Here is a 57,671-nt window from a genome sequence, read left to right as displayed (position 1 = left end):
GGCCGTGTCCGGGTTGCTGGCGGCACGGGCCGTGCGGGACGGCAGCCACCGGCCGCGGGCGGCGCACGCGGCGTGGCAGGACCGGCCGCACCAGTTCGCGCGGCGCGGCGCGGCCGGCGGGCACGCGTCCGCGGAGTGAGTCGCCGTGCCGGATTGGGAGGACCTGCCGGAGGCGGTGCGCACCGCCGTGACCCGCTACCTCGACCACTTGGCCGTCGAGCGCGGCGCGGCGCGCAGCACGCTCGAGGCCTATCGCCGGGACCTGCGACGCTACGGAGCGTTCCTGGCCGAACGCGGCATCACCGACCTCGCCTCGGTCACGGCGCAGCACTTGGCCGATTTCCAGGCTGACCTGTCCCACCCGGGCGGAGACCGCCGTCCGCTGGCGCGGTCCTCGACGGCGCGCACGCTCGTCGCGGCCCGCGGGCTGCACCGCTTCGCGCAGGCGGAGGGAATGCTGGCCGCGGACGTGGCGCGCGAGGTGACGCCGGTGGCCCCGCCGCGGTCGTTGCCGCGCGCCCTGGCGGTCGACGAGGTCGCGCGGTTGTTGGAGCACGTCGCCGGTCAGCGTCCGCACGAGCTGCGCGACCGGGCCCTGTTGGAGCTGCTGTACTCCACGGGCGCGCGGATCTCCGAAGCGGTGGGGTTGGATGTCGACGACCTGGACGTGGACGAGCGCACCGCGGTGCTCACCGGTAAGGGCGGGCACCAGCGCCTGGTCCCGGTGGGAAGGCCCGCGCTCGAGGCGCTCGATGCCTATTTCGTCCGCGCTCGTCCGGTTCTGGCCGAGCGGGGACGCGGAAGTTCCGCCGTGTTCCTCAATTCCCGCGGAACGCGCCTGTCGCGGCAGAGCGCGTGGCACACTCTGAAGGAGGTCGCCGAGCGCGCCGGGATCACCCGCGAGGTCTCACCGCACGTGCTGCGGCATTCCTTCGCGACGCACCTGTTGGAAGGAGGTGCCGATGTGCGGGTCGTGCAGGAGCTGCTCGGGCACGCCTCGGTCGCGACCACCCAGGTGTACACCATGGTCACGGTGGCCACGCTGCGCGAGGTCTACGCGACATCGCATCCGCGCGCCCGCGGCTAGCGCTGCGGGGTCGGCCGGGCCGGTTGTTCCCGACACCACGGCGAGGCGCGTTGCCGCAGGTCGTGAACGCCACCTAGGCTGCATTGTGATCACCACCGGCTAACGAAGGAGTCAGGATCGCCATGTCGCAACCGCAGCCCTCCGCCGACGGGCGGTCCCGGGGCGCGGTCGACCTGAGCATCGCCCCGGATTCGACCGGAACGGGATCGAGTTCCGAGGAGGAGGTCGACCTCGCGCCCGGGGCGACCCGCGGGCTCGGGCCCACCGGACGACCCCGCCGCCAGATCCCCGAGCCGCCGATGCTGGAGCGGCACGGCCCTGCGTCCATCGTGGCCATGTGCAACCAGAAGGGCGGTGTGGGCAAGACGACCTCGACGATCAACCTGGGGGCGGCGCTGGCCGAGTACGGGCGTCGCGTGCTGCTGGTGGACTTCGATCCGCAGGGTGCGCTGTCGGTGGGACTGGGGGTGCAGCCGCACCAGCTGGACCGCACGATCCACAACGTGATCATGGAGAGCTCGGCGAAGCTGACGGAGATCGTCCAGCAGACCTCCGTCGACGGCATGGACCTGCTGCCGAGCAACATCGACCTGTCCGCGGCGGAGGTGCAGCTCGTCGCCGAGGTGGGGCGGGAGCAGGCGCTGCAGCGGGCGCTGCGCGGCGCCGCCAAGGAGTACGACTACGTCCTCGTCGACTGCCAGCCCTCGCTGGGGCTGCTGACGGTCAACGCGCTGGCCGCCGCCCACAGCGTGATCATCCCGCTGGAGTGCGAGTTCTTCAGCCTCCGCGGTGTCGCGCTGCTCATCGACACGATCGAGAAGGTGCGCGACCGGCTGAACCCGGACCTGGAGATCAGCGGGATCCTCGCCACGATGTTCGATCCGCGCACGCTGCATTCGCGGGAAGTGATGCAGCGGGTGGTGGAGGCGTTCGGCGACATCGTCTTCGACAGCGTGATCAACCGGACCGTGCGTTTCCCGGAGACGACGGTGGCCGGTGAGCCGATCACCCGATGGGCGCCCCGTTCTGCCGGGGCGAAGTCGTACCGCGCGCTCGCGCGGGAGGTCATCGCGCGCTGAGCCGCCCGTCGTGCCTGCTCGGGGGGCCCGTGCGGAGAGCGGGGCGGGGTGGCTGGCCGGCCCATGGGCGGTTCGGGCGGTGTGGCAGCGGAGTATCATCGGCAGGTCCGGTGTGCGCGTCCTCGGTGCTGTCGGGCTCGGCGCGGGTCGGGACGACTCGGGTCGGGACCGCCGGGAGGTCGGGACGCGGGCCGGTGGCCCGCGGCACCGCCGGAGAACACCGTCGTACAGGGGGCCGCCGCGTGACCGATTCCGAGCTCTCCGAACTCGCCGCGAGCGAGCCGGAGGCCGACGAGTCCGGCTCCGGCGGGCGGTTCACCGTGCGGCTCGACAACTTCGAGGGGCCGTTCGACCTGCTGCTGCAGCTCATCTCGCAGCACGAGATGGATGTCACCGAGGTGGCGCTGCACCGGGTCACCGACGAGTTCCTCGCCTACACCAAGGCTCTCGGGCAGCAGTGGGACCTGGACGAGACCACCGAGTTCCTCGTCGTCGCGGCGACGTTGCTCGACCTCAAGGCCGCCCGGTTGCTGCCCGCGGCCGAGGTGGAGGACGAGGAGGACCTGGCGCTGCTGGAGGCGCGGGACCTGCTGTTCGCGCGGCTGCTGCAGTACCGTGCCTACAAGCAGGTCGCCGAGCTGTTCAGCGAGTTGGAAGCGGGGGCGCTGCGGCGCTATCCGCGCGCGGTGTCGTTGGAGGACCGGTTCGCCGACCTGCTGCCGAAGGTGCGGCTGGGTGTCGGCCCGGAGCGGTTCGCCGAGATCGCGGCCTCGGTGTTCCGGCCGCAGCCGGCGCCGGCCGTGTCGCTGGAGCACCTGCACCAGCACCAGGTCTCCGTGCGGGAGCACGTCGCGCTGCTGCGGGTGCGGTTGGCCGAACGCGGTGAGGCGACGTTCGCCGATCTGGTTTCCGACTGCGGCCACACCATCGAGGTCGTCGCCCGCTTCCTGGCGCTGCTGGAGCTGTATCGCGAGCAGGTGATCCTCTTCGAGCAGGAGGCGCCGCTGGCGGCGTTGTCGATCCGCTGGGCGGGTGGCAGCCTGCAGCAGGCGCGGGCGCAGGCGGACGCGGAACTGGCCCGACAGGACGATGAGGAGTACGGGTGAGCAACCAGGCCCACGAGCACGAGGAGCCGAGTGCGCCACCGCCCGCGCCAGCGCAGGATCGCGAGTCGGCGGCGGAGCCGTCCACAATGGTGCAGGACGAGTCCGTTGTGGACGAACCGGGTCCTGGTGCGGCTGGCGCGGAAGCTGCCGGGACGCAACCCGATGCGCCCGGAACCGAGGCCGGAGCGCAGTCCGCCACGGCGCGCCGGGGCGTGGAGAGCACTCCCGAACCACCGGCCTTGGACACCGACGAGGAGCTGGACTGCGCGCTGGAAGCGCTGCTGCTCGTCGTCGACGCTCCTGCCGGCGAGCAGCTGCTCGCCGAGACCCTGCGGCAGTCGGTGGCCCGCGTGCGCACCGCGCTGCACCGGCTCTCCGACGGGTACGCGGCCGCGAACAGGGGAATCGATCTGCGGCACGTCGGCGACGGCTGGCGCATGTACACGCGCGAGCGCTACGCGCCGTACGTCGAGCGCTACCTGCTCGACGGGCAGCGCAGCAAGCTCACGCGCGCCGCGATGGAGACGCTCGCCGTGATCGCGTACCGCCAGCCCGTGACCCGCTCGCGAGTGGCGGCGGTACGCGGTGTGAACGTCGATGGCGTCATCCGTACCCTGGTGGGCCGAGGCCTGGTCGAAGAGGCCGGGACCGATCCGGAAACTGGCGGCCTCCTGTACTGCACGACCGAGTTGTTCCTGGAACGACTCGGCCTGTCGTCGTTGAAGGAACTGCCGCCGCTGGCCCCCTTGTTGCCCGAAGTGGATGCGATTGATGACGTCTAAGGACCCTTCCGTTTCCGCCGACGCCGAAGGCGTTCGGCTGCAGAAAGCGCTGTCGAACGCCGGTGTGGCCTCGCGCCGGGAAACCGAGCAGATGATCGTCGAGGGCCGCATCCAGATCAACGGGGAGGCCGTCACCGAACTGGGCACTCGCGTCGACCCGAACACGGCCATCGTGCACGTCGACGGCGCGCGGGTGTTCCTCACCGACGACGTGCGGCTGCTCATGCTGAACAAGCCGCGCGGCATCCTCTGCACGATGTCCGATGACCAGGGACGTCCGTGCCTCGGTGACTACCTGAGCAAGAAGGACGGCAAGCTGTTCCACGTGGGGCGCCTGGACCAGGACACGGAGGGGCTGCTGTTGCTGACCAACGACGGTGAACTGGCCAATCGGGTGATGCACCCGTCCTACGAGGTGCCCAAGACCTACTTGGCCGAGGTGCAGGGCACCGTGCCGAAGGACATGGCCAGGAGGCTGCGCGAGGGAGTGGAACTCGGCGACGGCCCGGTGCACGTCTCCCGCTTCAAGGTCGTCGACCAGGTATCGAAGCGCGCCATGGTCGAGCTCGTACTGCACGAGGGCCGCAAGCGCATCGTCCGCCGCCTGCTCAAGCAGGTGGGCCTGCCCGTGCAGCGGCTGGTACGCACCGCGGTCGGCGACGTGCGGCTCACCGACGAACGGCCCGGCGCGATCCGGCCGCTCAACCAGCGGGAGATGGGAGCGCTGTACAAGTCCGTCGGGCTGTGACGTCGGCCCAACGGCCCGCGGGAGCTTCGCGCGGCCGGCTCGCACCGGTGCCGATGCGCGTGGGGATCGCCACAGCCCGGCAGGCAGAATGGACTTCGGCGGGACCGCCAGTTCAGGGAGGGACAAGCGACGGTGACACAGCTACGCGGCGTGGTGGCGCTCGACGGGCCTTCGGGCACCGGCAAGTCCACGGTGGCTCGACGGCTCGCGCTCGAGCTGCGGGCGAAGTACCTCGACACCGGCGCGATGTACCGGGCGGCGACGTTGGCGGTCCTGCGCGCGGGGGTCGACCCGGCCGACGCGGTCGAGGTCGAGCGCGTCGTGCGCAGCGCCTCGCTGGCCGTGCGGACCGAACCGGACGATCCCGCGGTGCTGCTCGGTGAGGTCGGTGTGGAAGCGGAGATCCGCGGGGCCGAAGTGACCGGTGCGGTTTCTGCCGTGTCGGCGATTCCCGCGGTGCGCGAGGTGCTCGTGGCGCAGCAGCGCGAGGAGGTGCGCGAGGCCCTCGCTGCGCCCGGCGGCGTCGTCGTCGAAGGCCGCGACATCGGCACGGCCGTCGTGCCCGACGCGCGGCTGAAGGTCTTCCTCACGGCCAGTTCCGACGCGCGTGCGCAGCGCCGCACCGCCCAGGACACCGCCGCCGGCCGCAGCAGCGACGTGCCCGGCACCGCGGAGCAGGTGCACCGCCGGGACCAGCTCGACGCCGGCCGGAGCGTCTCGCCGATGCGGCAGGCCTGCGACGCGGTGGAACTGGACACCACCGAGCTCGGCGTGACCGAAGTGCTCTCCCGGCTGCACGGGTTCGCCGAAGAGCGGGGGTTGCTCGGGGACTGCGCCCCGTCGGCCTCGGAACGGACGGCCGGGTGAGCGGGCAGGGGCAGCAGCACCTTCCGGAAGGCGCGCGGCCGGCGCTGCACCGCGGCGGGCGGTGCGTGGCGCGGATGATCGGCGCCGCCTACCGGCTGCGCGTGCACCGGGCCGACCGGGTGCCGCGTTCCGGGCCCGTGGTGCTCGTGGCGAATCACTCGGCCCTGATCGACGGGCCGCTGCTGTTCGGTGTGCTGCCCCGGGACGTGGTCTTCCTCATCAAGGCGGAGATGTTCCGCGGTCCGGTCGGGTGGTTCCTGCGGCGGATCGGCCAGCTGGCGGTGCGTCGCGGCGAGCCCGACCGCACCCCGCTGCTCGCGGCGGTCCGCGTGCTGCGTCATGGTGGGGCCGTGGCCGTGTTCCCGGAAGGAACCCGCGGCACCGGCGCAGTGGACGACGCGCAGAACGGCGCAGCCTGGCTCGCGCGCACCGCACAGGCGCCGGTGCTCCCGGTGGCGTGCCGGGGCACCGCGCGGCCGGGCCGGTGGCCGCGGTTGCGGCCCCGGGTGGACGTGCTCTTCGGTGAAGCCGTCGAGCTGCCGAGCGAGAAGGGGCGCGCCGGCCTGCGTGCGGCGACCGACCGGGTGCGCTCGGAACTGGCGGACCTGGTGGTCGCGCTCGACGAGCTGGTCGCCGACCAGAACAACGATCAGCGGAGAGGGAAGCAAGCGTGACCGACGAGTCGCTGGACGGCACGTGGTCGGACGAGTCCGACTGGGCGGTGGCCGATGATTTCGAACCGGCCGAGGGCGAGTCGTCCGTACCGCCGCAGCCGGTGGTGGCGGTGGTGGGCCGGCCCAACGTGGGCAAGTCGACCCTGGTGAACCGGCTGATCGGCCGGCGTGAAGCGGTCGTGCAGAACACGCCGGGCGTCACCCGGGACCGCGTGACCTACGACGCGCTGTGGAACGACCGGTGGTTCACGATCGTGGACACCGGCGGATGGGATCCGCAGGCTTCCGGACGGCAGGCCGCCATCACGCAGCAGGCCGAACTGGCCGCGGCCGCAGCGGACGCCATCGTGTTCGTCGTCGATGCCCAGGTGGGCGTCACCGAGGGCGAGCAGGCCGTGGTCCGCGTGCTGCGCCGCTCGCGCAAGCCGGTGCTGGTCGCGGCGAACAAGGTCGATGATCAGCGCGCTGCGAACGAGGTGCACGAACTGTGGTCGCTGGGTCTCGGCGAGCCGCACCCCGTCAGCGGTCTGCACGGGCGCGGCTCCGGTGACCTGCTGGACGCGGTGCTCGAGACGCTGCCGGAAACACCCCGCGACCAGGGCCACAGCGCCGGTCCGCGACGCGTCGCCCTGGTCGGCAAGCCCAACGTGGGCAAGTCCAGCCTGCTCAACAAGCTCACCGGCGAGCAACGCGCGATGGTCGAGGAAGTCGGCGGAACCACGGTCGATCCGGTGGACTCGCTGGTGGAGCTCGGCGGGGAGACCTGGCGGTTCGTGGACACGGCGGGCCTGCGCAAACGCGTGAAAACCGCCCGCGGCACCGAGTACTACGCCTCGCTGCGCACGCGCAACGCGATCGAGGCCGCCGAGGTGGTCATCGTGCTCATCGACGGTTCCGAACCGCTGAGCGAGCAGGACCTGCGCGTGATCAGCATGGTCGAGGACGCCGGGCGCGCCCTGGTCATCGCCTACAACAAGTGGGATCTCGTCGACGACGAGCGGCGCCGCCGGCTGGAGAAGGAGATCGACCGGGACCTGGTGCGGGTGCGCTGGGCCGAGCGGGTCAACGTCTCCGCGCACACCGGGCGCGCGGTGTCCAAGATGGCGCCGACGCTGCGCCGTGCACTGGAGTCGTGGGACTCCCGCGTGCCCACCGGCCAGCTCAACGCCTGGATCAGCGAACTCGTGGCGGCGAAGCCGCCGCCGGTGCGCGGGGGCAAGCAGTCGAAGATCCTGTTCGCCACGCAGGCGCAGGCGCAACCGCCGACCGTGGTCGTGTTCAGCACGGGGCGGTTGGAACCGGGCTACCGCCGGTTCCTGGAACGCAGCTTCCGCGAGCGGTTCGGTTTCGTCGGCAGCCCGGTGCGGTTCTCCGTCCGCGTGCGGGAGAGCAGCAAGAGCCGGTGACGAGGGAGGCGATGGTGCGCGCACTGGGTGACGACGGGATCGACGTGCTCGGACAGGGCACGTGGGGCATGGGCGAGCGCGCGGCGCGCCGCTCGGACGAGGTGGCGGCGCTGCGCTACGGCCTGGACCTGGGGCTGCGGCTGATCGACACCGCGGAGATGTACGGCGGCGGCGGGGCCGAGGAAGTCCTCGGCACCGCCCTGGCCGGCCGCCGGGACGAAGCGTTCGTGGTCAGCAAGGTCTACCCGCACAACGCCACGGCGCGGGGAACCCGCGAGGCCTGCGAGCGCAGCCTGCGGCGGCTCGGCACCGACCGGATCGACCTGTACCTGCTGCACTGGCGCGGTGGCACGCCGCTGCAGGAGACGTTGGAGGCGTTCGACCAGCTCCGCGCCGACGGCAAGATCCGCGCGTTCGGGGTGAGCAACTTCGACCCCGACGACATGGCGGAGCTGTGGCAGCACGAGCTGGGCCGGCAAGTGGCCGCGAACCAGGTGCTGTACAACCTCACGCGCCGGGGTATCGAGCACGACCTGCTGCCGTGGTGCCGCGAGCACTCCCTGCCGGTCATGGCGTACTCGCCGATCGAGCAGGGACGCGTGCTCGGGTCCGCGGCGCTGCAGCGCGTCGCCGAGCGGCACGGCGTCACGTCGGCCCGGGTCGCCCTGGCCTGGGTGCTCTCCCGCGAGGGGGTGTGCGCCATCCCCAAGGCCGCGACACCGGAGCACGTGGCCGAGAACGTGCGCGCACTGGACATCGAACTGTCCGCAGCGGACGTGGCTGAGCTCGACGAGGCCTTCCCCGCCCCGGCCGGGCCGGTGCCGTTGGAGATCCTCTGAATCACGTCTTGGTGCTCAGCCCGGCCCCAGCGACCGGTGCAGGAAGTCCACCTGCATGAGCAGCAGCTGCTCCAGGGTGGACTCGTCGGTCGGCATGTGCGTCACCCCGGGCAGCGGCAGCATCGCGTGCGGGCGCGCCGCGGCCGTCAGCGCGCGCGACAGGCGCAACGCGTGCGCGAAGGCCACGTTGTCGTCGACCGTGCCGTGCACGACCAGCGCCGGCCGGGTGAGCTGGCCGGCCTTCCGCAGCAGCGAGTTCGCCGCGTACACGTCCGGGTTTTCGGCCGGGTCGCCGAGGTAGCGCTCGGTGTAGTGCGTGTCGTAGAGGCGCCAGTCCGCCACGCCGGCCCCGATCACCGCCGCGTGGAACACGTCCGGCCGCTGCAGCACGCCGAGCGCGGCGAGATAGCCGCCGAAGGACCAACCGCGGACGGCCACGCGTGCGAGGTCGAGTTCGGGGTACTGCTCGGCGGCCGCGTGCAGTGCGTCGACCTGGTCCTGCAACGGCGGTCCGGCGAGGTCGCCGGCCACGGCGCGGTCCCATGCGGGGCCGCGCCCGCCCGTGCCGCGCCCGTCGGTGACGAGCACCGCGAACCCCTGATCGGCGAACCACTGCGAGGTGAAATAGCCCTGCTGCTGGGCCAGCACCCGCTGCGCCTGCGGACCGCCGTAGGGGTCGACCAGCACGGGCAGCGGACCGTCGGCGCGGGCCTGCCCGCTCGGCAGCAGCAGCGCGCTGCGCAGGTCCCGTCCGCCGAGCCGCAGCAGGTTCACCCGCAGGTCCAGCCGCGGAGCGTCGGCGTGGTTGGTCAGCGTGGCGATCGCCGCTCCGCCGCGGTACGCGGTCGTGGTGGTGCGCGGTGCGTCGATGCTGTTGCGCGCGATGACGGTGATGTCGCCGGCTCGCGTTCCGCCGTGCACCCCCGGCTCGCGGGTGAGCCGTTCCGGCCCGTCGGCGGTGACCCGGTACAGGTGCACCTCGGCCGGGTCGTCTTCGGCGCCGGCGACGAGCACGTCCTCGTCCACGTCGATGATGCGGTGCACCTGCAGCGGTGCCGCGGTCCAGGCCTCGTCGCCGACCACGAGGTGGTAGTGGTCGCCGTCGGCGGCGATGCGCACGAGTCGGCCGTCCGGGGTCCACGCGGGCCAGCCGGTTTTGATCTCGACCCAGTGCTCGTCGGTGTCCCGGTGTATTTCGCGGGTGTCCCCGGTGCGCGGGTCGAGGGCGAGCACGACCTGGGTGCGCTGGTCGCGCGTTTGCACCAGCAGCAGCGGGGATCCGTGCGGTGACCAGTGCACGGCCACCAGGTACGGGAAGTTCGCCCGGTCCCAGCGGATGTCGACGTGTTGCCCGTCGAGCCACAGCACCGCGGCGCGCACGTCGGCGTTGGACGTGCCCGCGGCCGGGTAGCGCACTTCGCGGGGAGGCGTGGCCGGTTCGGCCGGCTCGGCCAAGTACCACCGCTCGACCGGGGTTTCGTCCACGCGGGTGGCGAGGATCGCTTCCCCGTCCGGGGACCACCAGTACCCGCGGGAGCGGCGCATCTCCTCGGCCGCGATGAATTCCGCGTGTCCCCAGGTCGCCGTGTCCTCGGCGGGGGAGAGCACGCGGTCGTCCGAACCGTCCACTGTGGCCACGTGCAGGCGGCCGCCGCTGAGGTAGGCGATGTGGCGTCCGTGCGGGCACGGACGCGGATCGGCCGCGTCGGCCGAGCGCACGACCGGGCGGGTGGCCCCCTCGGGCAGCTGCGTGGCGAAAACCTCGCCGGACAGGGCGAACACGGCGAGGTCGCCGGCGGAGTCGGTGGCATACCCGGTGATTCCGGTGGCCCGCTCGCGGGCGCGTTCCCGGCGCGCCTTCTCCGCCTCGGTGGGCTCCTCGTCCCGCTGCAGTGCGCTCGGATCGGCGAGGAGTCGTTCCGCGCCGCTGTCCAGGTCCAGCGCCCACAGCGCGTTGCGCCGATCGGTGGGGCCGTGCGAGCGCAGGAAGACCACGAGGTTCGCGGCGGGGCAGATCGTGCTGGTGCGCGGGGTTCCCAGCGTGAAGCCCTGTGTCCGCGCGCTGTGCCGGGGGAACGACTCGGACGCCATACCGAAAGCCTGCCAGGTCCGGTCCCCGCGACGACACGCAGGTGTTCCCCCTCGTCCGCGTCGCGCTGCGGGCGCTTGGCGGCGCCGCGCACGGAGCGTCATGATCGGTGCGGAACAACGCGGAACAACCACGCGCGGTGCGTGCGGTGCAGGGGAAGCGGGGATGCGGTGATGACCGGGGAGTCGAACGCGACGTACCACAACGCCGGCGAGACGCCGGGAGCTGACCCGTTCGTGCTGCACGATCCGGCCAGCGGCTACTACTACGCCTACTCCACGGAAGGGGTCGACCCGGGCCACCACTTCGCGATCCACCGCTCGCCGGACATGGTGACGTGGCAGCGGCTGCCCGGTGGTGCCCTGCCGGGGGAGGCGCAGCGGTGGGGCCGCGACTGGTTCTGGGCGCCGGAGGTCTACCACAACCCGGCCACGGGCAAGTACTTCCTGTTCTACTCCGCCCGGCTGCGCAGCGATCTCGCAGCCGAGCACTTCGGGTGCGCGGACTTCGAGGAACCGAGCAAGCTCGGCGCGGCCGCGGCGGACTCCCCGGTCGGGCCGTTCCGGCCGCTGGGGGACGGGCCGCTGGACTACCACCCGTACGACCCGGAGTACCACGACGTCAACCTCATCATGGACGAACCCGAGCGCAAACCGCCCGAGACCCTGCAAGAGGGGCGGACGGCGCCGCTGGGCACTTACATCCCCACGATCGATCCGAACCTGCTGTTCGACGACGGGCGCATCTACCTGTTCTTCTCGCGCAACGCCTACCGCAACTGGGTGTGGGACCGCGTTCTGGACAAGTACGTCGAGGAAGCGAGCATCTACGCGGTCGAGCTCGACCCCGCGTTCTGGAACGATCCCTCCGCCACCACGGCGCCGCGGATCGCCGAGGCCTACCGCGATGCCAACGGCGCGCCGGGCGATCCCGCCCGCAAGGACGGTTTCACCCCGATCATCGACTACGGCAGCGACGAGCAGGGCTGGGAGAACGCCCACGTCCACGACTACGACGACAGCGGCGGGGAGAAGAAGGACCGCCGGTGGGAGGAAGGTCCGACCGCGCTCAAGGCGTGCACGCGCGAAGGGCGAGCGCTGTACTTCTTGACCTACTCCGCCAACAGCTACGCCGGCCCGCACTACGGCGTCGGCTACGCCGTGGCCGAACACCCGCTGGGGCCGTGGCGCAAGGCCCCGGAGAACCCCGTGCTGCACACCGATGCCGACGCGGGCGTGTTCTCCACCGGGCACGGCAGCGTCAGCGCGAGTCCCGACGGCGAGGAACTGTTCTACGTCCACCACGGGCGGCCGAGCGTGGAATCCGACCGACGCCTGTACACCGAGCGCATGAGCCTCGATCCGGATCGGGCGCGGCTGGCGATCCACCAGTCCACCGCGGACGAACCGCTGCCCTCCGGTGTCGCGCCGTTCGCGCTGCGGGCGGACACCGATGTGGTCGAACCCGGTGCTGGCGGCGCCACCGCGGGGGTGGAGGTGACCGCGGCGCCCGGCACGGCGATGCCGCTGGAGCACCCGGCGAACCGCGTGCTGGCGGAGGTCTCCCCGGCGGATGTCGCCCGGGTCGAGGTGCGCGGGGACCGCGTCGTCGTGCACGGCCTGCGCCCTGCTGCGGCGGAGTTGACGCTGCGCTACCAGCGGCGCAGGGCGGACGGGCGGTTCGTCGACGTGATCAACCGGGCGTCGGACGCTCCTGGCGGGAGAGGCCGGTGCAGACCACCGTGCGGATCGACAACCGGAGCTGACCCGGTCGTGGCCTATCACTATCACAGTTAAGATTCGCAGTAACAATGAGGTCAGTCCGGGGCCGGCGTGTGGCGCACGTCGGTCAGCTCGCGCATGCCGGTGATCAGCTCCTCGTCGACGTCCCCGCTGAGCAGGATGTGGTCGAAGCGCTCGACCGGGGCGAGCTGGTGCAGCGCGGCCCGGCCCACCTTGCTGGCGTCCATCATGAGCACGGTCTTCTCGGCCGCGTCGAGCATGGCGCGTTTGATCAGCACCACCTCCTGCTCCTGGTGGAAGGTCATCTGCCCGTTCATCCCCGAGGTGGACTGGAAGGCGATGTCCACCGAGAACGTGCTGACCATCTCCTTGCAGGGCAGCCCCAGGTAGGAGTCGTGCGTGCGGGAGTACTCGCCGCCGAGCCCGATGAGCCGGACGTCGGGCTCCTGCCGCAGCGTCTCGGCCACCTGGCGGTAGTTGCTGACCACGGTGAGCGGGCCGACGTCGGGCAGCAGCCGCGCGAGCGCCAGTGCGGTCGTGGAGTCGTCGAGCAGCACCGACATGCCGGGGCTGACGAACCGGAGGGCCGCACCGCCCAGGGCCTCCTTCTCCCGCGTGCGCGTGTGCAGGCGGAAGTCGGAGCTGCTCTCGAAGACCGTCGAGGGCTGCGCTGACACGCCGCCGTGGTACTTGCGCAGCAGGCCGCGCGTGACCAGGTCGTCGATGTCGCGGTGCACGGTCATCAGGCTGACGCCGGTCAGCGTCGAGAGTTCGGTCGCGCTGGCGAACCCCTGGCTGAGCACGTGGTCGACGATTCGCTGCTGGCGGAGGAGGCGCGGTGACTGCTTCTTCGCTCCGGAGCTCATGCCGTTCATCTTCTCTCGCGCGTCGTGGCGGGCCGCGTGCGGGCGTGCCGGTGCGGCGTTCTACCCAAGGGATTATCAGAAAGATAGTGACTAATAAACACCATCATGTTAATTTCTGGTGCTGACGTGATGCGAAGGGAGCGGCATGGCCCAACCGGACCGGGGGGTCGGCAGCGCTGCGGCAGCCGGGCGGCTCGCGGGCGGAGCGGAGGCGTTCCGCGCGGTGGTGTTCGACATGGACGGCGTGCTCGTGGAGAGCGAGCACCTCTGGGAACGCATGTGGACGCGGTTCGCGGCGGCGCGGGGACAGGAGTGGACCGCGGACCAGACCCGCCGGGTGCAGGGGATGAGCGCTCCCGAGTGGGCGGCGTTCCTGGCCGAGTTCAGCGGCGCCGCCGACCCGCAGGAGGCCGAGCGGGCGGTCGTCGACGACATGATCGCCGCGCTCGACAGCGGCGAGATCGAGCTGCTCGCCGGCGCCGCCCGCATGATCACCGAAGTCTCCGAGATCGCCCCCATCGCCCTGGCCTCCTCGGCGCCGCGGCGGTTCATCGACGCGGTCCTGGCGCGCAACGGGCTCGACGGACGTTTCAGCGCCACCGTCTCCAGCGCGGAAGTCGCGCGCGGCAAGCCGAACCCGGACGTGTACCTGGCGGCCGCCGAACAGCTCGGCGGGGTTTCCCAGCGGTGCCTGGCCGTGGAGGATTCCAGCAACGGCTTGCGCGCCGCGGTCGCGGCCGGGATGACCGTGGTGGCCTACCCCAACCGGGACTACCCGCCGGCGGAGGACGCGCTGGGCGGGGCCGCCTACGTGGCGGAGTCGCTCGAGGAGGTGCGGCACTACCTGGTGGGGGAGCTGGCGCAGCCCACCCGCGGCTGACCGCGTCCGGAGGCGGCGGCACGCACGAAAGGAAGCAGACTGCATGAGTGATCTTCTCGCCGCGGGCGACCACTTCGTGTCCCCGGAGGTGTTCCTCGGCGCGATCGAACGGCAGCTCGGCCCGCAGGCCCCGCACGGCCGCGAGCTGCGGCTTCCCTGGCCGGTCGAACCGTTCGGGCCGGTCGGGAACGTGTCCGAGGCCAGCGGCACCGAACAGCAGCTGCTCGGCGCGCTGGACGACGTGGAGCTCGTCGCGACCCAGATGGCGCCCTTCACCGCGGAAGTGCTGCGGGCGTGCCCGCAGCTGAAGTTCATCGGGGTCTGCCGCGGCGGTCCCGTGAACGTCGACCTGGACACCGCCACCGAACGCGGCGTGCTCGTCAGCTACGCCCCCGGGCGCAACGCGGCCGCCGCCGCCGAGTTCGCGGTCGGGATGATCCTCGCCGGGTTGCGGCACATCCCGCGCTCCGACGCCGAGCTCAAGGCCGGCAACTGGCGCGGTGACTACTACGCCTACGACAACGCGGGCAGCGAACTGGCGGGCAGCACGGTCGGCCTGGTCGGCTACGGTGCGATCGGGCGGATCGTGGCGCGGGCGCTGCGCGCCTTCGACGCCGAAGTCCTCGTGCACGACCCGTTCGTCCGCGCCGAGGACGCGGCCGCCGACGGCGTGCTGGCGGTCGGCCTGGAAGCATTGCTGCGCCGCAGCTCCGTGGTGAGCCTGCACGCGCGGCTGACCCCGGAGACCGAGCACCTGCTCAACGCGGACAACCTCAAGCTGCTCCCGGAAGGCGCTGTGCTGGTCAACTCCGCGCGGGGCGGGTTGCTCGACTACGCGCCGCTGCCGGAGATGCTGCGGTCCGGGCACCTGCGGGCGCTGGCCGTGGACGTCTACGACATCGAACCGCCGCCGCGCGAGTGGCCGCTGTTCGACGCGCCCAACGTGATCACCACCCCCCACCTCGCCGGGGCGACGCGGCAGACGGCGCACCGCGCCGCCGAGATCGTCGCCGCCGACGTGGCACGATTCGTGCAGGGGCAGCGGCCGCGGTTCGCGGCCAACCCCGAGGTCTTCGAGCGGATCGGAAACGAGCGGGCATGATCATCGGAGTCGACGTGGGAACGTCGGTGACGAAGGCGTCCCTGCTGGGCAGGGACGGCTACGCGCGGGTGGCGCGCAGCGTGCGCAGCACGGTGCACCGGTTGCCCGGCGGTCGTGTCGAGCAGGACCTCGACGAGGTCGTGCGGGCGGTCGTCGACGTCGTGCGCGAGGTGGGCGCCGCGGCGGCCGAAGCCGGCGAAACCGTGGAGGCGCTGGCCCTGACCGGCCAGGGCGACGGCCTGTGGCTGCGCGACCGCGCCGGCGGGGCGGTCGGGCCGGCGATCTCGTGGATGGACGGTCGCGCCGCCGGCGTGCTCGACCGCTGGTACGAGTCCGGCGTCATCCAGCAGGTGTTCGCCCGGACCGGTTCGGGCATGTTCCCCGGATCCCACGGCCCGCTGCTGGCGCACCTGGCCGAGACCGAACCGCAGCGGCTCGACCGCGCGGCAGTGGCCGGCTACTGCGTGGACGCGATCGTGCAGCGGTTCACCGGAGCCATCACGGTCGACCCCTCGGACGCGTCGATGCCGTTCCTCGACACGACCGCGCGCACCTACTCGGAGCAGGCCCTGGCCGCGTGCGGGCTCGAGCAGTACGGCCACCTGCTCGCCGAGCCCGCACCCGCCGGCACGTTGTTCGCGCTCAACAGCGAGACCGCGCGGCTGCTCGACCTGCCGGCGGGGCTGCCCGTCTCGGCCGGACCGTTCGACTTGCCCGCCTGCGCGTTCGGTTCCGGGATCAGCGATTTCGGCGACGGAACACTGGTCATCGGCACCACGCTCGGCTGCCAGGTGCTGCGCGAGGAGGTCGTCATCGATCCGCGCGGTGAACCGGCCGGCATGTACCTGGCGACACCGTGGCCCGAGCAGTACCTGCGGGTGATGCCCGCGATGGTGGGCACGGCCAACATCGACTGGGTGCTGCGCATGGTGAACTCCACCGTGGACCGCTTGGACGAGATGCTGGCGGCGAGTTCCCCCGGAGCCGGCGGGGTGTCGGCCCTGTCGTTCCTGTCGACCTCCGGTGAGCGCGCGCCCTTCGTGGAACCGCACGCCCGCGGGCAGTTCACCGGTCTGTCGCTGGACACGACACCGGCCGATCTCGTGCGGGCCATCTGCGAAGCCGTGGCCTACGCCGCGCGGCACAACCTGGAATCCGCCGGTCTGCACGGCACCGTCTCCGCCTGCGGCGGAGGGGCGCGGTCGAGCGGCTGGAGCCAGATCTTCGCCGACGTGCTGGGGCAGTCGCTGCACGTGCCGGACGAGGAGGGCGTCGGGGCGCGCGGAGCGGCGCTGACCGCGTGGGAGGCCCTCGGCGAGCCGATCGACCGGCAGGAGTGGGCGGCGGCGCGGCACGTGGTCGCGCCGAATCCGGAGGCCGCCGAGTTCTACGAGCGGGGCTACCGCGAGTACCTGGCGAGCCTGCAGCGCGCTCGTCCGCTGTGGCAGGCCGCCGCACCCAGCATGTGCTTGGAAACTCCCGTGTAGCAGGAGGTTTCCCGAACATTCCAGGACCGACAACGATCCGGGGCGCCCGCTTTCCGACCGCGCGGGCGCATTCGGCTGGCGAAGGAGAACGCGAATGACTCGCCTGTACGACGATCCCTCGTCGTTCGCAGAGGACATGACCGCCGGTTTCGTCGCTGCGAACCCCCACTACGTGCGCCAGGTCCCCGGCGGTGTGGTGCGCGCGCAGCGCGGCCGCCGGGGCAAGGTCGCCGTGGTCACCGGCGGCGGATCCGGCCACTACCCGGCGTTCTGCGGCGTGGTCGGCCCCGGCTTCGCCGACGGCGCGGTGATCGGCAACATCTTCACCGCGCCCTCGGCCGAGGACGCCTACTCGGTCGGCCGGACGGTCGACAGCGGCGGCGGCGTCATCTTCTCCTTCGGCAACTACGCCGGGGACAACATGAACTTCGGCCTGGCCGCGGAACGGCTCGGCCGGGCCGGCATCCGCGCGGAGAGCCTCGTCGTCACCGACGACGTCGCCAGCGCACCCGCCGGTGAGTCCGAACGGCGCCGCGGCGTGGTCGGCGACTTCGTCGTGTTCAAGATCGCCTCGGCGGCCGCCGAGGAGGGCTACTCCTTCGACGAGGTCATGCGCGCTGGCAGGCACGCCAACGCCCGCACCCGCAGTCTCGGCGTGGCCTTCGACGGGTGCACCCTGCCGGGGCAGGACTCGCCGCTGTTCGAGGTCCCCGACGGGCGCATGGGGCTCGGCCTGGGCATCCACGGTGAACCGGGGGTGTCCGAAACCGACATGCCCTCGGCCGCGGAGCTGGCGAAGATCCTCGTCGACGGGGTGCTCGAGGAAGCACCGGTGCCCGCCGACGGCAGTCGCCCGCGAGTGGCGGCGATCCTCAACGGTCTCGGCGCGACGAAGTACGAGGAGCTGTTCATCGTGTGGCGCACGGTCGCGCAGCTGCTCGACGAAGCCGGGATCGAGGTGGTCGCCCCCGAGGTCGGCGAGCTCGTGACGAGCCTGGACATGGCGGGGTGCTCGCTCACGCTCACCTGGCTCGACGAGGAGCTGGAACGCCTGTGGCACGCGCCGGTGGACACCCCGGCCTACCGCAAGGGCAGCATCGCGCCGGCCGCGCAGGAGGCCCCGGACGAGCTCGATGCTCCGGAGACCGCCGAGACCGCCGCACCGACCCCTGCGGCCGGTCCGGACGGCCGGCGCACCGCGCAGCAGGCGACACGCGCGCTGCGCGGTGCGGCCGAGGAGCTCGACCGGGAAGCCGAGCGGCTCGGTGAACTCGACGCGATCGCCGGGGACGGCGACCACGGCCGCGGCATGGCGCGGGGCAGCGCCGCCGCGGCGGAAGCCGCGGAGGAGGCAGCCGAGCGGGGAGTCGGCCCGGCCGCCGTGCTCACGGCCGCGGGCGACGCGTGGGCAGGACGCGCCGGCGGCACGTCCGGAGCTCTGTGGGGCGCGGCCCTGGCGGCCTTCGGCGAGAACCTCCCGGACGACCGCGCGGTCACCGCGGCCGACCTGGGCGCGGCGGCCGAAGCGGCCGCGAACGCGGTGCGCCGGCTGGGGCGGGCCGAGCGGGGGGACAAGACCCTGCTCGACGCCCTCCTGCCGTTCGCCGAAGCGCTGCGTCCGGACGACTCCACCGCGGATCCGTGCGCGCTGTGGCGCGACGCGGCGGAGACCGCCGAGCGGGCGGCCGAAGCCACCGCGGAGCTGGAGCCGAAGACCGGGCGGGCCCGCCCGCTGGCCGAGCGCAGCCGCGGAACACCGGATCCAGGTGCCACCTCGCTGGCGATGGTGGTGACCCGCGTGGGCGCGGTGCTGCGCGAATCCGACCCGGTGACGTGAATGGTGAGCTCGAAGGAAAGGTGCGAAGTGATGAGTGCTGGAACGTGGCGCATCGTCGTCGGCTCCGACGACGCGGGCATGGACTACAAGGACACGCTGCGCGAGGACCTGCGTGCCGACCCGCGCGTCGCCGAAGTCACCGACGTGGGCGTCGGATCGGACGAGCACACGGCGTACCCGCACGTGGCGGTGCACGCCGCGCGCATGGTGGCCGAGGGCGAGGCGGACCGCGCGCTGCTCGTCTGCGGCACGGGCATGGGCGTGGCCATCAGCGCGAACAAGGTCCCCGGAATCCGCGCGGTGACCGCCCACGACAGCTACTCCGTGGAGCGCGCCGTGCTGAGCAACGACGCGCAGGTGCTGTGCTTCGGACAGCGGGTGATCGGCCGGGAACTGGCGCGTAAGCTCGCCGCGGAATGGCTGGAGCACCGCTTCGACGAGACGTCGCCCTCGGCGAGCAAGGTCGCCGCGATCAGCGCCTACGAAGCGGAATCGCACCCCGCGTGAGGTCGAGGAGGATCAGGTGTCGGGCAGCTCCGGTTGGAGTGAGCAGCGCGCGGAGGTCATCGCGATCTGCCGCCGGATGGCCGCGGACGGGCTCGTGGTGGGCACGTCCGGCAACGTCTCCGTCCGGTGCGGCGATCTCGTCGCGGTGACTCCCTCCGGTGTGGACTACGACGAACTCGCCGTCGAGGACATCCCGCTCGTCGACTTCGACGGCGACGTGGTCGACGGACGGATGAAACCCACCTCGGAGCTGCCCATGCACCTCGCCGCGCACGCGCGGCACGAGGCCGAGGCCGTGGTGCACACGCACTCGTTGTACGCCACGGCGCTGTCGCTCGTGCGGGACGAGGTTCCCGCGGTGCACTACCAGCTCGCCGAGTTCGGCGGGACCGTGCGGGTGGCCGACTACGCCACTTACGGTTCGGCCGAACTGGCCGATTCGATGTCGCGCGCGCTGACCGGTGCGTCCGGCTGCATCCTGCGCAACCACGGCACGGTCACCCTCGGGCCCACGCTGCGCAGCGCCTACAACCGCGCTCGCCAGCTGGAGTGGCTCTGCCAGGTGTGGCTCACCGCCAGCCAGGTCGGCGAACCGCAGTTGCTCGGTTCGGACGAGATCGCCCGGGTGGCCCAGCGCTTGAGCACGTACGGCCAGCGCTGAGCCGTCGGCCGCGTCCGGTGCTGTCCGGTGTCACACCGGGCAGCGCGCGGCGGCGGGCAGTTTCTCCTGGGAGTCGTTCGGCCACTGGGCCGGTTCGGGGCCGAGCTCCGCGAGCTGCGGAACCTGCTGCACGCACCACGGGGACACCGCGGCGCGGCCGGCGAGCACGTCGGCGGTGAACTCCTTCCAGTCCACCCAGCGCGCCTCGGCGACCTCGTCGGAGTTCGGTTGCGGGTCGGCGTGGGCACGAGCCACGTACACCGGGCAGACCTCGTTTTCCACGATGCCGTTGTCCATCACCGCACGGTAGCGGAATCCGCTGAGCACGACGCTCGGAGTGGACACGGCAAGGCCCAGTTCGTCGTTGAGGCGGCGTTCGATCGCTTCCGGGACGGGCTCCGCGGGCGAGGGGTGGCCGCAGCAGCTGTTGGTCCACACGCCGGGCCAGGTGAGTTTGTGGTGCGCCCGTTGGGTGAGCAGGAATTCGCCGCGCTCGTTGAACACGTAGCAGGAGAAGGCGAGGTGCAATGGCGTGTCCTGGTGGTGGACGGTCGCCTTGTCCGCGACGCCGATGGCGGCTCCGGCGTCATCGAGCAAAACCACCTGTTCCACGAAATTCCCTCCTCGCCTCGGAGCCGTTCGGCTGCTTGGTCCGCGCGGTGTGCGCAGTGGGCGCAAGGATAGCGTTTCGCCAGTGGCCGGGTACAGCACGTGGCGGGCCGCGGTGCGTCCGAAGAGGTGAGTGCCGGCACAGCGCGGCCGCGCGGGCGCAGCTGCCGATCGCCACCGGCAGCTGCGCCCGCGCGGCCGCGCTCGTTCGGTGTTCCTCGTTACACCAGGATGCCGGCGATCGCCGCGCTGAGGAGATTCGCCAGCGTTCCGCCGAGGATCGCGCGGATCCCGAACTGGGCGATCCAACTGCGCCGTTTGGGCACGAGCCCGCCGAGACCGCCGAGCAGGATGCCCAGCGAGCCGATGTTGGCGAACCCGGTGAGGGCGAAGGTGATGATCGTGGCGCTCTTCTCGCTGAACTGGCCGATCTGCGGGCCGAAGTCGGCGAACGCGACGAACTCGTTGAGCACGAGTTTCTGGCCGAGGAAGCCGCCCGCGGCGATCGCCTCGTCCCACGGCACGCCGATCGCGCTCATCACCGGTGCGAAGACGTAGCCGAGGATCTGCTCCAGGGTGATGTCCGGTGCGCCGAACCACCCGCCGACACCACCGAGGATGAGGTTCACCAGCGCCACGAGCGAGACGAACACGAACAGCATCGCGCCGACGTTCAGCGCCAGCCGCAGCCCGTCGAGGGCGCCGCCCGCGGCCGCGTCGATGACGTTGCGCGGTTTCTGCCCGTCCCCGGTGTCCTCGTCGGGCTGTGCCGCGTTCTGCCCGGAGTCCCGCGATGCGTCGTCCGGTTCGGACTCGGACATGCCGTCGTCCTCGCCGTCGGATCCGCCCTGCGCTCCGGTGGCGCCGCTGTCCTCCTGCTTTTCGAGCACGAGGTCGCTGCGCGGCCTTTCCGTCTCCGGCATGATGATCTTGGCCATGAGCAGCCCGGCCGGTGCGGCCATGAAGCTGGCTGCGATGAGGTGCTCCAGGCTCGCACCGAGCAGGGCGTAGCCCACCATCACCGTTCCCGCCACAGTGGACAGGCCGCCGACCATCACGGCGAAGAACTCCGACCGCGTCATCCGGGCCAGGAACGGGCGGATGACCAAGGGGGCCTCGGTCTGTCCGAGGAAGATGTTCGCGGTGGCGTTGAGCGATTCCGCGCGCGTCGTTGCGAGCACCTTCTGCAGCCCGCCGCCGATGATGCGCACGATCCACTGCAGGATGTTCCAGTGGTACAGGATCGCGCTCAGCGATGCGACGAAGATGATGACGGGGAGCACTTGGAAGGCCACGACCGTCTCATCGGGGTCTTCGGGCATGACCGGTCCGAACAGGAAGTCGATGCCTTCTTCGGTGGAGTTGATGACTTGGCGGAAGCCGTCGGCCACGGCCGCGAGCGCCCGCCTGCCCACGTCCCAGCGAAGCACGATGACGGCGAAGATGATCTGAATGGCCAGCGCGCCCAGAACCGTGCGCGGCCGGATTGCGCGTCTGTTGGTGGACAATGCGACCGCGAGCAGCAGCACCAGGAGAATGCCGCCGATTCCCCACAGGACTTGCACGGGATTCCGCCCTCCCTCTTCTGTGGATTCCCGCCCGGTACCGGGTATGAGCAGTTCGACCACGGGATGCTGACATCTCGCACCGCACAGCACCACATCGGGAGGGCGGAACGCGCGCACTGCCGGCTGGATGACGCGCGCGAGAGCGCGAACGTTACCGATTCGTTTCTGAAACGAGGCTGACTGCCCGCTCGTCCGCGCGTCTCGCGTTGATTCCGGCCCGCCTCGTTTCGGAAGCGGTGAAACGGCGGTTGTGGACTCGGGGCAATTCTTCCCGGTGCTGCTGCCGCGCCGCGCGGGCCGGCAGGACCGGTCAGCCGGTGCGGTGTCTTCCGGTCACCCGGCCGGGGTCCGCCAGCCGGGTGGAGCGTGCGGCGAATTCCCGCCAGGGGAGCCGTCGTGCCGTGAATGTCGGGTTGACTCGCGGCCGTGATCATCCGCGGTGATCGCGGACGGGCGAGGACGAAAGGACACGACGTGCGGTACAAGTCGCGGTGGTTCCGCTCATTGGCCTGCGGGTTCGCCGTCGCTCTGGGAGTCGCCGGCAGCACCGGGGCGGCGGCAGCGGAGCCGGTGGCGCAACCGGCGGTGGAGCCGGCGATGCATTACGCGGCCCTCGGGGACTCCTACGCTTCCGGAGTGGGCACGGGCGAGTACGACCCGGGCAGCGGCGACTGCAAGCGCGGGCCGCTGGCCTATCCGGCGCTCTGGGCGCAGCAGCACGACCCGGCCGAGTTCGACTTCGTCGCCTGCGGCGGCGCGACCACCGAGGACGTCACCGGCGCGCAACTGTCCGCGCTGGACGCGGCGACGGACCTGGTCACGGTCTCCGCCGGCGGAAACGACATCGGCTTCGCCGGGACCGTCACGGCGTGCCTGCTTGGCACCGAGGAAATCTGCGACGAACGGGTGGCCGAGGGTGAGCAGCGGGCCCGCGGCGAGCTGCCCGCGGCGCTCGACGAAACCTACCGGGCCATCGCCGAGGCCGCACCGAACGCGCAGGTTCTCGTCCTCGGCTATCCGCGACTGACCGAACCGGGCGCGTGCCCCGTCCCCGGCTTCACCGAGCACAAGCGCGAGCGCCTCAACGCGGGCGCCGACGTGCTCAGCGACGTCATCGAACAGGCCGCGCAGCGGGCCGGTTTCGACTACCTCGACGTCCGCTCCGCGTTCGACGGCCACGGCGTGTGCGGGGAGCAGGAGTGGATCAACGGCCCGGACGTGGTGGTCAGCGAGTCGTTCCACCCCAACAGCACCGGTCACGAGAGCGGCTACCTGCCCGTGCTCGACGCGGCGGTCGAATGACCGGTCCGCGTCGGCGACCGTGCCGTTCACGGCCCGGGGGAGGAGCGGGAGGCGGCACCGTCGCCTTCGTGCGGGTGCACCGCGCGGGCTTCGGCCACGAACGCGTCGATGCGGCGCGCGTGGGCGCCGCGCCAGTACACCTGCCCGCACGCCGGGCAGCGTGCGAACACGTCGTAGCAGCGCCGCGTCCCGGCCGGCAGCTGCTCGGAAACCTCCTTTTTGGACACCGGTGCGAGTCGTCCGTTGCACGCGGTGCAGCGCGTCCACGGGGCCAGCGGTGGTGCGAACCGGGTGAGCACGTCCCGCGCCTGCTCGTCCGGGTGCCTGGGGTAGACGTACGCCCCGGCCGGCACGGAGCGGCGGCACAGCAGCCGCCGGTCCTGGGTGAGCACCACCCGGTGCTCGGTGCGGGAACGCGCGATGAGGTCGTCGTCGGCGGCGTCGTTGCGGTAGGCCGCGTCGATGCCGAGCAGTCGCAGCCGCCGCGCCAGACGCCCCAGGTGCACGTCCAGCACGAAGCGTTCGGCCGTGGTGGACGGGCGCGGTACCGGCAGCAGTTCCACCCGGCAACCGGGTGCGGCCCGGTGGTCGGGCTCCGCCCGCGACCCCTCCACCCGGATGCCGCCGAGCTCGGTCGCCGGAATCCCCACCGACTCGGCCAGGTGCGCGATGGTGGCCGTGCCGTCGCTGGGCACCACCACGCGCCCGGCGCGGCGGCGTGCGGGCAGGAACAGCTGCAGCCCGGGATCGACGCACAGCACCACGTTCGCGGTCACCACACCGGACATGGTGGTCGACCGCGCCCGCGCTGTCGCTGCGGGTCGGGGCGGCGCAACGCCGAATGCGCGGTGCTGAATGCCCGGTGGAATGTCCGGTGCTGAAGTGCGACGTCGTGCGCTCTGCCCAGGGGATCGGATGGTAGGATTCGGCATCGCTCCGTTCGGAGGGGCGAGCACGCGGTACCGCGGAAGCGGCAGGCACAACAGACTACGGACGAGCCGCGCCGCCCAGGCGCCAGAGGGCGGGCGCGGCTGACCGGGTGACCGGAAGGGAGAGGCGAGCGCATCGCCTCGGTCACCCGCGAGAAGAGCCCGCTGACCCGGTCGGTCAGCGGGTTTTTTCCACGCCGCACGTGCTGCTCCCCGCCCGGTCGCCGCGCCCGCGCGTTGCTCCGACCGGGTCCATCGCGTCCCGCGCGGCGATCTGCGATCTTGGTCGCGGGCGCGGGCCGGCGCCGAGCGGGCGAACGGAGGTATTTCGAGCACGTGCGCGGGACCGACTACTACGAGCTGCTCGGGTTGTCCCCGGAAGCGAGCGCGGCCGAGATCAAATCCGCGTACCGTTCGCTGGCGCGCACCATGCACCCGGACGCCGGCGGGACCGAGAGCACCTTCCGGTTGCTGCGCGAGGCCTACGACACCTTGCGCGATCCGGCCAGCCGCGCCCGCTACGACCGGAGCCGCACCGGTGGGTCGCCGCAGACCCCGGAACCGCGCCGCTCCGGCGCGTCGTCCTCGGCCGGCACGTTCCCGCGCGGTGCCCGCTGGAAGCGGACGGCCTTCGGCGAGGACCCGCACTACGAACCGCGGTTGCCCGGTCTCGGTCCGGAGGACCTGCCCTGGTGGAACCGGGTCGATCCGCGCGACCGGATCCGACTGGTGCCCGCGTCCGGGCCGGACCGCGCCGCGGTGTTGGCGATGTCCGCCGCCTGGGTCCTGCTGCTGCTCACCGGTTCGGCCGTGCGGTTGGGCGGCGTGCTGCTGGCCTCGTGGCTGTCGCTGGTGATCACCTCGACGGCGGCGGTGGTGCTGATGCTGCGGCGGTACCTCCGCGCGCGGCGCGGGGAGCGGGAGTTCCACACCCGATTGGGTGGCCAGCGGATCTTCGGAGATCCGGACCAGCGCGACCGGCGCGTCCAGGTGCTCACGGCGCACCTGTGCAAGCGGTACTTCACCCGGATGCCGGGTGCGCGCATCTTCCACGGGCTCGCCTGGCCGGGGTCGGTGTTCGCGGACGTGCCGCACGCGGTGCTGTGCGGCCGCCGTCTGGTGCTCGTCGAGCCGAAGAGCTGGTTGCCCGGCCGTTACGGGATCGACGCGGACGGGGCGGTGTGGCGCAACGGCCACCGGTTCCGCGGGGGCGCGACGACGCTCGCCGACGGGGTGGCCGCCTTCGCCGAGCTGCTGCCCGATGTCCAGGTGCGGGGTGTCGCGCTGCTGTACCCGAACCGCGAGGGCGAGATCTCCGCGGGCGAGGACGGATCCGGGAGCGTGGAACTGATGACGCCGGCGCGGTTCGTCCGCGACATCGGCGGCTGGTTGGCCGCCGAGTCGGCGGCGGTGGACCGGGATGCGGTGGTGGCGGTGCTCGACCGGGTGGTCACGCGGTGATCACATCGAGTCCCGCGCCGCAGCCCGGCAGGTCGCGGGCGGGATGATGTGACCGTCGAACGCGAAGCGAGGAGGTCGATGGTGACCGAAGGCAGCCAGTCGCAGCAGAACGTCAGCTTCCCCAGCAACGGGGGCACCGCGCACGGGTATCTCGCCGAACCGGAGACGTCCGGGCCCGGTGTGCTCGTCATCCAGGAGTGGTGGGGACTGACCGAGCACATCGTCGACATCACCGACCGCCTCGCGCACGAGGGGTTCGTGGCGCTGGCCCCGGACCTCTACGGCGGGCACACCACGCACGACCCGTCCGAAGCCGCGAACATGATGCAGGAACTGCCGGTCGAACAGGCCACGCGGGACCTGGCGGGCGCGGTGGACCACTTGGTGCAGCACCCGCGGGTGACCTCCGCCGACGTCGGCGTGGTCGGGTTCTGCATGGGGGGCAAGTTCGCCATCGTGCTGGCCGCGCAGCAGGGCGATCGCATCGGGGCCGCCGTGCCCTTCTACGGGCTGCCTGCGGTGGCGCAGACCGACTTCTCCGGGCTGACCGCGTCGATGCTGTGCCACTTCGGCGAGCACGACCGCACGATCAGCCGGGAGGCGATCGCCGAGCTGCGCGAGCACGTGGAGCGCGACTCGCCGGTACGTCCGCAGATTCACCTGTATCCGGCCGGGCACGCCTTCTGCAACGACCGCAATCCCGCGAGTTACCACGCGGATTCGGCACGGCTGGCCTGGCAGCGCACCGTGCGGTTCCTGCGCGCGGAGCTCGGCGGATCTTGAGCTTTGCGCAGGCCTGCGCCGCGGTGTCCGCGCCGGATCGGCCGGTGCGGTGTGCGGCGCGGCGGTGGTGCCGGCCAGCAGTTGGTCGTTCCCGGCAGCGCCGAGCTCTGCGGAGCGGCGCTCAGGGCGTGTCGAGCACGACCACCGAGTTGTGCCCGCCCATGCCGATCGCGGACTTGACCGTCGTGCCCGGCTGCGCCGCGGTCGGTCCGGCCAGCAGGCGCGGGTGCCCGGGCGCGACGGGGCGCGGAGCCGGCAGGACGCCGCAGTCGTGCCCGAGGGCGGTCGCCGCGACCTCGACGGCGGAGGCCGCTCCCTGGCAGTGCCCCACGAGCGGCTTCACGGAGTACAGCTCGGCGTTCGGCAGGAGCTCGTCGGCAATGGCGGCTTCGGTGCGGTCGCACTGCGCCGTCCCGGGGCCGTGGGCGTTGAGGTAACGCACCCGGGACGGATCGGTCCCGGCGTTGTCCAGTGCTTCGGTGAAGCATCGGGTGATCTCGCCACCGCTCGGGTCGATCGAGGTCACGTGGTGCGCGTCGTGGGTCATGGCCCCGCCGCGGACGTGCAGGTACGGGTTCGTCGCCCGCTGCGACAGCACCATGCCGACGGAGGCCTCGCCCATGACGAAGCCCCGGCTTTCCTCCTGGAACGGGCGGCAGGCCTGCAGCGGTTCGGTGTCGGTGACGGCCACGCCCAGTCGCCGGAAGTGCGCGACGTTCTCCGGGGTGATCGACAGGTCGCTGGCGATGAGCAGCACGTCGTCGACGAGGCCGGCGTCGAGCCAGGCCTTGGCGGTGAGCAGGCCCGCGTTGCCCGAGGCGCACATGGCTCCGACGTTCATCGCCGGGCCGTGGAAGTCGAACTCCTGCATCAGCGTGGACACCGGCGTCGACGGCATGAGCGAGAGGTAGTCGCGCACCGGCAGGTGGCCGTTGTCCGTGAGGTAGAAGTCCCTCCACAGGTCCACCTCGCCGAGCACGACCGCGTGCAGCAGGCCGACGGTGCCCCTCGGTTGCCAACCGCGGGTGCGCGCGTCGTGGATGGCTTCGCGGGCGGCGGCGCGCATGGCCCGTTGGAAGCGGCCGCGGCCGTCAGCCGGGGAGCCGCCGTCGGGGACTGTCGCGGCCCAGACGTCGCCGTGCGTTCCCGCGTCGAGGTCGGGGTGCGGGCAGGCCGCGGGTACTCCGCTGCGCAGCCCGTTCCAGAGCGGCGCCGTGCCCCAGCCGTAGCCGGTGACCGCGCCGATACCGGTGATGCCGCAGGGTTGCGTCGTCATCGGACGTTCACCTCCGTTGTCCGCTGCTCGTGGTGGAAGGCGGTGCGCGGCCGAGGGGAGGAGAGGGCAAGCGTGTTTTCGGCAGCGCACCGGAACGTTCGATCGTGGTTGTTGCGCCCGCTCTTTCATCCGACGGTGATGAGAGAATGCCGGGTGTGACTGCTAAATGTGTTCGCAGTCCCATAGATTAGGCACTTTTGGGTTAAGATCACACAAAACAGACATGCCTTCGAAGGTGCGTTGTGTTCGTAGTGTGTTCGTCGGAGCCGTGTCGCCGAACACCACCGCCCGGTGGCAGGCACCGAGTGCCAGTACCCTGGGTGAGGGGACTCGAATGGAGTAGGGGGCGTTGTTCCGGGAGTGATCACCGGTTCGCTCATTGGCCGGAGCGGTCGGAGGGACCATGCAGTCTGAGCCCCGGGATGCCGACTGGTTCCCGTCAGGTGGCGAGCCGGGCACGAACCCGGAAGGCCCGGGCACGAACCCGGAGGGCAATGTCGCGGATCGGGACTTCCTGGACCTGGCCCTCGCGCTCAACGACGCCGTCCTGTGGGTGTACAGCTTCTCCCGGGACGAGATGCGCTGGGTCTCCCCGGGGCTCGAGCAGTTGCTCGCCATTCCCGGCGCGACGACCGAACAGCAGCACGCCCGCCTGCGCGAACTCGCATCGCCGCTGATCGTGTCCGCGCGCACCGCACCCGTCTGGCGCGAGCTGGAACTGGAGCGGTCCTTCGAGAGCCCCGACGGGGGCGAACGCGCCGTGCGCTTCCGCGCCCGCCGCACCCGGCGCGACGACCGAGGTGGCGAGGAGGAACTGCGCGGCGTGGTCACCGACACCTCCGAGGCGCACCACGACCGCCGGGAACTCGCCGATCTCGCCGAGCGCTACCGGCTGCTCACCGAACTGACCCCGGTGGCGATCTGCGTGCACCAGGACGGTGTGATCACCTACGTCAACTCCGCGGCCGTGGACCTGGTCGAAGCCGATTCGGACGCGGACGTCCTGGAACGGCCCATCACCGAGTTCCTCGGCGCGGCCGCGGTGCCCGCGCTGCGCGAACGCATCGACGAGCTGGACACCCCGGGGGCGACCTCGCCACCGACGGAGGTCACCGTCAACCGCTTCGACGGCAACACCGTGCTCATCGAATCCGTCTCCGTGCGCATCATGTGGCGCGGTCGTCCGGCTTATCAGGTGATCCTGCGCGACATCACCGAACAGCGCGCCGCCGAGGACCAGCTGCGGTACCAGGCCGAGCACGACGAACTGACCGGCCTGCTCAACCGCACGGGCGTCAACGACGTCCTCGCCGAGCTCACCGGCGTGCAGCGCAGGCAAACCGCGCTGCTGTTCTGCGACATCGACAACTTCAAGCGGATCAACGACTCGCTCGGCCACGAAGCCGGCGATGAGCTGCTGACCACGCTGGCGCACCGGCTGGTGCAGGAGGTGCCGCCGGAGTGCAGCGTCGCGCGCATCTCCGGGGACGAGTTCCTCGTCGTCTGCCCCGGTGTCGGACCCGGCGAGGAACTCGACAGGGTGGCCACCCTCGTTTCGGAATCGCTGCGCACAGTGGTTCCGGTGCGCGAGGAGCTCGTCAGCGTCTCCGCCTCCACCGGCGCGGCGGTGTTCGAAGGGGGCATGACCGGCCAGGACCTGCTGCGCTACGCGGACATGGCCATGTTCCACGCCAAGAGCCGCGGGCCCGGGCGCGTATCGCTGGCCAACCCCGCGCTCATCTCCGCGGTGGAAGCGCAGGTGCACCTGGAAGGCCAGCTGCGGGAGGCGATGCGCACCGACCAGCTCGCGCTGTACTTCCAGCCGATCGTCGACACCGATGGCACCGTGGTGGAACTCGAGGCCCTGCTGCGGTGGCCGCACCCCGAGCGCGGGCTGCTCGCGCCGGACACGATCCTGCCGGTGGCCCAGCAGGCCGATCTGCTGCGCGAGCTCGACTGCTGGGTGCTGCGCACCGCGCTGACCGAAGCGGCCCAGTGGCCCGGCGACGGTGCCCGGCGACCGGCCGTGGCCGTCAACCTCGCACGGCTGCTGCCCACCGACCCGCACTTCTTCGAGGACGTCACCGCGATCATCGCCGGATCCGGGATCTCGCCCGAACGCGTCGTGCTGGAGATGGTCGAAACGGAACTGGTGGAGCTGACCACGGTGGCGCACCGCGCCATGGCGGAACTCGCCGAGCGAGGCGTGCGGTTCGCCATCGACGACTTCGGCACGGGGTACTCCTCGCTGGCCCGGCTCAAGGACATTCCCGCCCAAACCATCAAGCTCGACCGCCGCTTCGTGGCCAGCGTGGACGACGACACGGTCGACCACGCCATCGCACGCGCGGTCATCGACATCGCGGGCGTGCTCGAGCGCACCTGCGTGGCCGAAGGAGTGGAGACGACGAGCCAACTGCGCACGCTCGCCGAGCTCGGCGTCGACCTGTACCAGGGCTACCTGTTCTCGCGCCCGCTGCCGGCCGCGGAACTGCGCGCGGGGCTGCAACGCGAACGGTGACGGGCCCGGCAGGCGGCGGAGGAGCGCGCCGGGAGGTCGGCCGGCGGTGATCTTCCCCGCAGCGGCGGCAGGATGGTAGTCAAGCGGTAGTTCCGCGGCGCAGCCGCCCGGCGTCCCATCCCGACGTTCCACCCCGACGTCCTACTCCGACGTCCTACTCCGCCGGCCGCCCGACGCAGCAGGGAGCGCCATGACCACCTCGTCCGAGCAGGCCGGCACGGGACCGGCCGCGCACCGCACGCACGACGTGACCAACCAGCCCGCCCCGCGCGCCGACGTCAACGAGTACGCGCTGAACCGGGTGCTCGACGAGGCCGTGGAGCGCCACGACGCCGGCTGGGCGCGCGAACGGCTCACCGAGATCGGCGTGCTCGTCGGCACAGCCGCGTTCCGCCGCGACGCCGAACTGGCCCACGAACAACCGCCCGCGCTGCACACGCACGACCGGTGGGGGCACCGCGTCGACGAGGTCGAGTACCACCCGGGGTACCACCGCATCATCTCGGCCGCGGTCGCCCACGGCGCGCACACCGGCGCGTGGGAGCAGCCGGGTGCCGGGGCGAACGTGGCGCGTGCCGCCGCGTTCATGCTGTTCGCGCAGGTCGAGCCGGGACACGCCTGCCCGGTCACGATGACCAACGCCGCGGTGCCGTCGTTGCAGCTGCAACCCGAGGTCGCCGAGCAGTGGATGCCGCGCCTGCTGTCCCGCTCCTACGCGCCGGATCCGGGCGGTCCGCAGAAGACCTCGGCGCTGTTCGGCATGGCGATGACCGAGAAGCAGGGCGGTTCGGACGTGCGGGCGAACACCACCACCGCGGTGCCCGCCGGCGCCGGCGGGCCGGGCGCGGAGTACTTGCTCACCGGCCACAAGTGGTTCTGCTCGGCACCGATGTCGGACGCGTTCCTCGTCCTCGCCCAGGCGCGGGGCCGCGGTGGGGAAGGGCTCTCGTGCTTCCTGCTGCCGCGCGTGCTGCCCGACGGCACCCGCAACGCCTTCCGCATCCAGCGGCTCAAGGACAAGCTCGGCAACAAGTCCAACGCTTCGGCCGAGATCGAACTGGACGGCACGCTGGCCGTCCTGCTCGGAGAACCTGGCCGCGGGGTGCGCACCATCATCGAGATGGTCAACCGCACGCGCCTGGACTGCGTGCTCGGCAGCGCCGCGGGGATGCGCGAAGCGCTCGCCGAGGCGCTGTGGCACACCCGCCAGCGGGAGGCGTTCGGCCGCACCCTCGTCGACCAGCCCGCGATGCGCGCTGTGCTCGCCGACCTCGCCCTCGAATCGGAGGCGGCGACCGTCACGGGCCTGCGGTTGGCCCGTGCGCACGACGCGGACGCCGCCGAGACCGAACGCGGCTTCCGGCGCCTGGCCACCGCCGTGGCCAAGTACTGGGTCTGCAAGCGCGGACCGCAGCACGCCTACGAGGCGCTCGAATGCCTCGGCGGCAACGGCTACACCGAATCCTTCCCGCTGGCCCGCCGCTACCGCGAACAACCGGTCATGGCCGTGTGGGAGGGCTCCGGCAACGTCATCGCGCTCGACGTGCTGCGCGCGATGGCCCGCGAGCCCGCCGCGGTGGAGGCCTTCGAGCACGAGGTGAACCGCGCCCGCGGGTTCCACCCGCTGCTCGACGAGCACCTCGATCGGCTGCGGGCGCTGCTGCGCGAGGTGGGCGAGTCGGACACCGGCACCGCGCAGCTGCACGCGCGGCGCCTGGTCGAGACGATGGCGCTGGCGCTGCAAGGCTCGCTGCTGGCCCGCTGCAGCCCGAACGCCGTCAGCGAGGCGTTCCTCGCCTCCCGCCTCGGGCCGGAACGGGGAAGCGAGTACGGGGCGCTGCCCGGCGGGACCCGGTGCGCGGACATCCTCGCGCGGCATTGACCGCGCGGACCAGCGCCCGTCACGTGGAGCGGAGGGGGGAGTCGGTGGCGGTGCCGTGATCGCCCCGGAGGAAGGCGATGGTGGGTTCCCTTTCGAACGCTGCGAGTCAGCGCAGGCTGCTGTCCGATGGGAGCCATGCGGTACACGACTCTCGGCAGATCCGGCCTCGAGGTCTCACGCATCGCCTGCGGGACGTGGCAGTTCGGCGGTGAGCGGGGCTCGTTCGATGAGGATGCCGCCATCACCGCCGTTCAGCACGCCCGGGAGCTCGGCGTCACGCTGTTCGACACGGCGCGGGGCCCGGCGGAGCGGATCCTAGGGCGCGCCCTGCGGCACGAACTGGACCGCAACCGCGACGAGGTGGTCATCGTCGCCGAGGGCGGGACCGCCCCGGGAGGTGAACCTCCGCGCGGGGCGGGACGCGCCCGGTTGCGGCAGGACGTCGAGTCGAGCCTGCGCGCCCTGGCGGTCGAGCACATCGACCTGTACCAGGTGCACCGGTCCGATCCGGACGCGTCTCCGGAGGAAACCGCCGCGGCGCTCGGCGAAATGGTCGCGGAGGGCAAGATCCGCCACGCGGGGGTCTCCTGTCACGGTCCCGGCCAGCCGGATTCGGGGCGGACGGACACCGGGCAGCTGGGTACTGGGCAGCTGGACGCCGGGCAGCTGGATACCGGGCAGCTGGATACCGGGCAGCTGGACGCCGGGCAGCTGGCGGCCTTCGAGCGCGCACGTGCGGTGGAAACGTTGCAACTGCCGTACCACCTGTTCCGGCGGGGCTTCGAGGAGGCCGTGCTGCCCCGCGCCCGCGAGCGCGACATCGGCGTGCTCGCGGGCGATCCGCTGGCCAGTGGACTGCTCACGGGGCGGCTCGGCGAGGACACGATCTTCGACGAGGCCGATTGGCGCAAGCACTCCCCGGCGTTCGCCGGTGAGGCGCTCCGCCGCAACCTGGTGGTGGTGGACCGTCTCGGCGAGCTGGCCGAGCGCAGGGGGACCTCGCTCGGCCAGCTCGCGATCGCGTGGGTGCTCGCGCAGCCGGGGGTGCACGTCGCGCTCGTGGGGGCGCGCAACGCCCGCACCATCGCGGAGAGCACCTCCGCGACCGAGGTCGAGCTGGGTGCCGATGACCTCGGCGAGATCGATCGGATCGTCGCCGGCGCGGTGCCCATCGGGGACGCCGAGCCAGGAGGCGTGCCCTGAACCGGCCCGCGGCACGCGAAGGGCGGGCCCACCACGGGTGGGCCCGCCCTGGTCACCGCCGGGGTGTCACCGCCGGGGTGTCACCGCCGGGACGTCACCGTTGCGACCTCAGCGGCCTCAGGCGGCCGAGGCCGTCCGGGTGTTCGTCGTGACGGTCAGTCCACCGTCGGCGACGTCGACCCGCAGTCGACCGCCCTCGTCGAGTTCGTCGTCCAGCAGCAGGTCGCTGATCCGGTCGTCGACCTCCCGCTCGATCGTCCGGCGCAGCGGCCGGGCACCGAACTCGGGCTGGTAGCCCCGCTCGGCGATCCAGTCGACCGCGGCGTCGCTGAACTCGATGTCGATGTCGCGCTCCGCCAGACGCTGCACGGTCCGGTCCAGCAGCATCCGGGTGATCGTCCGCAGCTGGTCGCTGCTGAGCTTGCGGAAGACCACGATCTCGGTGATCCGGTTGAGGAACTCCGGGCGGAACTCCTCCCGCAGGCGCGGCATGATCCGCTCCGCGAAGTCGGACTCGGAGCTCTCGTCGGACTTGAAGCCGATCGGGCCCGACTTGCTGGAGACGATGTCCGCGCCGAGGTTGCTGGTCATGATCAGCACCGTGTTGCTGAAGTCCACGGTCCGACCCTGACCGTCGGTCATCCGGCCGTCCTCGAGCACCTGCAGCAGCGTGTTGAACACGTCCGGGTGCGCCTTCTCGATCTCGTCGAGCAGGATCACCGAGTACGGGTTGCGCCGCACGGACTCGGTCAGCTCACCGGCCTCGCCGTGGCCGACGTAGCCCGGGGGCGCCCCGACGAGCCGGCTGGCCGTGTGCTTCTCCTGGAACTCGCTCATGTCCAGCCGGATCATGCGCTTGGCATCGCCGAACAGCGTGGTCGCCAACGCCTTGGCCAGCTCGGTCTTGCCGACGCCGGTCGGTCCCAGGAACATGAAGCTGCCGATGGGGCGGCCGGGTTCGCCGAGGCCGCTGCGGGAGCGCCGCACGGCACGGGCCAGCGAGTGCACCGCGTCGTCCTGGCCGACCACCCGGTTGTGCAGCTCGGTCTCCAGGTTGCGCAGCCGCTCCTTCTCGGCCGTGGTCATCTGCTCGACCGGCACGCCGGTTGAGCGCGAGACCACTGCCGCGATGTCCTCACGGGCGACTTCCACTTCCGAGTGCGCCTCTCCGGACTCGGAGGACAGCTGGTCGAGCTCGGACTGCGCCGTGCTGATCTCGTCGCGCAGCCCCGAGGCCCGCTCGTAGTCCTCCTCGGCGACGGCCGAGTCCTTCTGCTGCTCCAGCCTTTCGATGCGCTGCCGCAGCTGGCCGACGCGGCTGTCGGGCGAGGCCGTGAGCAGGCGCTTGCGGGCGCCGGCCTGGTCGAGCAGGTCGATGGCCTTGTCCGGCAGATTCCGGTCGGTCAGGTACTGGTCGGACAGCCGAACAGCCGCGTCCAGGGCGTCCGCGCTGTAGCGGATGCCGTGGTGCTCGGCGTAGCGTTCCTGCAGTCCGCGCAGGATCTCGACCGCGTCTTCCACGCTCGGCTCGCCGATGCGCACCGGCTGGAACCGGCGCTCGAGCGCCGCGTCCTTCTCGATGTTCTTGCGGTACTCCTCCTGCGTGGTCGCACCGACGATGTGCAGCTCGCCGCGGGCCAGCCGGGGCTTGAGCATGTTGCCGGCGTCGACGGCGCCTTCCGCGCCCCCGGCCCCGACGACCGTGTGCAGTTCGTCGATGAACACGATCAGGTTGTCCTGCTCGGTGACCTCGTCGATGACCTTGGTCATCCGCTCCTCGAAGTCACCGCGGTAGCGGGTGCCGGCCAGCATGCCGGACAGGTTGAGCTGGACCACGCGCTGCCCGGACAGCGCTTCCGGCACGTCGTTGTCGACGATGCGCTGGGCCAGGCCCTCGACGACCGCCGTCTTGCCGACACCGGCTTCGCCGACGAGCACCGGATTGTTCTTCGTGCGCCGCGACAGGATCTCGATGCTCTCCTCGATCTCCTGGTCGCGCCCGATCACCGGGTCGAGCTCGCCGCTGCGGGCGCGGGCGGTCAGGTCGGTGCCGTACTGGTCCAGCGTCGGCGTGTCGCTGTTCTGCTGGGCCTGCTCATCGGTCTGCTGCGGCGCCTGCGCCGCGGCACGCACCGACTCGGGGTTCGCGCCGGCGTTGTTGAGCAGCCGGCCCGGTTCGGAGTCGCTGCTCGCGGTCATGGCCAGCAGCACGTGCGTCGGGGCGATGTAGGTCGAGCCCAGCGTCTGGGCGACGCGGTGGGCGCCGGCCAGCACCGTCTTCGCGGCGGGCGTCAGGGCGACCTCGGCCTCGGCCTCGTCACCCCCCGCCTGCGCGGCCGGCGGCAGGTTGGAACGGATCGTGTCGGCGAACGCGGACACGTCCACCCCCGCCTGGCGCAGCACGCCGGAGGTGGGCTGCTGCTGCGTCACGGCCCACAACAGGTGCAGCGCGTCCAGCTCCGACTGGCCGCGCTCGCGGGCGAAGCGGGCGGCTTCGGCGAGCAGCTGCTGGGTCTGCTCGGTCAGGAGATCGGTCAGGTTGACACGACGTCCCTCGTCGCCGCCGCCCGGGCCGCCTCCCTGCGGTCCGAAGAAGCGGGCGAAGTACTCGTCGAACGGGCCCTGGCCGGAACCCATGGGTCCGAAGAAGGTCGGCATGGTCTCCTCCTCGCAAGGGCGGGCTGAGCCTCATTGCCAGGCTTCGCCGCCATCAAATTGAGCCTACTGTTATCAAGTAACGTTAGCGCATGCTCTGGCATTCCAAGAGGGAGTGATCATGACGAGGATCACAGCGGGGGAGTACGGAGGGTGTTCCGAGCGGGCGGTCCCTTCTCGCCCGGCGCTGGCTCGCCCAGTACTGCTCGGGGTATCCAGTGCTGCTCGGGGTATCCGGTGCTGCTCGGGTCGCCAGAACTGCGACGCCCAGTGCTGCCCGGTTGCCCAGTGCTGCCCGGCCGGTCCGCGTCGTCCTCGACGTGAGCTTGCTCCGCGGCACCGAGCGGTGCGCCCCGGTCGGACCTCTGCTCGATCGGACGGGGGCGTGCCGGGCGGGTGGTGAGCACGCGCAACGTTGTTGCCGGGTGGACTGCTCTGCGCTGAGCACGCTCCACGCATCCGGCAGGTTCACCCCGCACAACTCCGCGAGGGCGGCGGGTATTCCAGCCGCGAGGTGCGATGACGCCGCAAGCCCGCCCCCGCGTGCGCGCGGCGAATGCTGGGCACGGCGTCGACAGCTCCGCCGCGAGCAGCCGCCCGCGCACGCGCGATGAACACGGCCCCGGCGTGCTGCTGCGGGATAGCTGCGGGGTCGCGGGGTGCGGCAGCGGAGCGCGCGGCAGGCGCCGGAGCTCGAGCGTCGTAGATCACGAGTCCGGCGACCTCGGGTGCCCTGGCACACTGTGGCCATGACGGAGCAGTCGGCACACGATCCCGCCTGCGCGGTGGCCCACGGCGACGGCGCGCAGGAGCACCCGGACCGCGAGCTCGTCGCGGCGTTCGCCTCCCCGGTCGCCGAGCACCTGCTGCGCTACGCCGCCGACGCGGGGTTCCGCGTGCGTCTGCTGGAACCGGATGCCGGGCGTGCGGAGGGATTCCGCGGATCCGGCGCGCCGGTGCTGTCCGCGGCCGCGGGCTGGGCGCCCAGCGCCGACGTCGTGGTGACCGACCACCACCGGCAGGAGCTCGGTCCGCTGCTGCGCGACGTGCTCGGCGAGCCCGTGCGGTGGATCGGCGTCATGGGCAACCCGCGGCACGAGGGTCCGCACGTGCGGGCGCTGCGCGAGCTCGGAGTGGCCGAGGAGGACATCGCTCGGGTGCACCGCCCGATCGGGCTGGACATCGGCTCGCGCGCCCCGGCGGAGATCGCGATCGCCACCGTGGCCGGGCTGCTGGCCGACCGCAACGGTCGGGCCGGGGGTTTCCACCGGTGACGGTATGAGCAGAAACGCCACGGGCAGGAACTCGGCGCACAAGATCGAGAGCACGAGCGCGCCGCCGCGCAACACCCGTCCGCGCAACCGGCGGGCGCTGATCACCGCGGCGGCGGCCGAGCTGTTCCACCGGCGGGGTTACGCCCAGGTGTCGATGAGCGACATCGCCGAAGCCGTCGGAGTCCGCTCCTCGGCGCTGTACCGCCACTTCGCCGGCAAGCAGCACCTGCTGACCGAGGTCGTGCTCGACGAGATGCGCCCGCTGCGCGCGGGGGCCGAGCACCTCGCGGTCTCCGACGTGGACCGCGTCGTGGCGGAGCTGGCCACGCAGGCGCTCGACCACCGCCAGCTCGGCGTGCTCTGGCAGCGGGAAGCACGACACCTGCCCGCAGCGCAGCGGGAGACGCTGCGCGAGGAGCTGCGCGGCGTCGCCCGGGCGCTGGAGCGCGTGGCCCGGTGCCGCCGTCCCGAGCTCAGCCGCGAGGACGCGTGGTTCCGGGCGTGGTGCCTGTTCAGCGTGCTGACCAGCCCGTCCTACCACCGCGCCGAGCTGCCGCGCGGGCAGTTCGAACACCTGCTGCGGGCGATGCTCGCGGTCGTGCTCGACCAACCCCCGCGCCGCTTCACCCGTCCGGACGAACGCGCGGAGGCGCAGCGGCACGCCGCCGTGCCCCCGCGCGCCTCGCGCCGCCGCCTCGTGCTCTCGGCGGCCACACGGCTGTTCTCCGAGTGCGGCTACACCCAGGTCACCATCGAGGACGTCGGTGCGGCGGCGGGCATGTCGGGACCGAGCCTGTACAACTACTTCGCCAGCAAGCAGGAACTGCTCAACACGGTGATCATGCGCGGTTCGGCGTGGCTCGAAGTGGAACTGGAGCGCACGCTCGCGCGGCACGCGGATCCCGCGGACGCCCTGCGGGCGCTGCAGCACACCTACACCGACTTCGCCTTCGACCACGGCCGGTTCATCGACATCCTCGTCAGCGAGGTGCACCACCTGCCGGACGAGCAGCGGCACCGCGCGCGGCAGACGCAGCACGCCTACGTGGCCGAATGGGTCGGGCTGCTCTGCGAGGCGCGGTCCGGGCTGGACGCGGCGCGGGCGCGGGTGCTCGTGCAGGCAGCGCTGACACTGGCCAACGATCTGGCGCGCACGGGCTCCGCGCGCCACCTCGCAGCTCTCGAGTCGACGGCGGCAGCGTTGATGCTGGACTCGGTCCTCGAGGATCCGATTGCGCTGTGGTGAGCTAGTGTCTATTCACTTACTCCGGGAAACCGCTGGGCACTCGACTGATCACCGTAAGTGTCGTCTAGGGTGGACTCACTTGGAAATTGACTGCGGCGCGCTCGGCGGGCTAGCCTTCCGCGAGGCGCGGTGCGCCCGGGCCTCGCGGATCCGGATGTTGCGAGCTGCGACGAGCGCGTGCCGGCAGCGGCCGGGCGGTCGCCGCACCTGGGGAGCGCGCGACCCGGCACGAGGCGGACTGCAGGGAACGAGAACTGGGTTGGTTGATGAGCAGCGCGACGGAACCGGTCGGTGAGCCACCGGTCGACACGCCCGACATCCACACGACGGCGGGCAAGCTGGCGGACCTGTACCGCCGCAACGACGAAGCCGTGCACGCCGGATCCGAGCGCGCGGTGGAGAAGCAGCACGCCAAGGGCAAGAAGACCGCGCGGGAACGCGTCGACATGCTGCTGGACCCCGGCTCGTTCATCGAGATGGACGAACACGCGCGGCACCGGTGCGACAACTTCGACATGGCGGAGTACCGGCCCTACGGGGACGGCGTCGTCACCGGCTACGGGACGATCGACGGACGCCGGGTCTGCGTGTACTCGCAGGACTTCACCGTGTTCGGCGGCAGCCTCGGCGAGGTGCTCGGCGAGAAGATCGTCAAGGTCATGGACCTGGCCCTGAAGACGGGATGCCCGCTGATCGGCATCAACGACTCCGGTGGAGCGCGCATCCAGGAAGGCGTGGCCGCGCTCGGGCTCTACGCGGAGATCTTCAAGCGCAACACGCACGCCTCCGGCGTGATCCCGCAGATCTCGCTGATCATGGGCCCGTGCGCCGGGGGCGCGGTCTACTCACCGGCGATCACCGACTTCACGGTCATGGTCGACCAGAGCTCGCACATGTTCATCACCGGGCCGGACGTCATCAAGACCGTGACCGGTGAGGACGTGAGCTTCGAGGAGCTCGGCGGTGCGCGCACGCACAACACGACCTCCGGCAACGCGCACTACCTGGCCTCGGACGAGGACGACGCCGTGGCCTACGTGAAGGAGCTGCTGTCGTTCCTGCCGGAGAACAACCTCACCGAGCCGCCGGTCTTCGACGGCCCGGCCGAGCAGGGCGCGGTCGCCGAGTCGCTGACCGGTTCCGACCGCGAGCTGGACACGCTCGTGCCGGACTCGCCGAACCAGCCCTACGACATGCACGAGGTGATCTCCCGCGTCGTCGACGAGGGGGAGTTCCTCGAGGTGGGTCCGCTGTTCGCGCAGAACATGCTCGTCGGGTACGGGCGCGTCGAAGGCCGGTCCGTCGGCATCGTCGCCAACCAGCCCACCCAGCTGGCGGGCACGCTCGACATCGACGCCAGCGAGAAGGCCGCCCGGTTCGTGCGCACGTGCGACGCCTTCAACATCCCGGTGCTGACCTTCGTGGACGTGCCCGGTTTCCTGCCCGGTACCGACCAGGAGTTCAACGGCATCATCCGCCGCGGCGCCAAGCTGCTCTACGCCTACGCCGAGGCCACGGTCCCGCTCGTGACGGTGATCACTCGGAAGGCTTATGGTGGGGCGTACGACGTGATGGGGTCCAAGCACCTCGGCGCCGACCTCAACTTCGCGTGGCCGACCGCGGAGATCGCGGTGATGGGCGCGCAGGGCGCGGTGAACATCCTGTACCGCCGGCAGCTGTCCGAGGCCGCCGAGAACGGGCAGGACGTGGAAGCCGAGCGTGCGCGGTTGCAGCAGGAGTACGAGGACACGCTGTGCAACCCGTACCAGGCGGCGGAGCGCGGGTACGTGGACTCGGTCATCCCGCCGTCCTACACCCGCAGTTACGTCGCCCGCGGCCTGCGCATGCTGCGCACGAAGCGGGACGACCGGCCGGCCAGGAAGCACGGCAACATCCCGCTGTGAGCCGGAGGGAAGCGATGGCCGACAACGAAACCGCCGATGCCGCCTCCCGCCCCGAGCTGCGGGTGGTGCGCGGTAATCCTGACGACGCCGAACTCGCCGCGCTGGTCGCCGCGCTCCACGGCGTCGCCGGTTCCGGGGCCCCGGCGCAGGCCGCTCCGGAGCGGTTGAACCGGTGGGGCGCGCAGGACGTCCAACTGCGGTGGCCGCACGGCCGGCGGCCGCTGCGGCCCGGGCCGGACGGCTGGCGCGCCTCCGCGCTGCCGCAGTGACTGCCGCAGTGACAGCGGCAGTGACGGCGCCCGCCGGTCAGGGCCTGCCGATCAGGGCATGCCGGGCAGGGCCTGCCAGGTGGGGAAGCACGTGCTGATGGATCGAACGACACTCCGGCGTCGCGCCGGGAACAAGAGGAGTGGGCCACTGTGGACGTGACGCCGATCAACAAGGTGCTGGTCGCCAACCGCGGTGAGATCGCGGCGCGCGTCATCCGGGCGTGCGCCGACGCGGGAATCGCCTCCGTCGCCGTGTACGCCGAGCCGGACGCCGACGCACCGTTCGTGCGCCTGGCCGACGAGGCGTTCGCCCTGGGCGGTGCCACGGCCGGGGAGAGCTACCTGAACATCGACAAGCTCGTCGAGACCGCGCGGCGCAGCGGCGCCGACGCGGTGCACCCCGGCTACGGCTTCCTGTCCGAGAACGCCGATTTCGCCCAGGCGGTGCAGCAGGCGGGACTGATCTGGATCGGCCCGTCACCGCAGGCCATCCGCGACTTGGGGGACAAGGTCACCGCCCGGCACATCGCCACTCGCGCAGGTGCGCCGCTGGTGCCGGGGACGTCGGACCCGGTCGCCGACGCCGACGAGGTCGTCGCCTTCGCCGCGGAGCACGGTCTGCCCGTCGCGATCAAGGCGGCGTTCGGCGGCGGCGGCCGCGGCTTGAAGGTCGCTCGCACGATGGAGGAGATCCCGGAGCTGTTCTCCTCCGCGGTGCGCGAGGCCGAGGGCTCCTTCGGGCGCGGGGAGTGCTTCGTGGAGCGCTACCTCGACCGTCCGCGCCACGTCGAGGCCCAGGTCGTGGCCGACCAGCACGGCAACGTCGTGATCGCCGGCACCCGCGACTGCTCGCTGCAGCGGCGGCACCAGAAGCTCGTCGAGGAGGCCCCGGCGCCGTTCCTGTCCGATGCCCAGCGGGACATCATCCACGAGGCGGCGCGGGGGATCTGCCGCGAGGCCGGCTACCACGGTGCGGGCACCGTGGAGTTCCTCGTCGGCGAGGACGGCACGATCTCCTTCCTCGAGGTCAACACGCGACTGCAGGTCGAACACCCGGTCACGGAGGAGACCACCGGCCTGGACCTGGTGCGTGCGCAGTTCCGCATCGCCAGCGGTGAGAAGCTGCACGTCACCCACGATCCCGCGCCGAGCGGGCACTCCATCGAGTTCCGGATCAACGGCGAGGACGCCGGGCGGAACTTCCTGCCGACGCCCGGTACCGTCACCGCGTTCCACGCGCCCGCCGGTCCGGGCGTGCGCCTGGACACCGGTGTGGAGACCGGCAGCGTCGTCGGCGGGCAGTTCGATTCGATGCTGGCCAAGCTCATCGTCACCGGCGCCGACCGGCAGCAGGCGCTCGAGCGGTCGCGCCGGGCGCTGGCCGAGATGCAGGTCGACGGCCTGGCCACGGTCGTGCCGTTCCACCGCGCCGTGCTGCGCGACCCGGCGTTCACGGCCGTCGGTGGCTTCACGGTGCACACTCGCTGGATCGAAACCGAGTGGGAGAACACGATCGAGCCGCACACCGGCGGGACCGACGTCGCCGAGCAGGAGGAGCGGCAGACGATCACCGTCGAGGTCGGTGGCCGGCGTCTCGAGGTGTCCCTGCCCGCCCAGTTCGCCGCGCCCGCGCCGGCGGCGAAACAGGGGGCGAAGCCGCGCAAGCGCTCCGCGAGCAAGGCCGCCAGCACCGTTTCGGGCGATGCCGTGACCGCGCCGATGCAGGGCACGGTCGTCAAGGCTGCCGTTGCGGACGGTGACGAGGTGGCTGCCGGTGACCTCGTGGTCGTGCTCGAGGCGATGAAGATGGAGAACCCGGTGACGGCGCACAAGGACGGCACCGTCAGCGGGCTCACGGCGCAAGCCGGGGACTCGGTCTCCCAGGGCACGGTGCTCTGCGAGATCAACTGACCCTCGCCCACGCGTTCGGGACAACTCTTCCCAGCACGTGCGGTCGCTGCTTCGGCCACTGTGGATGGATCGTGCCCCGGCCGCCGCACCAGGACGGAGCCCTTCTCGTCAGCGGGCGAAATCGATGCTGCCGTGATAGGACAGTGCTGTCGAACAGATACGCGTCGTCACCACGATGCGCGGAATCGACAGCAGGCGGTGAAACGTTGCTCGGCAACACGGCACGGCAGTGCGAGGTAGTCGGGTGCGCGTGCGCACTGTTCGAGGCGTACGCGTCCGACCACTTATTACGCACCTGACTCCGCGGAACACGATCGTCGGTGGGGCGGTTCGAGCGGCAACGCCGAACCGCCCCGTTCGGTTGTGCAGCCCGTGATCGGTGGCGCCTTGCCGGGGGCCTGGTCCGCGGTCCGCGCAGTTGCGGGAGCGGTGCGGCGGACCAATACTCACCCGGTGCGCCCAATTTCGAGAATCATTCGTCCGCGAGGGTTCCCCCGCGCACGCCAGCGCTCCGCTGGGCAGCCCCGGAACTGGACTGTTCGGCGAGTTCAGCCGCGTGCGCACGCCGCGCAGCGCGCCCGAGCGCTCCTGCGGTGCGGGCGGTGTGCCCTCCGGGTGGATTCCGCGCTGCGGGAGGCGTGATGTCCGACTCCGATCAGGACCGCGCCGCTGCCATCGCCGCGGCGGTCCTCTACAGGGGATCCCGGTTCTCCCTGACTCGAACAGTGGACTCCCCGAAGTCGTTACGCTGGCAGTTCGGCGTGCTCCTCCCCTCGGACGCGGCGGCCCGCGACGTCGGCGAGGACTCGACGATGGCGACCGACTGCCTGCTGCTCGACGAGCCCGCGGCGGAACTGCGCGTGCGGCTGCGGTTCCTGCAACTGCAGGACTGCGACGTCGAACAGCGCGTTTCCGGGCACGACGGGCCCCCGGAGCTCGCACCGGTCGCCGAACGCGATTGCGGGGCGGGCTCGTCGAGCCGGCGCGAAGAAGTCGAACACGACCTCCAGGTGCTCGTCCGCGATCTCGGGGATCTGGAGCGCAGTCCCGTGGACCAGCCCCTGCACGTGCCCGGCACCCGGCAGTACGCACTCCTGCACGGCGACGGCGACGTGCAACGCGGCCGGATCACGCGCACGCGCCAGCCCGTCGACGCCCGACTGCGCGTCATCGTCGAGCGCCAGCCTCCCGGGCTGCTGAAACTGCGGTTCGAACTGGTCAACACGACGGTGTCCAACGGGGACGGACACGACCGGACACGGCACGCGCCCCGGGAACACGCGCTGCACCGCTCGCTGCTCAGCCCGCACCTGCTGCTGTCGGTGACCCGTGGCCGGTTCCTGTCCGTTCTCGACCCTCCCGACTGGGCCGAAGCGATCGCGCGGGACTGCGTTCACCGTCGGCTCTGGCCGGTGCTCACCGACGACCACGGTGCGGACCGCTCGATGCTGGCCTCGCCGGTGATCCTGCACGACCGTCCACACCTGAGCGAGCACGGAGCGCGCTGGCGACGCTCCAGGATCGCCGGAGAGCGCGACATTCCAGCGCCGCGCCACACCGCATGACCGCTGCCGCGTCCGCGGTGGGCCTCGAGGGGAGCGGCGGCTCAGACGAGGAACTTGTCCGGAGTGAGCGGGAGGTCCCGCACGCGCCGTCCCGTCGCGTGATACGTCGCGTTGAGCACCGCGGCCGGTGCGCCGACGATGCCGATCTCACCGATCCCCTTGGAACCCATGGGATTGACGTGCGGATCCTCTTCGTCGATCCACTCGGCGTCGATGTCGCCCACGTCCGCGTTCACAGCCACGTGGTACTGCGCGAAGTCCCGGTTGACCACGTGCCCGAACCGCGTGTCCAACACGCCTTCCTCGTGCAGCGCCATGGACACACCCATCACCATTCCGCCGAGGAACTGGGAGTGCGCCGTGCGCGGGTTGACGATGCGGCCGGCGGCGAACACGCCCAGCATGCGCGGCACGTGCACCTGCCCGGTCCGCGCGTGGACTCGCGCCTCGGCGAACTGCGCCCCGTACGCGCTCATCGCGTACTGCCGCCCATCCGGGTTCTTCTCCGCGCTCGCCTCGGCCTCCGCCCCCTCCGAGGGATCGGACCCGTGCTGCTTGCGGAATTCCTCGGCCGCGGCGGCCACCGCGGTTCCCCAGCTCGTCGTGCCCGAGGACCCGCCGGCGACCGTCGCGAACGGCAACGCGGTGTCGCCGATGTGCAGTTCCACCGCCTCGATGTCGACACCGAGCGCATCGGCGGCGATCTGCCGCAGCGCCGTCCACGCTCCCGTACCGAGGTCCGCGGCCCCGATGCGCACGAGGTAGCCGTCCGGGGTGCGGGTGATCGTCGCCGTCGACCCCGGCAGGCGATGCGTGGGATAGGCCGAGGCCGCCACCCCGGTGCCGATGAGCCAGTCGCCCTCGCGACGCACACCCGGGGTGGGATCGCGCCCTTCCCAGCCGAACCGCTCCGCGCCGCGCCGCAGGCAGGCAACCAGGTTGCGGCTGGAGAACGGCTTGCCGCTGTTCGGATCCGCGGTGGTGTCGTTGCGCACCCGCAACTCCACCGGGTCGACTCCGCAGGCGGAGGCGAGCTCGTCCATGGCGACCTCACCGGCGAACATGCCGGGGCACTCGCCCGGTGCCCGCATCCACGACGGAACCGGCACGTCCAAGGCGGCCAGCCGGTGCGTGGTGCTCCGGTTGGGTGCGGCGTACATGCTGCGTGTGGACACCGCGCTCTGCTCGGAGAACTCCTTGATGCGCGCGGTCTGCTCCACCGACTCGTGCACGATCCCGGACAGGCGTCCTTCGTGATCGGCACCGAGCCGCAACCGCTGCACGGTGGGCGAGCGGTAACCGGTCAGCCCGAACATGTTCTGCCGCGACACCGCGTACTTGACGGGGCGGTTCTCGTCCACCAACCACGTCGCCATCGCCGTCAGGACGACGTGCGCGTGCGGCAGCCCTTTGGATCCGAAACCGCCGCCGACGTGCGGGCAGACGACGTGGACACCGTCCGGGTCGAGCCCCAGCACTCGCGCCACCGTCTCGCGCACGGAGTGCGGCCCCTGGGTGGAATCGTGGAGGGTGAGCCGCGCGCCGGCGCGCATCGCCACGGTCGCGTGCGGTTCCATCGGGTTGTTGAACTCGTACGGCGTTCGGTACGTGACGTCCACTGTGACCGGTGCTGCGGCGAGAGCCCCGTTCGAATCCCCGATTTCGGTGTCCGCGGGCGACGAGGAGCTCACGTCGGTGGGTGCCCGCAGGTCGGTGCGGTCCGCGCTGAAGTGCGCGTCGTGCTCGTCCTGCTCGTAGTGCACCGGGATGTCCGCCGCGGCATGCCGGGCGACCACCGGGGAATCGGCGAGCACCGCCCCGATGAACTGCCCGCGGAAGTGCACCTCGGGCGACTGCAGGATGGCCAGTTCGGCATCCTCGTCCGGTGCGGTGCGGGGCGCGTTCTCGTGCGTGAGCACCGCGAGCACACCGGGACGTCGCACCGCGGAGCTGTCGATGCCGCGGATGCGCCCGCGCGCGATCGTCGACTGCAACGGGGCGAGGTAACAGGGCGCCTGCATGCCGTGCTCGTAGGCGTACGGCGCGCGACCGGTGACTTTCGCCACGCCGTCATCGCGGCGCCGGTCGGTGCCCATGGCGCGAGCTGCGAGGTTCTCGGTCATGACGCCTCCTGCTGGCTGGCGAGGTCCGCGAGCGCGCCCGTCACGGCCGCGCGCACCATCGGCACCTTGAACGTGTTGCCCGTCAGCGGTTCCGCCTGCGCGAGTTCGGCTTCTGCCGCCGCGCGGAACCGCTCTTCGGTGGCCGGTGCACCGCGCAACGCCTCCTCGGCGCTGGTCGCGCGCCACGGTTTGTGCGCCACCCCGCCGAGAGCTATGCGCACCTCGTCGATCCGCCCCGCGTGCAGCTGGAGCACTGCTGCCACGGACACGAGCGCGAAGGCGTACGAAGCGCGGTCGCGCACTTTGCGGTAGGTCGAGTGCATCGCGGCGGGAAGCGGCGGCAGCTCGACGGCGGTGATGAGCTCGCCGTGTTCGGCGACCGTGTCGTGCTGCGGCTCCTGGCCGGGCAGCCGGTGGAACTCACCGCTGGCCACGCGGCGCTGTCCGCGTGGGCCGCGCAGCAGCACCTCCGCGTCCAGCGCGCGCAGCGCCACCGCCATGTCCGAGGGGTGCACCGCTACGCACTGCTGGGAGGCGCCGAAGATGGCGTGGTAGCGCGTCCATCCGTCGAGCGCCGAACACCCGGATCCGGGGTCGCGCTTGTTGCACGGCGTGGACGGGTCCTGGAAGTAGGCGCAGCGGGTCCGTTGCATGAGATTGCCGCCGGTCGTGGCGAGGTTGCGCAACTGACCCGAGGCACCGGACAGCACGGCCTGCGCCAGCACCGGGTAGCGCTGCCGCACCGCGGGTTCGGCGGCCAGATCGCTGTTGCTGACGTTCGCGCCGATCACGAGTCCGCCGTCTTCGCGACCGTCCACGGTGTCGAGCGCGAGACCGGTGATGTCCACGAGCACGTCGGGAGCGGCGATGCCGAGTTTGAGGTGGTCGACGAGGTTCGTGCCGCCTCCGAGGAAGGTGGCCCCGGGGGTTTCGGCCACGGTGGCGATCGCCTCGTCGGTGTCGGTGCTGCGGTGGTAGTCGAACGGAATCACGGGCGGACCTCGCGGATCGCTGCGACGATGTTGGCGTAGGCGCCGCACCGGCAGAGGTTGCCGCTCATCCGCTCGCGGATCTCCGCGTCGTCGAGCTCACCGGCGCGGGCGTCGTCGGTGGTGACCGCGCTGGGGCGGCCGTCACGGGCTTCGGCGAGCATGCCGACGGCCGAGCAGATCTGTCCCGGAGTGCAGTAACCGCACTGGAACGCGTCGTGGTCGAGGAACGCCTCCTGCACCGGGTGCAGCCCGCCGGCGGCCAGTCCTTCGGCCGTGATGAACCGGACGTGCTGGTTGGCAACCGCCAGCGACAGGCAGGTGGTGACGCGCTGGCCATCGGCCAGCACGGTGCACGCGCCGCACTGCCCGTGGTCGCACCCCTTCTTCGGGCTGGTGTTGCCCAGGTGATCCCGCAACGCGTCGAGCACCGTGGTGCGCGTGTCCACCGTGAGCCGGTGCTGCTGCCCGTCGACGTGCAGCGTGATGTCCGCTTCCATCGGCAGTTCCTCCCGCTCTCGCGCGGCACGGGGCCCACCGGTGATTACCCCGGCTGCGAGCGCGCTAATCCCGGTTGCGCAAGCTGCTCGGCATCTGCTCGGCACGTGCGGCAACCGGCACGTGCGGCAACCGGGGAGCGTGCGCGGACCGCATCATCGGTCGTGCGGTCCGCGCCCGGGGGGAGCAGTGCTACTAGAATGCAACCGTCATCCCGGGTCGCCGCAGGTGTCCCCGCGGGCCCGGGCTGCGGTCGCCGTCCCGTCGTGCCAAGCGCTGGAGCCCGAACCCATGAGCGACAGCAATTCCCCGCTCACCACGCACCGACCCGGCGACGGCACGGTGCCCTCGGAGGACGTGGCGCGGTTGCTCGTGCACTGCCCCGACCGCCCCGGCATCGTCTCGGCCGTGAGCTCGTTCTTGACCAGAGCGGGGGCGAACATCGTTTCGCTCGGGCAGCATTCGTCGCAACCGCAGGACGGCACGTTCTTCCAACGCACCGTCTTTCACCTGCCGGGGCTGGTGGCGCGGCGCGCCGAACTCGAACGCGCCTTCGCCGCGGAAGTCGCCGGGCCGATGGACATGGAGTTCACGCTCACCGAGGCGGGCAAACCCAAGCGGGTCGCGATCATGGTGTCCAAACTCGACCACTGCCTGCTCGATCTGCTGTGGCGCAACCGGCGTGGCGAACTGGACATGACCGTGGCCATGGTGCTGTCCAACCACCCGGACCTGGCCGAGGACGTGCGGTCGTTCGACGTGCCGTTCATGCACATCCCGGTCAGCCGGGAGACGAAACCGCAGGCCGAGCAGCAGCAGTTGGACGCGCTCCGCGGCAACGTCGACCTCGTCGTGCTCGCCCGCTACATGCAGATCATCTCCGGGGACTTCCTCTCGCGCATCGGCTGCCCGCTGATCAACATCCACCACTCGTTCCTGCCGGCGTTCATCGGTGCGGGGCCGTACCGCAGGGCCAAGGAACGCGGGGTCAAGCTCATCGGAGCGACCGCGCACTACGTCACCGAGGACCTCGACGAGGGGCCGATCATCGAACAGGACGTCGTGCGCGTCGGACACCAGCACGGCACGGCGGATCTCGTCCGGTTCGGCGCCGACGTCGAGCGCACCGTGCTGTCGCGGGCGGTGCGGTGGCACTGCGAAGACCGGGTGATGCGGCACGAGAACACGACCGTGGTGTTCTGACCGCCCTGCGCGCGGTCTCCGGTGCGCATGCACCGTTCGTACCCCGTTCGGGCGGGGGCATTTACAGCCCGCCGCCCGCGCCCCACGATGGGTGATGTTCGAGCGGAGAACGTGAGTCGGCACCGCTCACGGCCACCCGCACCGTGCCGCGGTTGCCGGCGACGCGGGACGCGGCGAACCGCGATGCGCGAGGGGCGATGCGCCATGGGCAAGGCACGACGGCTGTGGGCACTCGACGGGGCGCGCCTGACGATGCAGCGCAGCGCCCTCGTGCTCGGGGACGCGGGCACGGTCACGCTGCCGGTGCCCACCTTCCTCGTCGAACACGACCGGGGTCTCGTGCTCGTGGACACGGGGTTGGCACCGGAAGCCGCCGACGACCCCTACGGGGTGTACGGATCGCTGGTCGACGCGGTGAACATCGAGTTCAGCCCCCAGCAGCGCGTCGACCGGCAGATCGAATCGCTCGGCTACCGGTTGACCGACGTGCGCCACGTGATCTGTTCGCACACCCACTTCGACCACACCGGCGGGCTGCGGCTGTTCCCGCACGCCGAGCTGTACGCCGGTGCCGACGACCTGCCGTACGCGTTCTGGCCCAACCCGGGTGCGGCCCCGTTCTTCCACCCCGCCGACCTGGACGCCACGCGGAAGTTCCACTGGAACCCGCTCGTCGGCGACCACGACCTGTTCGCCGACGGCAGCATCGTCATCCTGTTCCTGCCGGGCCACACGCCCGGCAACTGCAGCGTGCTGGTGCAGCTCGAGCACAGCGCGTTCCTGCTCTCCTCCGACACGGTGCACCTGCGCAGCGCTCTCGACGAGGACCTGCCGATGCCCTCGGACTTCAACACGCAGCAGGCCGTCGAGTCGATCCGCCGGCTGCGACGGCTGTCCACGGCCCACGACGCGCCCGTGTGGATCGCGCACGACCCGGCGGACTGGGCCGCGTACCAGCACGCACCGCACGCCTACGAGTGAGCTGCCGGGGCGCGAACCGACCGTCGAAGGGTGATCCATGTCCGAGCGCACCAACGAAACCGTGTTCACCTGGGCGGCGCCGCCGCTGAAGTTCGGTGCCGGCGCGGTCGAGGAACTCGGCTTCGAATGCGAGCAGCTCGGTCTCGACAGCGTGCTGATCGTCACCGACCGCGCGGTGGCAGCCACCGGCGCGGCCGACCGCGCGCGCAGCGCCGTGCAGGCCGCGGGGATCAGCGCCGGGATCTACGACGGGGCGCACAGCGAACCCACCGACGCGAGCATCCGCCAGGCCGTCGACGACGTCCCCGGCGGGGACTGGAGCGGTGTCGTGGCCGTCGGCGGCGGATCGGTGATCGACACCGCGAAAGCGATCGCGCTGCTGACCACGTACCCGGACGACCTGATGGCGCACGTCAACCAGCCGATCGGGCAAGGCAAAGCCCCGCCCGGCCCGGTCAAACCCGTGGTCGCCGTGCCCACCACGGCCGGCACCGGCGCCGAGAGCACCGCGGTGTGCATTTTGGACCTGTTGGAGCTGAAGGTGAAGTCGGGCATCAGCCACGCGCGTCTGCGGCCGGTCAAAGCGGTCGTCGACCCGACGCTGTCGTTGCCGCTGCCGCCGCACGTGACCGCGTGCGCGGGCATGGACGTGCTCTGCCACGCGCTCGAGTCGTACACCGCACGCCCGCACCACGCGTATCCGCGGCGCAGCGCGGCCGAACGCCCCACCTACGTCGGCGCCAACCCGATCTCGGACGCGTTCGTGGAAAAGGCCATCCCGCTGGTGGCGCGCAGCCTGCGCCCCGCGGTGATGCGCGGCCACGACGAGCAGGCCCGCACGGACATGATGCTGGCCGCCTCGTTCGCGGGCATGGGGTTCGGCAACGCCGGGGTGCACATCCCGCACGCGTGCGCCTACCCGATCGCCGGGCGGGTCACGGACTTCCACCCGCCGGACTACTCCGCCGAGGAGCCGATGGTGCCGCACGGCGAGTCGGTGGCGCTGACCGCACCGGCGGCGTTCCGCTTCACCTTCCCCGCCGCGCCGGAGCGGCACGTGCACGCCGCCGAACTGCTCGACCCGTCGGTGGCGGACATCGCCGATCGCGCGGAACGCTTGCCGGCGGCGCTCGTGTCGCTCATGCGCGACATCGGCATCGCAAACGGGGTCTCCGCGGTCGGCTACGGAGGCGGCGACATCTCCACGCTGGTCGACGGAACGCTGAAGCAGCAGCGGCTGCTGACGATGTGCCCGCGCGACGTGGGCGAGGCCGAGCTGCGTGCGATCGTGGAGGCCTCGCTGACGAACTGGTGACCGGCGAACTGGCCGAGCGGGTCATGCCCGCGTGCGCTGCGCGTAGTCCGCGGCGATCCCGTCGAAGGTCATCCACCGCACGCCGTCGTGCGCGTTGAAGTGCTCGATCAGCCGCTCGTGCATGAGCAGCGTCTGCGGCCGGCCGGAGACGTCCGGGTGGATGGTCATCGTGAACACCGCGTAGTCGTATTCGCGGTAGACCCAGTCGAACTGGTCGCGCCACAGCTGTTCGATGTCGCGCGGGTTGACGAAACCGTGGCTGTTCGGGTTGCCCTTGACGAACAGCATCGGCGGCAGGTCGTCCAGGTACCACGAGGCCGGGATCTCGATCAGCTCGGATTCCGCGCCCCGCCGCAGCGGGTGCATCCACTCCGACGCGGGGCGGGAGTAGTCGATCGGTGTCCACGAGTCGCCGACGCGCACCCGGTACGGCAGGAAGTCGTGGTGCATCAGCGAGTGGTCGTAGGTGATGCCGCGTTCCAGCAGCAGTTCGTTGGTGACCGTGGAGAACTCCCACCACGGGGCGACGTAGCCGGTCGGACGCGTGCCCGCGCGCTGCTCGATCAGCCCGATGCAGCGGTCCAGCACGTCGCGCTCCTGCTCGCGCGACATCGAGATCGGGTTCTCGTGGTTGTAGCCGTGCACACCGATCTCGTGGCCCGCGGCCACGCACGCCTGGAACTCGTCGGGGAACGTCTCGATGGAATGGCCCGGCCAAAACCACGTGGACGGCATGCCGCGGCGTTCGAACAACTGCAGCAGGCGGCCGACGCCCACCTCCCCGGCGAACATGCCGCGGGAGATGTCGCAAGGGGAGCCCTCACCGCCGTACGACCCCAGCCAGCCGGCGACCGCGTCCACGTCCACGCCGTAGGCGACGAGGATTTCCTTGGCCATCGCAGACACACCCTTCCCGTTTCGCGGATCACGTGCTCGGCAGCGCGCCGACCGCGCGCAGCCACTGCTCGCATCGCACCACGGCGCGCCGCGGTTCGCCTTCGCTGGCCAGTGCTGCGGCCAGCAGCAGCCGCGCCTGCCACGGCGGCAGGTCTCCGGCGAACAACGCACCCGCGTCCGCCAGGGCACGGCCGCCCCCGCTGTACAGCGGGGCCACCGGTCCGGCTCCGGTGCGCGTTGTGACCAGCACCGGCAGGCCCGCGGCGAGATGCCGCTGGCAGGCGTCCACCGTCGCGGGGGTGGCGTTGCCCGCCCCGAACCCGGCGAGCACGAGTCCCCGCGCGCCGGCGTCGACCGCGTGCTCGACGGCACCGCCGTCCACACCCAGGTACTGCCCGATCACGTCGACGCGGGGCAGTTCGGGCGTGCTCGGATCGAGCAGCGGTTCCCACCGCGGATGGGCGTGCTTGCGCACCCCGGTTTCGTCGACGCGACCCATCGGTCCGCGACCGGGCGCGTCGAACGCGGCCAGGTCCAGGCTGTGCACTTTCCGCGCACCGACGGTGGGCAGGATGCGGTCGGCGAAGGCGACGCTGACACCGGTGCCGGCCGCTTCCTCCGCGGCGGCCCAGCGCAGGGCCGCGGACAGGTTGCGCGGACCGTCCGGCGCCGCGTCGTCGAAGGGGCGCTGCGCCCCGGTGAACACCACCGGAGCGGATCCCGCGTGCGTCAGCGACAGCAGGAACGCGGATTCCTCCATCGTGTCGGTGCCGTGGGTGATCACGACCCCGTCGGCCTCGTCGCACGCGTGGCGCACCTGTGCGGCCAACGACAGCACATCGGGCACGGTCGCGGCGAAGCTGACGATCGCCGCAGCATCGCGCGCGTGCACGTGCACGCGCTCGAGCGGGTGCACCTCCCGCGCCGCGGCGAGCAGGTCGGCGGCGCCGACGGCGACCTGGCGTCCCCGCGTGCCGGACCGGGTGGCGATCGTGCCGCCGGTGGCGAGTAGGGCGAGTTGACGCACGTGACCTCCGCAGGAGTGGGGGATCGGACCGTGTTGATCCTGCGACTGCCCACGACCTGCGTCAACCGCCTCGTCGGTGGCGCCCGGCACGGCAACCGGCGCCTCCACCGAAGGCACGGACGGCGGAACATGCGCGAGCACCCACCGCCCGGCATGGAAGTGCTCCGTGCGCAGTGCTTTTCGGAACCGTCCTGTGTGCACGTCCGTTGCGGACACCTGGTCGACAGCACGTGCCGTGTCGATCTGCGACGCATCGCCCCGCACGGCGGTGGGAGTCGCCGCCGTCCCGTGGCCGGTGCGTGCGGCCGCGGCCGATCGTCTGCACATAGCGGAGCGAGCGCTCACTCTTGGTGACGAAACTGGTGTGATGACGTTGTTCCACCTCCCGCGGTGGCCTACTGTCGCTGGAGTGGAGCGAAACCGAGGTCAGCGCTGAGAACCCGGTCGTACCAAGAATCCACCGGATCCCCGGTTCACATGCGCAATCACCGAGCTGCTGCGCTGCAGACGCGCACCACCGGCCCGCAGACCGGACTTGCAGGCGCCATGCGGTGCCACCGCGGTCGAGGATGACCGCTCACCGGTCCTGATCGGACGAACTGCGAAATCCAACAGCGGACGAAATCCGCGATGATCGTGCTGCGAAAGGGCATTCGATGGTTGTTGAGGCGGATCAGGCCACCGGCGCACCGACATCGGGCATCGACCTGGCCACATTACTGGCCGACTGCCTGCACGAGCTGCCCGCGCAAGCGGCGCAGCACACCATCCCCCTCGGCAACCCCGATCAGGGCGGCCCCAGCTACGCCGCCGCGCGCGAAGCCTTCCTCGCCGCCGGAATCGCCGCAGTGCACGAATTTTCCAGGTGCGGCGAGTGGATCCAGTTCAACATCGAAGTCCGCGCGGACAAGTGGGCGCACGCCTACGCCTTCCTCGCCGACGCGGCGCGCACCGCGCTCGAACGCTCCGAAGCGAGCAACTTCTTCTTCATGCACAAACCCCCCGGTCTGCGGGTGCGTTTCCAGCTCCGGGACGGCGCCCGCGCAGCCGCGCCCGCGCTGATCGACGCGTTCCGGCAGCGCACCGACCTGTTCACCGATGTCCGATCGGGCGTCTACGAACCCGAGTCCTACCTCTTCGGTGGACCGCGGTCGATGCCCCTGGTGCACGATTCGTTCACGGTGGACTCACTGGCCTGGCTCGACCAGCACGTCCGCAGCGCGCGTTCTGCCGAGGCCGCACCGGACTGGGCGGTGTCGCTGGCGCTCGTGCGCGCCGTCGTCGACGGTCTCGGCATCGTGGGGTGGGAGCACCGCGGCGTGTGGGACACCGTCCGCCGCGACGGTGGACGGCGGTTGGCCGCAGACGTCCCCGAAGACCGGTACGAGCGCTTCGTCGAGGGCGTCCGAGCGCAGTGGGATCTCGGCGAACGCGCACTGCAGCGCCTACCGGGCGGGGACGAGCTCGTGCACCACCGCGCTGCCCTGGTCGAGGCCGCACAGCGGTGGCGCCGCGAGTACTTCGAAAGCGAGCACGCGCGGACGGGACCGCGCCGCGCCGCCGCCTTCTGGACGATCTTCCACTGGAACCGTGCCCGGATCCCCATAAGCCGGCAGTGCCTGCTGACCGATGCTCTGCTCCGGGACGGAGGGATGTGAGCATGCAACCACGTGCCCGCCAGGTCCTCGACGATCCGCACGAGAAGCCCGAGGAGAACCGCGAGGCCCTCGAGGAACCAGGCCCCGCCGCTGCTCGCGCGGAGCCCGTTCCCGCGCAGCTCCCGGACGGGCGCACGTCCGGGCACGAGGCCGACGGTGCCGACCTCGCCATCGGCGCGGAGATCGTCGTCCGCACGGCCGGTTTCCCCGCGCACCTGTGGACGGACGGCGGCAATCCGGACCTGTTCCACACCGTCGATGTGCACCGGCGGCAGCACGACGAGCTGCACGCGCGGGCGCACGAGCTGGCCGAGCGGATCAGCGACGAGGTCATTCCCGAGCCGGAGCTGGACAAGAGCCACCGGCGTGCCGCGCTCGTCGTGCGCCGCCGCCTGCACTGCGGTGATGTTCCCGAACCGGACGAGCTCGCCGACCTGATCGGTGCACCGGCCGTCCCCGCGCGGATCACGGCCGACCTGCTCGCGCTCGCCTGCCGCGCGGTCGACCACCGCATCGCCGGTGACCGGGCGCAGCGGGCAGCGGAGCACGAGCGCGCGCGGATCGGGCCACTCGCTTGGGAATCCGTGCGGAACACGTCGATCGCGGCCGCGTTCCTCGACACCGACGCGGCCGATCTCGTCGCGGAGATCGAGCGCCGCTCGGCCGCGGGCGAGGCGTGGACCAGCAAACGCCTGCGGCACCGAGTGGACTACCTGTGGCGCATCATCGCCCGCGGAGCGGCGAAAGCCACCCCGCGCAGCTGGCTCGGCCACGTCGGAACACTGCCGATGTCGGACGCACGGCAGGTGCTCTCCGCGGGGGACTGGCGCGCCCCGGGGGTGGAGCTCGGCGAACTGACCACCGAAACCGCGGAGAACCTGCACGCGCTGCGGACGCGTCTCGACGCGACGGACCTGCGCTGCGCAGCGGTGGAAACCCCGCTGGCGCTGGCGAACCTGTACACGGAGAACGGCGCCGAATTCCGCTGTTTCACACTCGACCAGCAGGACGCCACGCGGATGCGCGAGATTCGGTTGCGGCGCACGGCCGCGCTGGAGGCCCTGTGCCGCGTCCTGCGCGACGGCGTCCGCCCGCTCGGTGATGTGCAGCGCGCGTTCGTCGGTGCGGAAGCGGCCGCGGAGCAGGTCGGCAAAGTCCGGGAATTCCTGGCTTACGTGCACCGCCTGGGCGTGCTGCGGGTGTGCGGCGCGCCGCAGCGCAACTGGGGCGCGTGGGCGTCGCCCGCCGAAGCGGCGTCCGGCGGGCGCGCCGCGCACCGCGCCGGGGCAGACGACGCCTTCGTCGACGTCCACCGGCGCATCGGCACTTCCGAGAGCGGGTCCACGTCGCACTCCGTCCGTGAACCCTCCGGAGTGGACGCTGCGTTGCGCGCGGCCCACCGGTTGGCGCGACTGCGCGAGGACGACGGCACGGTCGGCCGCGTCGACCTCAGCGGGTACCTCACCGAGCAGCCGCGTCCGGCCACCGAGGTGCTCACCGACCTGCTCGCCGCGGACGTGGACCTCTCGGCGCTGCGGCAGCGCGCTTACACCGGCTGGCACGAACCCACCGGAACCAGCGAGGCGTACGGGCGGGTGATCGAGCGCGTGCACGATCGGCTCTCCGCCGAGGAGGTCGACGTCTCCGAATCCACGCTGGACGGTCTCGGTGTTCCGGCCGGGGAAGAGCCGGTGTGGCCCACTGACTGCCTCATGCGGCCCGTGCGCGGATCCCGGCACGATGCGGTGCTCGTCGTCGAAGCCCCGGCCGGCAACCTGGACGCGCGGTTCGGCGACGCGTTCGCGCGGGCGCACGGCGAGTACCGCAACGCCGCGCGGTACCGCCGTTTCCTGCGGGAAGTGGAGCACGTCAGCGGAGCGCGGTTCGTGGAACTGCTGCTGCCGCCGTCGCACGAACGCGCGGCCAACGCAGTGTGCCGTCCCGTGTGCACCGGTTTGTGGACCGGTGATGCCGACCGGTACCCCTACCACCGCGCGCAGGATTCCGACAGCGCGTACCTGCCGCTGGAACGGGTGCGGGTGTTCCGCTCCGGCGGCGGAGTCCGCGCGGAGTCCGCGGGCGCCCCGCTGCTGCCCGTCTACCACGCGACGCGCCCGCCGCTGCCGCCGTACGACCTGCTGCTGCACCTGCTGCTCGCCGCAGGGCCCGGGCGGGCGCTGCACCAGACCCGGCTGGACCGGCTCATCACGGCCTTCCCGGACGCGCCGTCCGCCCCGCGGTTGACCGCGGGATCCGTGGTGCTCTCGCCCGCAGCCTGGCGGATCCCCGCGGAGCGGCTGTGGGACGCCGGCGCGTCCGACTGGGTCAAGATCCGCGACGCCGCACGGCTGTGGCGCGCTCGCGATCTGCCGCGGTGGGTGTTCGTCTCCACCGAGTCCGAGGGCAAAGCCGTACCCGCGGATCTCGAATCGCTGCCCGGACTGCGCGCGGTGGAGCGCGTGGCCGCGCGCTGCGGCGGAGACGCGCTCCTGTTCGAGGAGATGCTCCCGGGCCCGCGGCACCTGTTCGCCCGCGACGGTGCGCATGCCGAGCACGCCCACCACGCGGTCGAAGTGGCGCTCCGCCTGCCCCGCGAGGACAGCATCCGCACGCTCGCGAGGCGCGCCGGCGACCGGTTGCGCACCGACGTGCCGGTGCCGCGCTGACCGGAGTGAACCGCGACAACCGAGTGCGAACCGAGGAGAAAGGGGGATCCTGCCGCGGAAGTACGCACCGCACCAACGCGTCGGTGCGACGTGAAGCTCCATCCGGAAAGGAACTGTCATGGAAACGACGTTGCCGCTCGAACAGCTGGACAGCCTCATCGACGACCTGGACGCCCAGGTGACCGAGGAGCAGGTGC

The 57,671-nt window shown here is 71.6% G+C and carries 47 protein-coding genes (2 of these 47 cut by a window edge); 35 read left to right on the top strand and 12 right to left on the bottom strand.

Features of this window, described 5'->3' with window-relative positions:
* From ACVGV2_RS11100 to ACVGV2_RS11055, 10 genes are all read left to right on the top strand, one after another.
* Nucleotides 1–139, top strand: partial view of an NUDIX domain-containing protein gene (locus ACVGV2_RS11100; RefSeq protein WP_459165959.1) — the 3' portion only. The gene continues 518 nt to the left of window position 1, outside the view; the window shows 139 of its 657 coding nt (coding positions 519–657); the start codon falls outside the window, past its left edge; it ends in the stop codon at nt 137–139.
* 6 nt (nt 140–145) lie between these two features.
* Nucleotides 146–1,087, top strand: coding sequence for a site-specific tyrosine recombinase XerD (gene xerD, locus ACVGV2_RS11095; protein ID WP_459162293.1), 942 nt, complete (start codon nt 146–148; stop codon nt 1,085–1,087).
* 122 nt (nt 1,088–1,209) lie between these two features.
* The gene (locus tag ACVGV2_RS11090) at nt 1,210–2,166 is read left to right on the top strand and encodes a ParA family protein (protein ID WP_459162292.1); all 957 of its coding nucleotides are present in this window, start codon (nt 1,210–1,212) and stop codon (nt 2,164–2,166) included.
* A gap of 242 nt (nt 2,167–2,408) precedes the next feature.
* Entirely contained in the window at nt 2,409–3,272 is an 864-nt protein-coding gene (locus ACVGV2_RS11085; protein ID WP_459162291.1) for a segregation and condensation protein A, read from the top strand.
* An 86-nt stretch (nt 3,273–3,358) separates the two neighbouring features.
* Nucleotides 3,359–4,054, top strand: a complete 696-nt coding sequence (scpB, locus tag ACVGV2_RS11080) for an SMC-Scp complex subunit ScpB (RefSeq protein ID WP_459165958.1) — start codon at nt 3,359–3,361, stop codon at nt 4,052–4,054.
* Complete coding sequence (locus ACVGV2_RS11075) at nt 4,044–4,802, top strand: pseudouridine synthase (protein WP_459162290.1); 759 nt, start codon at nt 4,044–4,046, stop codon at nt 4,800–4,802. Before scpB ends, ACVGV2_RS11075 begins: the two co-directional genes overlap by 11 nt.
* Nucleotides 4,803–4,934: 132 nt before the next feature.
* The gene (cmk, locus tag ACVGV2_RS11070) at nt 4,935–5,669 is read left to right on the top strand and encodes a (d)CMP kinase (protein WP_459162289.1); all 735 of its coding nucleotides are present in this window, start codon (nt 4,935–4,937) and stop codon (nt 5,667–5,669) included.
* Complete coding sequence (locus ACVGV2_RS11065) at nt 5,666–6,343, top strand: lysophospholipid acyltransferase family protein (RefSeq protein WP_459162288.1); 678 nt, start codon at nt 5,666–5,668, stop codon at nt 6,341–6,343. The genes cmk and ACVGV2_RS11065 overlap by 4 nt, the downstream gene beginning before the upstream one ends.
* Complete coding sequence (der, locus tag ACVGV2_RS11060; RefSeq protein WP_459162287.1) at nt 6,340–7,749, top strand: ribosome biogenesis GTPase Der; 1,410 nt, start codon at nt 6,340–6,342, stop codon at nt 7,747–7,749. The genes ACVGV2_RS11065 and der overlap by 4 nt, the downstream gene beginning before the upstream one ends.
* Before the next feature lie 11 nt (nt 7,750–7,760).
* The gene (locus ACVGV2_RS11055; protein ID WP_459162286.1) at nt 7,761–8,588 is read left to right on the top strand and encodes an aldo/keto reductase; all 828 of its coding nucleotides are present in this window, start codon (nt 7,761–7,763) and stop codon (nt 8,586–8,588) included.
* Between the two features lie 15 nt (nt 8,589–8,603).
* Here ACVGV2_RS11055 and ACVGV2_RS11050 read toward each other — a convergent pair whose 3' ends face one another.
* Nucleotides 8,604–10,679: a S9 family peptidase gene (locus ACVGV2_RS11050; RefSeq protein ID WP_459162285.1), complete on the bottom strand. Its 2,076-nt coding sequence runs from the start codon at nt 10,677–10,679 to the stop codon at nt 8,604–8,606.
* A 171-nt stretch (nt 10,680–10,850) separates the two neighbouring features.
* Between ACVGV2_RS11050 and ACVGV2_RS11045 the strand changes: the two genes are divergently transcribed.
* A complete protein-coding gene (locus ACVGV2_RS11045) occupies nt 10,851–12,473 on the top strand; it encodes a family 43 glycosylhydrolase (RefSeq protein ID WP_459162284.1) in 1,623 nt (540 codons plus the stop codon).
* A 20-nt stretch (nt 12,474–12,493) separates the two neighbouring features.
* Here the strand turns inward: ACVGV2_RS11045 and ACVGV2_RS11040 are convergent, their stop codons facing one another.
* A complete protein-coding gene (locus tag ACVGV2_RS11040) occupies nt 12,494–13,285 on the bottom strand; it encodes a DeoR/GlpR family DNA-binding transcription regulator (RefSeq protein ID WP_459162283.1) in 792 nt (263 codons plus the stop codon).
* Nucleotides 13,286–13,430: 145 nt separating this feature from the next.
* Between ACVGV2_RS11040 and ACVGV2_RS11035 the strand changes: the two genes are divergently transcribed.
* From ACVGV2_RS11035 to ACVGV2_RS11010, 6 genes are all read left to right on the top strand, one after another.
* Nucleotides 13,431–14,165: an HAD family hydrolase gene (locus ACVGV2_RS11035; protein WP_459162282.1), complete on the top strand. Its 735-nt coding sequence runs from the start codon at nt 13,431–13,433 to the stop codon at nt 14,163–14,165.
* A gap of 43 nt (nt 14,166–14,208) precedes the next feature.
* Nucleotides 14,209–15,267: a 2-hydroxyacid dehydrogenase gene (locus ACVGV2_RS11030; RefSeq protein ID WP_459162281.1), complete on the top strand. Its 1,059-nt coding sequence runs from the start codon at nt 14,209–14,211 to the stop codon at nt 15,265–15,267.
* Nucleotides 15,264–16,754 carry an FGGY family carbohydrate kinase gene (locus ACVGV2_RS11025; protein ID WP_459162280.1) on the top strand — a complete coding sequence of 497 codons (1,491 nt, stop codon included), beginning with the start codon at nt 15,264–15,266 and terminating at the stop codon, nt 16,752–16,754. Before ACVGV2_RS11030 ends, ACVGV2_RS11025 begins: the two co-directional genes overlap by 4 nt.
* A gap of 94 nt (nt 16,755–16,848) precedes the next feature.
* Nucleotides 16,849–18,591, top strand: coding sequence for a dihydroxyacetone kinase family protein (locus ACVGV2_RS11020; protein WP_459162279.1), 1,743 nt, complete (start codon nt 16,849–16,851; stop codon nt 18,589–18,591).
* 30 nt (nt 18,592–18,621) lie between these two features.
* Nucleotides 18,622–19,098: a ribose-5-phosphate isomerase gene (locus tag ACVGV2_RS11015; protein WP_459162278.1), complete on the top strand. Its 477-nt coding sequence runs from the start codon at nt 18,622–18,624 to the stop codon at nt 19,096–19,098.
* Between the two features lie 16 nt (nt 19,099–19,114).
* Nucleotides 19,115–19,759, top strand: a complete 645-nt coding sequence (locus ACVGV2_RS11010) for a class II aldolase/adducin family protein (protein WP_459162277.1) — start codon at nt 19,115–19,117, stop codon at nt 19,757–19,759.
* A 30-nt stretch (nt 19,760–19,789) separates the two neighbouring features.
* Here the strand turns inward: ACVGV2_RS11010 and idi are convergent, their stop codons facing one another.
* Nucleotides 19,790–20,371: an isopentenyl-diphosphate Delta-isomerase gene (gene idi / locus ACVGV2_RS11005; RefSeq protein ID WP_459162276.1), complete on the bottom strand. Its 582-nt coding sequence runs from the start codon at nt 20,369–20,371 to the stop codon at nt 19,790–19,792.
* Between the two features lie 218 nt (nt 20,372–20,589).
* A complete protein-coding gene (locus tag ACVGV2_RS11000) occupies nt 20,590–21,933 on the bottom strand; it encodes a NupC/NupG family nucleoside CNT transporter (protein ID WP_459162275.1) in 1,344 nt (447 codons plus the stop codon).
* 477 nt (nt 21,934–22,410) lie between these two features.
* Here ACVGV2_RS11000 and ACVGV2_RS10995 point away from each other — a divergent pair, with 477 nt between their 5' ends.
* A complete protein-coding gene (locus ACVGV2_RS10995; RefSeq protein ID WP_459162274.1) occupies nt 22,411–23,238 on the top strand; it encodes an SGNH/GDSL hydrolase family protein in 828 nt (275 codons plus the stop codon).
* 26 nt (nt 23,239–23,264) lie between these two features.
* Here the strand turns inward: ACVGV2_RS10995 and ACVGV2_RS10990 are convergent, their stop codons facing one another.
* Nucleotides 23,265–24,026, bottom strand: coding sequence for a Mut7-C RNAse domain-containing protein (locus tag ACVGV2_RS10990; RefSeq protein WP_459162273.1), 762 nt, complete (start codon nt 24,024–24,026; stop codon nt 23,265–23,267).
* Nucleotides 24,027–24,503: 477 nt separating this feature from the next.
* Here ACVGV2_RS10990 and ACVGV2_RS10985 point away from each other — a divergent pair, with 477 nt between their 5' ends.
* Nucleotides 24,504–25,628, top strand: coding sequence for a J domain-containing protein (locus tag ACVGV2_RS10985; RefSeq protein WP_459162272.1), 1,125 nt, complete (start codon nt 24,504–24,506; stop codon nt 25,626–25,628).
* A 78-nt stretch (nt 25,629–25,706) separates the two neighbouring features.
* Nucleotides 25,707–26,411 carry a dienelactone hydrolase family protein gene (locus ACVGV2_RS10980; protein WP_459162271.1) on the top strand — a complete coding sequence of 235 codons (705 nt, stop codon included), beginning with the start codon at nt 25,707–25,709 and terminating at the stop codon, nt 26,409–26,411.
* Between the two features lie 121 nt (nt 26,412–26,532).
* Here ACVGV2_RS10980 and ACVGV2_RS10975 read toward each other — a convergent pair whose 3' ends face one another.
* A complete protein-coding gene (locus ACVGV2_RS10975) occupies nt 26,533–27,687 on the bottom strand; it encodes a beta-ketoacyl synthase N-terminal-like domain-containing protein (protein WP_459162270.1) in 1,155 nt (384 codons plus the stop codon).
* 403 nt (nt 27,688–28,090) lie between these two features.
* Here ACVGV2_RS10975 and ACVGV2_RS10970 point away from each other — a divergent pair, with 403 nt between their 5' ends.
* From ACVGV2_RS10970 to ACVGV2_RS10960, 3 genes are all read left to right on the top strand, one after another.
* Nucleotides 28,091–30,208 carry a putative bifunctional diguanylate cyclase/phosphodiesterase gene (locus tag ACVGV2_RS10970; RefSeq protein WP_459162269.1) on the top strand — a complete coding sequence of 706 codons (2,118 nt, stop codon included), beginning with the start codon at nt 28,091–28,093 and terminating at the stop codon, nt 30,206–30,208.
* 190 nt (nt 30,209–30,398) lie between these two features.
* Nucleotides 30,399–32,090, top strand: coding sequence for an acyl-CoA dehydrogenase family protein (locus ACVGV2_RS10965; RefSeq protein ID WP_459162268.1), 1,692 nt, complete (start codon nt 30,399–30,401; stop codon nt 32,088–32,090).
* Between the two features lie 135 nt (nt 32,091–32,225).
* The gene (locus ACVGV2_RS10960; protein ID WP_459162267.1) at nt 32,226–33,293 is read left to right on the top strand and encodes an aldo/keto reductase; all 1,068 of its coding nucleotides are present in this window, start codon (nt 32,226–32,228) and stop codon (nt 33,291–33,293) included.
* 117 nt (nt 33,294–33,410) lie between these two features.
* Here the strand turns inward: ACVGV2_RS10960 and ACVGV2_RS10955 are convergent, their stop codons facing one another.
* On the bottom strand, nt 33,411–35,951 hold the full coding sequence (locus tag ACVGV2_RS10955; RefSeq protein WP_459162266.1) for an ATP-dependent Clp protease ATP-binding subunit: 2,541 nt from the start codon (nt 35,949–35,951) through the stop codon (nt 33,411–33,413).
* Between the two features lie 746 nt (nt 35,952–36,697).
* Here ACVGV2_RS10955 and ACVGV2_RS10950 point away from each other — a divergent pair.
* The 6 genes from ACVGV2_RS10950 to ACVGV2_RS10925 all read left to right on the top strand — a co-directional run bounded on the left by ACVGV2_RS10950 (nt 36,698) and on the right by ACVGV2_RS10925 (nt 44,117).
* Complete coding sequence (locus ACVGV2_RS10950; protein ID WP_459162265.1) at nt 36,698–37,222, top strand: XdhC family protein; 525 nt, start codon at nt 36,698–36,700, stop codon at nt 37,220–37,222.
* Nucleotides 37,223–37,226: 4 nt separating this feature from the next.
* On the top strand, nt 37,227–38,468 hold the full coding sequence (locus tag ACVGV2_RS10945) for a TetR/AcrR family transcriptional regulator (RefSeq protein ID WP_459162264.1): 1,242 nt from the start codon (nt 37,227–37,229) through the stop codon (nt 38,466–38,468).
* A gap of 266 nt (nt 38,469–38,734) precedes the next feature.
* Entirely contained in the window at nt 38,735–40,372 is a 1,638-nt protein-coding gene (locus tag ACVGV2_RS10940; RefSeq protein ID WP_459162263.1) for an acyl-CoA carboxylase subunit beta, read from the top strand.
* Between the two features lie 14 nt (nt 40,373–40,386).
* Entirely contained in the window at nt 40,387–40,641 is a 255-nt protein-coding gene (locus ACVGV2_RS10935; RefSeq protein ID WP_459162262.1) for an acyl-CoA carboxylase subunit epsilon, read from the top strand.
* 150 nt (nt 40,642–40,791) lie between these two features.
* Entirely contained in the window at nt 40,792–42,552 is a 1,761-nt protein-coding gene (locus tag ACVGV2_RS10930) for an acetyl/propionyl/methylcrotonyl-CoA carboxylase subunit alpha (protein ID WP_459162261.1), read from the top strand.
* A 641-nt stretch (nt 42,553–43,193) separates the two neighbouring features.
* Nucleotides 43,194–44,117 carry a hypothetical protein gene (locus tag ACVGV2_RS10925; protein WP_459162260.1) on the top strand — a complete coding sequence of 308 codons (924 nt, stop codon included), beginning with the start codon at nt 43,194–43,196 and terminating at the stop codon, nt 44,115–44,117.
* A gap of 41 nt (nt 44,118–44,158) precedes the next feature.
* On the opposite strand, the gene ACVGV2_RS10920 is transcribed toward ACVGV2_RS10925, so the two are convergent.
* From ACVGV2_RS10920 to ACVGV2_RS10910, 3 genes are read right to left on the bottom strand one after another with little or no spacing between them, the layout of a single operon-like run.
* Nucleotides 44,159–46,240, bottom strand: a complete 2,082-nt coding sequence (locus tag ACVGV2_RS10920) for a xanthine dehydrogenase family protein molybdopterin-binding subunit (RefSeq protein WP_459162259.1) — start codon at nt 46,238–46,240, stop codon at nt 44,159–44,161.
* Nucleotides 46,237–47,232: an FAD binding domain-containing protein gene (locus ACVGV2_RS10915; protein WP_459162258.1), complete on the bottom strand. Its 996-nt coding sequence runs from the start codon at nt 47,230–47,232 to the stop codon at nt 46,237–46,239. The genes ACVGV2_RS10920 and ACVGV2_RS10915 overlap by 4 nt, the downstream gene beginning before the upstream one ends.
* A complete protein-coding gene (locus ACVGV2_RS10910) occupies nt 47,229–47,729 on the bottom strand; it encodes a 2Fe-2S iron-sulfur cluster-binding protein (protein ID WP_459162257.1) in 501 nt (166 codons plus the stop codon). Before ACVGV2_RS10910 ends, ACVGV2_RS10915 begins: the two co-directional genes overlap by 4 nt.
* Before the next feature lie 289 nt (nt 47,730–48,018).
* Between ACVGV2_RS10910 and purU the strand changes: the two genes are divergently transcribed.
* The 3 genes from purU (at nt 48,019) to ACVGV2_RS10895 (ending at nt 51,226) form a co-directional block, all read left to right on the top strand.
* Entirely contained in the window at nt 48,019–48,930 is a 912-nt protein-coding gene (gene purU, locus ACVGV2_RS10905) for a formyltetrahydrofolate deformylase (RefSeq protein WP_459162256.1), read from the top strand.
* 204 nt (nt 48,931–49,134) lie between these two features.
* Nucleotides 49,135–49,911, top strand: a complete 777-nt coding sequence (locus tag ACVGV2_RS10900; RefSeq protein WP_459162255.1) for an N-acyl homoserine lactonase family protein — start codon at nt 49,135–49,137, stop codon at nt 49,909–49,911.
* A gap of 37 nt (nt 49,912–49,948) precedes the next feature.
* Nucleotides 49,949–51,226 carry a hydroxyacid-oxoacid transhydrogenase gene (locus ACVGV2_RS10895; RefSeq protein WP_459162254.1) on the top strand — a complete coding sequence of 426 codons (1,278 nt, stop codon included), beginning with the start codon at nt 49,949–49,951 and terminating at the stop codon, nt 51,224–51,226.
* A gap of 21 nt (nt 51,227–51,247) precedes the next feature.
* Here ACVGV2_RS10895 and ACVGV2_RS10890 read toward each other — a convergent pair whose 3' ends face one another.
* Nucleotides 51,248–52,123 (bottom strand): polysaccharide deacetylase family protein, encoded by an 876-nt coding sequence (locus ACVGV2_RS10890; RefSeq protein ID WP_459162253.1) that lies wholly within the window; start codon nt 52,121–52,123, stop codon nt 51,248–51,250.
* A gap of 28 nt (nt 52,124–52,151) precedes the next feature.
* A complete protein-coding gene (locus ACVGV2_RS10885; protein ID WP_459162252.1) occupies nt 52,152–53,150 on the bottom strand; it encodes an asparaginase in 999 nt (332 codons plus the stop codon).
* A gap of 656 nt (nt 53,151–53,806) precedes the next feature.
* Between ACVGV2_RS10885 and ACVGV2_RS10880 the strand changes: the two genes are divergently transcribed.
* From ACVGV2_RS10880 to ACVGV2_RS10870, 3 genes are all read left to right on the top strand, one after another.
* Nucleotides 53,807–54,808: a thiopeptide-type bacteriocin biosynthesis protein gene (locus ACVGV2_RS10880; protein WP_459162251.1), complete on the top strand. Its 1,002-nt coding sequence runs from the start codon at nt 53,807–53,809 to the stop codon at nt 54,806–54,808.
* 2 nt (nt 54,809–54,810) lie between these two features.
* On the top strand, nt 54,811–57,474 hold the full coding sequence (locus tag ACVGV2_RS10875) for a lantibiotic dehydratase (RefSeq protein ID WP_459162250.1): 2,664 nt from the start codon (nt 54,811–54,813) through the stop codon (nt 57,472–57,474).
* A 118-nt stretch (nt 57,475–57,592) separates the two neighbouring features.
* A protein-coding gene (locus ACVGV2_RS10870) for a hypothetical protein (protein WP_459162249.1) crosses the window boundary here: on the top strand, nt 57,593–57,671 show its 5' portion. The gene runs 68 nt beyond the window's last position; only the first 79 of its 147 coding nucleotides appear in the window; the start codon lies at nt 57,593–57,595; its stop codon lies off the right edge, out of view.

It is taken from the genome of Bounagaea algeriensis (assembly GCF_054491375.1).
Note: the sequence above shows the minus strand (reverse complement) of the source record. Positions and strands in the feature narration are given on the sequence as shown.

Excerpts from the sequence above, each read along its gene's own strand:
- ACVGV2_RS10940 (WP_459162263.1), top strand. The coding sequence starts at position 38,735 with ATGAGCAGCGCGACGGAACCGGTCGGTGAGCCACCGGTCGACACGCCC.
- ACVGV2_RS11050 (WP_459162285.1), bottom strand. The coding sequence starts at position 10,679 with ATGGCGTCCGAGTCGTTCCCCCGGCACAGCGCGCGGACACAGGGCTTC.
- ACVGV2_RS10920 (WP_459162259.1), bottom strand. The coding sequence starts at position 46,240 with ATGACCGAGAACCTCGCAGCTCGCGCCATGGGCACCGACCGGCGCCGC.
- ACVGV2_RS10890 (WP_459162253.1), bottom strand. The coding sequence starts at position 52,123 with ATGGCCAAGGAAATCCTCGTCGCCTACGGCGTGGACGTGGACGCGGTC.
- ACVGV2_RS10945 (WP_459162264.1), top strand. The coding sequence starts at position 37,227 with ATGAGCAGAAACGCCACGGGCAGGAACTCGGCGCACAAGATCGAGAGC.
- ACVGV2_RS11075 (WP_459162290.1), top strand. The coding sequence starts at position 4,044 with ATGACGTCTAAGGACCCTTCCGTTTCCGCCGACGCCGAAGGCGTTCGG.
- ACVGV2_RS10900 (WP_459162255.1), top strand. The coding sequence starts at position 49,135 with ATGGGCAAGGCACGACGGCTGTGGGCACTCGACGGGGCGCGCCTGACG.
- ACVGV2_RS11035 (WP_459162282.1), top strand. The coding sequence starts at position 13,431 with ATGGCCCAACCGGACCGGGGGGTCGGCAGCGCTGCGGCAGCCGGGCGG.
- ACVGV2_RS11055 (WP_459162286.1), top strand. The coding sequence starts at position 7,761 with ATGGTGCGCGCACTGGGTGACGACGGGATCGACGTGCTCGGACAGGGC.
- ACVGV2_RS10960 (WP_459162267.1), top strand. The coding sequence starts at position 32,226 with ATGCGGTACACGACTCTCGGCAGATCCGGCCTCGAGGTCTCACGCATC.
- ACVGV2_RS10880 (WP_459162251.1), top strand. The coding sequence starts at position 53,807 with ATGGTTGTTGAGGCGGATCAGGCCACCGGCGCACCGACATCGGGCATC.
- ACVGV2_RS11030 (WP_459162281.1), top strand. The coding sequence starts at position 14,209 with ATGAGTGATCTTCTCGCCGCGGGCGACCACTTCGTGTCCCCGGAGGTG.
- ACVGV2_RS10875 (WP_459162250.1), top strand. The coding sequence starts at position 54,811 with ATGCAACCACGTGCCCGCCAGGTCCTCGACGATCCGCACGAGAAGCCC.
- ACVGV2_RS11045 (WP_459162284.1), top strand. The coding sequence starts at position 10,851 with ATGACCGGGGAGTCGAACGCGACGTACCACAACGCCGGCGAGACGCCG.
- ACVGV2_RS10965 (WP_459162268.1), top strand. The coding sequence starts at position 30,399 with ATGACCACCTCGTCCGAGCAGGCCGGCACGGGACCGGCCGCGCACCGC.
- ACVGV2_RS10955 (WP_459162266.1), bottom strand. The coding sequence starts at position 35,951 with ATGCCGACCTTCTTCGGACCCATGGGTTCCGGCCAGGGCCCGTTCGAC.
- scpB (WP_459165958.1), top strand. The coding sequence starts at position 3,359 with ATGGTGCAGGACGAGTCCGTTGTGGACGAACCGGGTCCTGGTGCGGCT.
- ACVGV2_RS10950 (WP_459162265.1), top strand. The coding sequence starts at position 36,698 with ATGACGGAGCAGTCGGCACACGATCCCGCCTGCGCGGTGGCCCACGGC.
- ACVGV2_RS10970 (WP_459162269.1), top strand. The coding sequence starts at position 28,091 with ATGCAGTCTGAGCCCCGGGATGCCGACTGGTTCCCGTCAGGTGGCGAG.
- ACVGV2_RS10935 (WP_459162262.1), top strand. The coding sequence starts at position 40,387 with ATGGCCGACAACGAAACCGCCGATGCCGCCTCCCGCCCCGAGCTGCGG.
- ACVGV2_RS10910 (WP_459162257.1), bottom strand. The coding sequence starts at position 47,729 with ATGGAAGCGGACATCACGCTGCACGTCGACGGGCAGCAGCACCGGCTC.
- ACVGV2_RS10990 (WP_459162273.1), bottom strand. The coding sequence starts at position 24,026 with ATGTCCGGTGTGGTGACCGCGAACGTGGTGCTGTGCGTCGATCCCGGG.
- ACVGV2_RS10925 (WP_459162260.1), top strand. The coding sequence starts at position 43,194 with ATGTCCGACTCCGATCAGGACCGCGCCGCTGCCATCGCCGCGGCGGTC.
- ACVGV2_RS11015 (WP_459162278.1), top strand. The coding sequence starts at position 18,622 with ATGAGTGCTGGAACGTGGCGCATCGTCGTCGGCTCCGACGACGCGGGC.
- ACVGV2_RS10975 (WP_459162270.1), bottom strand. The coding sequence starts at position 27,687 with ATGACGACGCAACCCTGCGGCATCACCGGTATCGGCGCGGTCACCGGC.
- ACVGV2_RS10980 (WP_459162271.1), top strand. The coding sequence starts at position 25,707 with ATGGTGACCGAAGGCAGCCAGTCGCAGCAGAACGTCAGCTTCCCCAGC.
- ACVGV2_RS11020 (WP_459162279.1), top strand. The coding sequence starts at position 16,849 with ATGACTCGCCTGTACGACGATCCCTCGTCGTTCGCAGAGGACATGACC.
- ACVGV2_RS10895 (WP_459162254.1), top strand. The coding sequence starts at position 49,949 with ATGTCCGAGCGCACCAACGAAACCGTGTTCACCTGGGCGGCGCCGCCG.
- ACVGV2_RS11025 (WP_459162280.1), top strand. The coding sequence starts at position 15,264 with ATGATCATCGGAGTCGACGTGGGAACGTCGGTGACGAAGGCGTCCCTG.
- ACVGV2_RS11040 (WP_459162283.1), bottom strand. The coding sequence starts at position 13,285 with ATGAGCTCCGGAGCGAAGAAGCAGTCACCGCGCCTCCTCCGCCAGCAG.
- ACVGV2_RS11090 (WP_459162292.1), top strand. The coding sequence starts at position 1,210 with ATGTCGCAACCGCAGCCCTCCGCCGACGGGCGGTCCCGGGGCGCGGTC.
- purU (WP_459162256.1), top strand. The coding sequence starts at position 48,019 with ATGAGCGACAGCAATTCCCCGCTCACCACGCACCGACCCGGCGACGGC.